Origin of the sequence: Exiguobacterium sp. SH3S1 (assembly GCF_004337105.1) — a bacterium.
GTDB classification, from domain to species: Bacteria; Bacillota; Bacilli; order Exiguobacteriales; family Exiguobacteriaceae; genus Exiguobacterium; species Exiguobacterium aurantiacum_A.
The window spans coordinates 1-57,671 of sequence record NZ_SJUW01000010.1 but is presented as its reverse complement, the minus strand read 5'-3'; the positions used below and the strand labels follow the sequence as shown (position 1 = coordinate 57,671).

Genomic DNA, 57,671 nt, shown 5'->3' with positions numbered 1-57,671 from the left:
GACGGGACGATGCCGACGAAATTAATCGATCTGAGCACGGACGAAGAACTGTTCCTCGTCCGCGCCTACTTCTCACCAATTCAAAAACATAGCGGTCCGATCACCGGACTCATCGTCGTCTTGCACGACGTGACCGAGCAAGAGCAAGTCGAACAAGACCGCCGTGAGTTCGTCGCCAACGTCAGCCACGAGCTGCGGACGCCGCTCACGACGATGCGGAGCTATCTCGAAGTGCTCGCCGAAGGCGCGTACAAAGATGATGAGCTCGCACCGCGGTTCCTTGAGACGACTCAAAACGAGACCGAACGGATGATTCGTCTCGTCAACGACTTACTCCAGCTCTCGAAGATGGACAGTAAAGAGTATACGATGCAAAAAGTGAAGTTTGACTTCATCCAATTCTTCAACGATATCATCGAGCGCCATGAGATGACGAAAGGCGAAACGATCCAGTTCCGCCGGAAACTCATGAAGCGTCGCGTCTACGTGCACGCCGATCAAGATAAGATGACGCAAGTCATCGACAACATCATCACGAACGCGGTCAAGTTCTCTCCAGAAGGTGGGACGATCACGTTCCGGACGATGCTGCGGGCGAAACGGCTCGTCATCGGTATCAAAGATGAAGGTGTCGGGATTCCGAAGTCGAATTTGAAGAAAATCTTTGAACGCTTTTACCGGGTCGACAAGGCCCGAGCGCGAAATATCGGCGGGACCGGACTCGGTCTGTCGATTGCCAAGGAAGTCGTTTCAGCCCACGGTGGCGACATTTGGGCGGAGAGCGAGTTTGGACGTGGGACGACGATTTACTTCACCATCCCGTTCGATACGATCGTGGAGGTGAATGACTGATGGGACGACCTCGCTTCTTGGCGAAGCCAGAACTAGTGAAATCGCTCGTCTTGCTTACCTTGATCGTCACGTCGATCGTCCAAACGGTCATCCTTTGGGATTACCATCCGAAGTATCAATCGGTTCAATCCGAGACCCAAGTGGCGACGGTGGATGAGTCGCTGCAACGTCAGGCGAGGCAAATTATCGTGCCAACCCAGACGGTCGTCCACGAGAACAACGCTGTCTTTGCGACGAAGAACACGCCGAAGCAAATCGCTCGGGTCATTCGCGACGCGTTCGAGGCGAACGAGTTTAAACCGCTCGCCGTCAAAAACGTACCGAGCTTGTATGCCGGTGTCAACGAGGCAGTTGAACTGATTTTACCGGAACCATACTATGCAGACACACTCAGTTACATTCTGCCCGGATCTTACAGCCTGTCAGGGAAAGTACCGCAACGGGCGCTCATCTTCATGGACGACAACGTCTGGAAAGTCCGGGCGATCATGAGCGATCAGTCGTTGTGGGAAGGTCGGCTCTCTAAAGCCGGACAAGGGGACGTCAACAGTTTGTTCTTAAAAGATTCGAACCGCGCGATGCAACGGGTCACGTACACGGACGAGCGGGTCAACTATATCCCGGTCGTCGGGCCTGAGATGAACGAGCTGTTCGCGTATGACGTCTCACAAATCCAAATCTCGGCACGCCTTGATTGGATGCGCGATACGTTCTTCCCTGGTGACCCGAACGTTCAAGAAGTCGATCCGGCGAGTTCGGTCGGCGCACTCACGAACGGGATCAGCGTCGCCGAGTATGACGCGACGTTGAACGCGAGCCGCTATCGCAACTTGTCACGCAATAGCACCGAGCGCGAGTCGGCGATCGGGCTTGATACGATCGTCGACTTCGTCAACTTTCATGGCGGCTGGGTCGATGAGACGTCAGAGAGTCAAGGTCTGTCCCTTCGTTTCGATGCGATCACACCAGCGAACAAAGGCTTTGAGACGACCGTGTTTCGGTTTCACGTGAAAGGGCACCCTGTCTTTAGCCAACGTGATGCGTTTATCAACAACGATGCGATCGACTTATCCACACTGCGCGTTGAAAACGACGGGGCACAAGTCCGGTCCATCACGCGTCATCATCTCGAAATCGACCGGTTGATCTCGGTCGGGACGACACAGCTTGCAGACGGGCAAGACGTCATCGATACGCTCGTCAACGCAGACCGGTTCGAAAACGTGACTGAGATTCGTCTCGGTTATGAGATCGAATATAATGAAGACGCGAGTCGTTACGTCACGTTCTCCCCGAACTGGTTCGTCCGTGAAGCCGGGAGATGGATCCCGTACGATAAGCCGGAAGATTGGACAGAGAGGATGATGTACCGTGGATTGGAGTAAAGCGAAAACGATTTTAATCTTCGCCTTCCTCGCGCTGAACATCTACCTGTTGTTCCAGCTCTTGACGGAAACGTGGGCGACCGAAGTTGTGACGAGCGATAACACGTCAATCGCCCAAATCTTGGACCAACGTGACGTCGACGCATCAAAATTGCCACGGATGGGACGGGATATTGGTTATTTGACCGGCTCGTCTGAGCAGATGTCGGCGTCGATGATCACGAAAAATCGTGAAGTACAATTAGCGACGACGCTCGACAACATGCAGCTTGAAGTCGAGCTCAAACAAGCCGTCCCACTCGACGAGAACGACTTGCGGACGACGGCGTCGACATTCGTCACCGATTACGTGCCGTTCGGGTCAGAGTACGCCTACTGGCGGTTTGACCAAGAGACGCGCCAACTCGCGTTCGTTCAGACGTATGAAAACAATAAGATTTTCTCGAACCCGGAAATCGAGGCGGACACGGAGACATATATCGGTCCGTCCCTGTTATTGCTTCAATTGAATGAAAACTACGAAGTGACGGACTACAAGCAGCGCCATTTGACGAACTTGTCGTCGAAATCGCAAGACGACCTCGTCTTGACGGCGAGCGAGGCGATCTCACAACTCGCGGCCCGGAAGTACTTCCAGCCGAACCAAGAGATGCGCGCCATCAACACCGGGTTTTATAGCTTACCGCTCGATAGTTCCGGCAGTTTGATCATCATGCCGCCGCTCTGGTCGATCGCTATCGACGACAACGTATATTTCGTCAATGCCATCGATGGGACGGTCGAACGGGTTGAATTTAATTTAGAAGACTGAAAGGAGTGATCGAGTGACTTTACGCTACAGTGTGCTCGCGAGCGGTTCGACCGGTAACGCGCTCTATATTGAGACGGACCGGGCGAAATTGCTCGTCGACGCCGGATTGACCGGCAAGGCGATGCAGCAACGCATCACAGACATCGGCCAGTCGTTCGAGGGTATCGACGCACTGCTCGTCACACATGAGCACTCCGACCATATTAAAGGAGTCGGGATCCTCGCCCGGAAGTACAACTTGCCGATCTACGCGAACACGAAGACGTGGGCAGCGATGGAAGACAAAATCGGGAAGATCGATCCGGCCTTGAAGTTTCATTTCGAGGTCGGTGACGTCAAACAGTTCGGGGACATCGAGATCGAGTCGTTCAACGTCAGCCACGATGCGGCCGACCCGATGTTTTATCAGTTCGCCCATGACGGCAAGCGGCTGGCCCACATCACCGACACCGGGTACGTCTCGGACCGGATGAAAGGGCTCATCCGCGGCGCGGACGACTTCATCTTTGAGTCGAACCATGATGTCTCGATGCTGCAGATGGGACGGTACCCGTGGAGCGTCAAACGGCGCATCCTCGGGGACTATGGACACGTCTCGAACGAAGACGCCGCCATCGCGATGAGCGAGGTCATCGGTGAGCGGACGAAACGGATCTTTTTGGCCCACCTCAGTAAAGACAACAATATGAAAGAACTCGCGCAGATGAGCGTCGCACAGACGCTCGGCATGCGTGACGTCGATCTTGGACGCATCAAACTGCATGACACCGACCCATTAATCCCATGTCCGCTCGTTTCTTTATAAGCGAACTTGGGAAAAGACAGGTAACACTGTCCTGAAGGGGGGGCGCGTCGTGAACGAAGAGAGACACCATGAGTATGAACCTCAAGACGTCGAACCTTTAGAGCACGAAGCAGCATCAATGAACGATTCACCATCGACTTATCCATCCCGAAGCGAGTGGCGTCCAAAGCAAGAGGAACACGTGCGCCATAAGCCACGGCTGAATGTAAAACCGTTATTACTCGGAGGGGTTGGCGGATTCTTAGGAGCGGCGTTATTCTTTTTCGCGATGATGCTCTGGGATTCGCCGACCTCTCGTTTTGTTACAAACGAACTGGTCCGTACCGAGCAAGCCGTCACCGTCACGGAGTCGGACATCACGGCCGCCGTCACGGGCGCGAAGACGTCCGTCGTCAGCATCACGAACATCCAGCGCGCCTTCACCTCGGACTCGCAATGGGAGGCCGGTGCGGGCTCTGGTGTCGTTTATAAAGTCGACGGGGACACGGCGTACATCGTCACGAACTTCCACGTCATCGAGGAAGCGGACGAGATCAACGTCGCCTTCGCGGACGGGCAAGTCGCACCGGCCACGATTTTAGGAGAAGACCCGCTTAACGACTTGGCGGTCGCCTCCGTGAAACTTCCGGAGAATATCGACGTCAATCCGATCGTGCTCGGCGATTCGACGGTGCTACAGGCCGGCGAGACCGTGATGGCGATCGGCAACCCGCTCGGCGTCTTTTCAAACTCGGTCACGCGTGGTATCGTCAGTGGTGTCGAACGGACCGTGCCGGTCGATACGAACGCGGACGGTCTCATGGACTATAACGCCGAGGTCATCCAGACCGACGCCGCCATCAATCCCGGCAACTCGGGCGGGGCACTCATCAACATCCGCGGTGAGCTCGTCGGCATCAACTCGATGAAGATCGCCGAAGCGAGCGTCGAAGGGGTCGGCTTCTCGATCCCGGTCAACGTGGCGCTACCGGTCATCGACATGCTCGAGCGTGACGGACGGGTGACACGGGCTCAGCTCGGTGTCACGATCCAAGAAGTCATCGCCGTCCCGGGCAATGTCCGGGAAGAATACGGCATCAGTTTTGACAAAGAGGACGGGGTGTTCGTCGAGGCGATCACACCCGGTAGTCCGGCCGAACAAGCGGGGCTTCGTGTCGGGGACGTCATCACGAAGATCGGCGACCGTGAGATTAAACGTTACGTCGATTTACGTGACGCTTTGTACCGAGACGCCGCGGTCGGGGATAACATCGTCATCGAATATACACGGCGAGGCAAGGCAGAAACGACCGAGGCCACATTAACAGAAGCAACGTAAAGGAGCGGCGACGCTTCTTTTTTAAGGAGGAAAATTTGTGGAAAAAAAAGTATGCAAGGAACATGTTGAAATCGCTTTAGACATCATTGTCGATGAGACGGGGGAGTACCCGTTACTCGAAGAACTATCCACAAGTGGACAAGTCAAATGTGAGTTCTGCGACGACGACGCAACATATGTTGTGTCAAGCAAAAAATGATTGTCAACATGTGGATTTGTGGATAACTCTGTGGATAACCCTATGGATAACTCCGAAAAAACTGTGGAAAAAGGAAGAATTGGATGAATATTTCAATTATCACGGTCGGCAAATTAAAAGAAAAATATTTAAAACTAGGAATTGCGGAGTACACGAAGCGCCTGTCGGCATACGCGAAAGTGCATGAAATCGAGGTTGCGGACGAGAAAGCGCCCGAACATTTGAGTGAAGCCGACATGTTTCTAGTAAAACAAAAAGAAGGCGAGCGGATTTTGGCGAAAATCAGTCCGGACACGCACGTCATCGCTCTCGCCATCGATGCCAAGCAGCGGACGAGTGAAGAATTCGCCCGTGAGCTCGACAAGTTGGCAACGTACGGCAAGAGCAAAATCGCCTTCGTTATCGGTGGGTCGCTTGGCTTATCCGACGACGTCATGAAACGGTCGGACGATACGATCTCGTTCTCGAAGATGACGTTCCCGCATCAATTGATGAAGCTCGTCTTGTGTGAGCAAATTTATCGGGCGTATCGGATCAATCGGAATGAACCTTACCACAAATGACCACATAAAAAGATGGTTGAAGCGTCAAAGGCATTCATTAGTCTTTGACGTTTTTTTTAGGCGAATCTTCTTCGCTGACGAATGGTAGTCTTATTAAGGATTGAAAGGAGATTGAGCTTTTGAAAAGAATCGTTTTAATCAATGTTGCTTTCTTGATGGAAGTAGAGGAGGCGGAAATACATAAAGATTTCGGAGTGATTGATCAGGTCACGAACGAGTTATGCCATGATCAGGCAGTCAAAATTGGCACGAATGAAGTGAATGTGGATTGGCAGAGTTGCTCCACAGTATTATTAGACCCCCTGTCGATGAACTGTGGACAATGTGCGGCTTGTGGACGCTGGACAACGGACAGAGAAAAAAATGATCCGGTGTTAGAGTTAGGGAATGGAGCGACCTTTAAAGGGAATTTACTATGTGATGACTGTTTACCAGAACATCATAGATGGTCTTTTTAAAAGTGTAACATTACCTGGCATCGTAAACCGGTTCGTCTAATTGGTGAAAGCCACATACGAGGTAAAAGTTGTTTATGAGGTTATCTCCAGACAGCGACTAGAGCATCAATCTAGTCTCTTTTTTATTGAATCCAATCTTAAAAGGATTGTTGATATTTAGTTTCAAATTTAAAATATGGATAAAAATCATCATAAAATGGTATTTTTTATAAAAAAGCGTACTATTAGAGGAGCCTTCCACAATGGAATCGAAAAGAGAACGAACGACCCGACGAACATCGTTTTATCAAACATATTTGATACCAATCACAATCGCTACGTCTGTAATTGTATCTGGCACAGTCGGGTACTTTGTCAGCCACTTCAATATAAATAGGGATGCAGACAGGTCTATTGCTCAAGCGGAAATGCAATCGCGCGTCGACGATATGCAGGAAACGTCTGTCACAACTATTGAAAAAGAAATACCACAAATCATTCATGAGTTAGAGGAATACGATAAAGATTTAGCCCAACTCGTTCAACAAATTGATTGGTTAAAGAAAAATGTGGTACCTGTCCGTGAGATGTTGGAGTACATCGATTCAGCGACGTTCGTTATTGCAGGAGTCAACAATGTGATAAGCAGTCCGATGTTAGGAAAAGTGAGTTCTTATTTAAGTTCTGCCAACAGCACGTTAAATGAAGTGGACGCCGCTTTATTTCGATTAGATCACTTATCGAGTATCAAACAAGAGATGGATGAGACGCGTGAACGGGTCAGTCAATTGTATGAGACTTATCAAGCTGAGAATGATCCAGCATTACTTTTAGAGATGGAGCACGAATTGGATACGGAACTCGTGTATCAAATCGAAGACGTTCGAACCTCAACGATTGAAGCGAGGGAGGCCCTAGAATCATCTACAGATGTGATTGTAGCAACGAACTATACCATCTCTGCTTATCAAAAGGCCAAAAACACGAGCGGGAAAGCCATCGAGACGTTGCAATTTTGGAAAGAAGAAAAGAACGAGAACAAAATCGATCAGGACAAGTATGATCAAATTGAAAAAGAGCTTGCAGATTCAAGAGAGCGTCTAAAAAATCTCCCCGAAGAAATGGCCGAGCGATCGAAGAGGACGATCTCATCTATCAATGAAGTGAAGACGGAACTTCAAGTCGTGAGACTGGCTGAAATGATTCAAGCAGACTAAAAAATGATAAAGGAGCGATTGAGTAAGTCGCTAAAAACTAGTCGAAAGTAAAAGACAGGTCACCGAATATCGGTAACCCATCTTTTACTCACTTTACTTTGCATGAACTTCACTCAGCAACGCATGCGTGTTGCTCTCGGAATCGTTAAAGAAGGCCATCCGCGTCTCAAGGTTCTCCATTGGCATCTATAGCGAGTGTAGCGAATGTATTCCCTGTTTAACGAGTTTGACGGATACGTTGAACCGTGAGCATTCCGAGCGCCAGAACGATGGCGAGACCGAAGACGTAGATGAATGGCGATCCAGTCATGCCGATGGCTACTTCGCTCTGAAGCGTTTTGACGTTGTTCGACTCAGCGATTATGTCTGGCTCATAGTTGAGTGTTCGGATGAAGCCAATCCCGAACGTACCGACGAAGTATAGGAGGTGGAGTGCGGTCGAGAAAAGGATGGAGCGTTTCGTGATGTTCAATTCAATCTCCCTTTCTGTGTTTCGCTTGCTGACTTTGTGAAAGTTTTTCTTTCATTTGCGCATGTAATTTGGTGACGGTCCCATCCGGATGTGGGGAAATCGCGACTTGGACGTGGACCGGGAACATGGTCCATAGATCGGTCGGATAGTACGAACCGTCACGAGGCACCCGATGACCTTGGATCGTGAATGATTCGTCTTTGTCATCGAGGTATAATACAAGTGGGACCGACATGCCCGTGCCTTGTTCAAAACGGTCTCCTTCTTGGATGTACTCTTGAATGAGCGCCCAAACATAGACCTCATTTTTCGTTGTATTCGTGTCGAGGATTTTATACGTCGTCCATACGTCGCCGCCGAAGTTTGGCTCCATCACTTCTGTCGTCAAATAGCGTTCGATCTCATTTTGATCAACGGAAACGGATTGGCTCATCGAGACGAATGATTCTCCTGTTGCCGTGTGGTAGACGCCTGAGACGAGCGTGATCGTACAAAATGTGGTCAACATGAGTTTTTTCAAAGGAGGTCCCCCGTATCTGTGAACTGATCAAATATTTGCTTTTATCGTAGCGTATTTATTACGAATTGTTGGATTTATTTACTAAAATTTAAAGGGGATGATCGGATGCAAACAATCTACATAGCAGGTGGCTGCCTATGGGGCGTCCAGGCGTTCATCAAGACGCTACCTGGTGTCATTGAAACGGAAGCTGGACGTGCGAACGGGACGACGAACACGCTTGATGGGGACTATGATGGCTACGCCGAATGCGTTAAAACAACGTTTGACCCAGAAGTCGTTACGATGGATGAATTGATGGATTACTTGTTTGAGATCATCGACCCGTATAGCGTCAATCGTCAAGGCGAGGACGTCGGGGAGAAGTATCGGACCGGTGTCTACAGCGAGGATCTTCGGCATGTGGATGCGGCCCGTGCGTTTATCCACAGACGGCGTGATGTCGATTGGATTGCGCTCGAGGTGTTGCCGCTCACGAACTACGTACGGAGTGCGGACGAGCATCAAGACCGGTTAGAACGCTGTCCGGACGATTATTGCCATATCCCGCAAACGTTGCTCGATAAATACAAATAAGAGCCGACACAGCGTTGTGTCGGCTCTGTTTCGTTAATCGCGTGTGAGTACGTTGACGAGCAACTGATGCACGACGTCATGGTCACGTAGGTCGTGTAGCTTATAGTCTTTCCCGGGCAATGTATACCACTCAGCCGCCCCGACATACGTGATGGCGAGTTCGAGCGTGCCGTCTTCTTGGCACGTCGTCTTCAGTTCGAGCTCCCCGCTAATGACGCCGACTTCTTCAGTCATAACGCCATGTGAGGCTTTGAATGTAGAGGAATGTTGATGCATAGCGGACTCCTTTCTGAATCAGTAAATGCAAGCGTTGATGGCGGTTTGAAGGGCCGCTTTCTCTGATGACTGGAGGCTCAGTCCCCAACGGCTCTTCGTCTCGACCCACATCTTCGCATAAGCGCAGCGTGCCCCGGTCCGTGTCGGTTGCCATGTTGACGGATCTTGGTCACCTTTTGAGCGGTTCGAGCTGGCTGAGACGGCAATCAGTTGCGGGCCAGTTAAATCGTTGGCGAAACTTTGGCGTTTCGTCGTCGTCCAACTGTTCGCGCCTGAACGCCATGCTTCAGCCAAAGGTACGACGTGGTCGACGTCGAGGCTAGATGGCGACGTGAATGTGACTCCATCGTAGTAACTGTACCATGACCCTGACGTGACCGGGCAGTCGCCGACGTATGAGTCCGCGTCGCGTTTCAAGACGATTTGACGAGTGTCACAACCGTTGCCTTGACCGCTCCAATGCGGGAACAAGTCACGGCTATAACCGGTCATCGCACCTTCAGTCTTGACCGTCAACGCGTTCAGCTTTGTGAGGGCGCTCGATTTCGACGGGATACCAGGTGGGAGCGCCGAAGCGGTCGGTGTGGTTAAGTGGAGCGTCGTGACGACTAAGACGATGGCGAACAAAGAACTGATGCATTTTTTCAACATGTTTGTGCCTCCTATTATGTATGACGACTGAACGACTCGCACCCTCATTTTCCGGATGCACATCGAATATACACGGCAGAGTCGGCAGAAAGATTGAAATTTACGAAAATGAATCAAAAGATTAGAAAAGTTGAGGTCAGGGACATGAGACATGACATCAGACGTCCCGGCTTTAGAACTACTGACATACGCGTGAGCAACAACTATTGGTATAATGAAGTCGGTTTGTAGTCAAGAACGAAGGAGTTGGAACAGATGAATCAAAAAGACATCGCGGCAATCCGCAAGCATTTCAAGTTGAATGCGGAAGCGGTCAAAATCGCTGAAATTTATAATATTTACATTCGGCAAGACAGCAACGAGATCTTCCACGAAGAGATGCGGTCGTTCCCGTTTTTGGAGCAAGAGCATCAGGAGCTATTTTTGACGAGTTTTAAGAAAGTACTCGGCGGCAAGCTAGACGAGAAACTGTTTGAAGTGAAGTTCGAGCACCCGGAAGCGGGTCAGACCGACCATACGCAGACGCTATTGTACAAAGGATTGCAGACAGAAGACTTAGAGGACTGGGCCGCTTCGATGCAGAAAGTCGCTTTGAAGATGGTTCAAGACGCTCCGTTCGAAAAAGATGTCGTCGTCACGTTCATTCGCTTCCAATACAATAAACCGACGCGGCGTCATTCTGAAGAGACGGAAATCGATATGCGCGACGAGGTTTACACGTCGCGGTTCATCCTCGGCAGCATCAACCAGACCGAACTGCCGAAACAGTCGCTCGTGTTCGACTTTATCGAGCGTGAGTACAAATCGAACGTCTTCATCAATCCTGTCATCAAACTCGACGCACCCGTCGGCGGCTTCTTGTTCCCGTGTTTCACGGACAACGCGGCCGACGTCAACCATGTCCTGTATGCGGCCCAGAAGGCGCATCAACCGGACTTCGGTTTTATCGAGCACGTGTTGAATGGCACAGAAATCGTGACGGCGGTTGAAGAGAAAGCGATGTTCGAAGAAGTCGTCAAAGCCGTCATCGGGGAAGAAGTCAACTTGGCGACGCTCGCCACCGTCTATGAAGAGATCAATTATTTGATCGTCGCGGAAGAAGAGCGTGAGGACGAGGACGAGACGGTCCCGATGCTTGACGCACGAGCGGTCGAGGTCGTCTTGAAAGCGAGTGGCGTCGAGGACGTGACGACGGAGAAAGTCGAGCAGGCGTTCAAACAAGTCGTCGATGATACGCAATACGAGATGAAGGCGAGCAGCGTCGTCCCGAAGTATACGTCGAAGTCGATTAAAATCAACACGAAAGTCGCGAATATCACGATCAGCCCGCAAGATTTGAAATACGTGAAGCAAGTGAACGTGAAAGGCAAACGATGTCTGTTAATCGAATTGGAAGAGGATACGGAAATCGAAGGATTCAAGTTGATCTCGGAAGAACTGTTCGACTAATTCATCTCGGCTGGACGAAATCCGTTGCACCCGACAGAGCTGATTGAGCATGTGCTCGCAGCGATTGTTCTCCTTACGATGTTATGTATTTCACGGGAAATGGTGAACGGTGATTCGCACGCTAGCTGTGCTCTGTATGCAAGGTAGAAGTGACCGGATATCGTGCGCGAAACAATACAGAGTTGAAATTTTTAGAGTGAGAGATGAAGGCTCAGGCGACATTGCCTGAGCCTTTTTTTGACAATCAGGTGAGGAAGGTTGAATTCAAGACGTGTTATCGGTATGATTCTGTTGAAAGCGTTCTCTCGAAAACATTATTTTTTTACGGTTTTTCGAAAGCGCTTTCGATAACGTGGTCAAAACACAAAAAAGGCTCGGAGAGATCAAACTCTCCGAGACCTGGATTGGTTATTTATGTGCTTTACTCACTTTTAGCTTTTTGCCTTTGATCGGTGTCGACTCCATCGCCTGAAGGACGAGTGAGCCTTTGCCGTTCAAGATGTCGACGTACGTCATCTGATCGGTGATCGTGATGATGCCGATGTCTTCGACTGTCACACCTGGGATTTTGGCGATCGTGCCGACGAAGTCGATGGCACGAAGTTTTTTCTTCTTCCCGCCGCTGAAGTGAAGCTTCAGGATGTCTTGGTTGATGCGGGCCGTCTTGTTGTTACGGACGACGCGTCGACCGCTCAACTTCTCTTCGAACGCCGCTTTGCCGCGAGCGACTTGTGCTTCGGTAGGGGCGTCCATCGTCGGGATCTCGAACTTGATGAACGCTTCGATGGCGCGAACGAATTTACCTTCATAAGGAGTCGCGAGCGTGAGGGCTTTCCCTTTGTTACCGGCACGGCCTGTCCGTCCGGTCCGGTGCACGTAGCTCTCTTTTTCCATCGGCACGTCATAGTTGATGACAAGATTGACGTTATCGATATCGATGCCGCGTGCCGCGACGTCTGTCGCGACGAGATAACGGAAGTTGCCCGTCTTGAACCCTTCCATGACTGCGAACCGGTCTTCTTGCTCGAGTCCACCGTGGAGCCGTTCACAAGAATAGCCGGCCTTATCGAGCGCGCTGTACACGGTGTCGACATGTTCTTTCGTCCGGCAGAAGATGAGACAGCTGTCAGGATTTTCGACGACAGTGATGTTTTGTAACACCGACAACTTGTCTTCATTGCGGACTTCGATCAAGCCGTGCTCGATCGTCGAGGCCGTGACGCCAGCAGACTCGATCGAGATGCGGGTCGGCTCGTTCATGTGTTGTTTACACAGACGCTCGATGTCATTCGGGAACGTGGCCGAGAACACCATCGTGACGCGATCAGTCGGTAGCTTTTGAATGATGGCTTCAACGTCGGCGAGGAAGCCGCGGTTCAACATCTCGTCCGCCTCATCGATGATCAAGTACTTGATTTGGTCCAAGACGAGCGTTTCACGTTCGATATGGTCCATGACGCGTCCCGGTGTCCCGACGACGATATGTGTCTTCTGTTTCAAGTCTTCACGTTGTTTCGAGAACGGTTCTTTCCCGTAGACGGCAGTCGCCTTGATCCGTTTGAAGCGGCCGATGTTCGTCATGTCTTCCCGGACTTGGACGGCGAGCTCGCGTGTCGGTGTGAGAATTAACACTTGTGGTTTGTTTTCTTCCCACTCGATCATTTCAGTGATAGGAATGCCGAATGCGGCCGTCTTGCCGCTCCCGGTCTGTGCTTTGACGACTAGATCTTGGTGCTCGAGTGCGAGCGGGATGACTTTCTGTTGCACTTCTGTCGGTGCCACGTACTTCATGATACCGAGTGCGCGTTGGATGTCTTCACTTAAGCGGTAGTCCGCAAAGTTTGGTTGATTCATATGTTTACCTCGTTTTCGTGTAAGAAACTTCTGTTGCAGAAATTTTCATTAGCAATTTGGATTACGTCTCATTATACACGAAAGGGAGCAGTTCGTCGTTCATCCGTGAAATCGAGCGAGTGCGAAAGGGGAGAGGTCGAACTGACTTCTACCGCCTAACGCTAGTTGTGTCAACACTTCACCGATGACACGACCGAATTTGAAGCCGTGTCTGAAGAAGTAAGATTTAAGTCAACGGATAAAGCTGTCATCAGCAAGGTAGCGGTGATTGAGAAAGGAGCATTCAGTTCATGTCGACTCAAAGTAACCCGTACGAACGGTTAGTTGACGAGTTAAGTGCAGTACATATTCGAGAGATGATCGCTGGCGTCGAGACGACGATCAAACCGATCCCGGACTCAAATAAACAAGGTGACCTCGACCCACGCGTGTTGGCGAACACCAGTCAGCAGGCACCGGCCGATGAGGCACCGGCACCGTTTGACCTCGCGGCCGTCCGCGCGAGCATGGGCTGGCCGAACCGTGACGTGACGACACGTCCGATCACGACGGAACCGATCACGATTCCAAGTCTTGAAGGCGACATCCCGGCCCGACTCTATCGGCCCGAGTCAGATGAGCCGTTACCGGCCGTCCTGTTCTTCCACGGCGGCGGTTTCTTCGGCGGGACACTCGATACGGTCGAGAACCCGTGCAAAGCGCTCGCTGAGAAAGCGAACGCGGTCGTCGTCTCGGTCGACTATCGGCTCGCGCCGGAGCATCCGTTCCCGGCTGGCTTGCATGATTGCTTTCAAGCGGTCAAATGGGTATACGACCAGGCCGATGAGCTCGGGGTGTTGCGAGACACTATCGCCGTCGCGGGCGATAGCGCCGGGGGAAATTTGGCGACCGGCTGCTGTTTACTCGATCGTGCGCAACAGACGAGCATGATCAGCTTCCAGGCACTCATCTATCCGGTCGTCAATTTAGGTTCGGTCCCGACAGATGATTACGCATGGGACATCGCACAATACGATATCCGACATCATCACGACTTGATTCGCGGGATGGTGCTAGCGCTCAGCGATTCGGATTCGATGTTCAACAACATTTATTTACAAGGTGCGACCGACGTGACGCATCCGCTCGTATCGCCCTTGTTGGCGGACGACTTGAAGAACCTCCCGCCCGCGCTTATCGTGACGGCGGAGTACGATTATTTGCGCTTAGAAGGCGAGGCGTATGCGCGGAAACTCGCGCGCGACGGCGTGAAGACGAGACTGATTCAATACCGAGGGATGGACCACGCCTTCCTCGATAAAATCGGGGACTATCCGCAAGCTGAAGACTGTATGAACGAAATCGCAAACGAAATGAAGGAGCTGACAACATGAAACATTACACATTGAACTGGGATACGTATAAACAACTGGCGCGAACGGCGGTCGCCGAAGGGGCTGTCCTCTTAAAGAACGAACAGACGCTGCCGATCCAGGCGGGGACGACCGTGTCCGTGTTCGGTCGCAGCCAATTCAACTACTATAAGAGCGGGACCGGCTCAGGAGGGATGGTCAACGTCTCCCACGTGACGAGTCCGCTCGAGGCGCTCCAAGCGAGTGAAGGCATCCAGCTGAACGAGTCGCTCCTTCAGACGTATGAGGCGTGGGTCGAAGAAAACCCGTTCGACAAAGGTGTCGGCTGGGCCGGCGAACCGTGGTCACAGCCGGAGATGGCCGTCACGGACGCGCTCGTCGCGGAAGCGGCAGCCAAGTCGGATATGGCGCTCATCATGATCGGGCGTACGGCGGGTGAGGACCGTGACAACACGGCCGACCCGGGCAGCTACTTGTTGACCGAGATCGAGAACGAGTTGATCGAGAAAGTGTCGAAGGCGTTTACGAAGACGGCCGTCGTCTTGAACGTCGGCAACATCATCGATATGAAGTGGGCGACGGACTATGAGCCGAGCGCGATTCTTTACGCATGGCAAGGGGGATTAGAAGGTGGGACGGGACTCGTCGATGTACTCACAGGCAAAGTCAGCCCGTCCGGCAAGTTGACAGACACGATCGCCCGGTCGATTGACGACTATCCGTCGACGAAAAACTTCGGTCACGCCGACAAAGGAATTTATCAAGAAGATATTTATGTCGGCTATCGCTATTTCGAGACGTTCGCGAAAGACGAGGTGCTCTATCCATTCGGTTTCGGGTTGTCGTATACACGTTTCAGCACGGAAGTCGTTGAAACGAGCGAACAGAACGGTTTGATTACGATCAACGTCGCGGTGACGAACACCGGGGCAGTTGACGGGAAAGAAGTCGTCCAGTTGTATGTCGAGAAGCCGCAAGGCGTCCTCGGTAACCCGGCGCGCGCCCTCGTCGCGTTCGATAAGACAGGTCTGCTTGCACCAGGAGAGCGGCAAACGCTCGAATTCTCCGTCCCGGTCATGGAATTTGCGAGCTATGACGATCGTGGCGTCACCGGACACGCGTCGAGCTTTGTCTTAGAAGCGGGGACGTACCGGATTCACGCTGGGACGGACGTCCGTTCAGCTGTCGCGGTCTTCGACTATGAGCTCGCCGAACTACAAGTCGTCGAGACGCTCAGCGAGAACATGGCGCCGGTCACACCGTTCGACCGCATCAAGCCGGTCGCAAGCGGCCAAGGATATGAAGTCAGCTATGAAGAAACACCGCTGCGCCAGGTTGACGTCGAGGCACGTTATCTCGCCGAACGTCCGATGCAGCGCCATCAGACAAGCGACAACGGCTTGAAGCTGACGGACGTCTATCACGGGAAAGCCGAGCTTGAGACGTTCCTCGACCAGTTGACGGATGAGGACCTCGCCTGTATCGTCCGCGGACAAGGCATGAACTCGCCTCGCGTGACACCAGGGACGGCCGCCGCGTTCGGCGGCGTGTCGGACCGTTTGAACGAGCTCGACATTCCGGCCGCTTGTTGCGCGGACGGTCCGTCTGGTATCCGGATGGACATCGGCACGAAGGCGTTCGCGTTGCCGAACGGGACGCTGTTAGCGTCAAGCTTCAACGTGGCGTTGATCGAAGACCTGTTCGAGATGACGGGACTCGAGATGCGGAAAAACCGCGTCGACACGTTGCTCGGACCAGGAATGAACATCCATCGTAATCCGCTCAACGGACGGAACTTCGAGTACTTCTCGGAAGATCCGCACGTGACGGGCAAGATGGCGATCGCCCAGTTGAACGGGATGCACCGCGTCGGCGTGACCGGTACGCTCAAACACTTCAGCGCCAACAACCAAGAAGCGCACCGCCACGACATCGACTCGGTCGTCTCGGAACGGGCGTTACGCGAGATTTATTTGAAAGGGTTCGAGATGGCGGTCAAAGAAGGCAAGGCGACGTCGATCATGACGACGTACGGTGCCGTCAACGGCGTCTGGACGGCCGGGCTATATGATCAGAACACACGTGTCCTTCGCGACGAGTGGGGCTTTGAAGGCATCGTCATGACCGATTGGTGGGCGAAAGTGAACCACCATGAAGATGAGCCGGCGAACCGTCAGAACACGGCGGCGATGGTCCAGTCGCAGAACGACTTGTACATGGTCGTCGACCGTCCGGATACGAACTCGTTCGACGACAATACGGGAGCGGCACTCGCTGCCGGTACGTTGACGCGGGCGGAACTGTTGCGGAGTGCGGCGAACATTTGCCGCTTCGTCTTGCAGTCTCCGGCGATGGAGCGTCTGCTCGGGCTTCATGACGGTTCAGTCGAAGTGATCGGACTCGACGAAGAAGAAGGACAAACGATCGATTTCGATGTGACGTATCAGCATCTTGCGAACGGAGAGAGCGTCAGCTTGATCGACGCGGACACATCGACGGGGAACACACACGTCTTCGCCGTATCGGTCGATGAGACGGGCACGTACGACGTGACGATCACGGCCCGTTCGGAAGCAGGAGAGCTCGCTCAAATGCCTGTGACGCTATTTGCGAACAACATCCCGGGTCCGACGTTCACGTTTAACGGAACGGGCGGGGAATGGGTGACGCAGACGAAGCAACTGTTCTTCTTGAACCAACACAACTACTTGCAGCTCTACTTCACACTCGGCGGTCTCGACGTGAAAGACATCACGTTCACGCTCGCTGACTCGTTCAGTATGAAGAACGGATAATTGAAAAACGCCGTCTCGAAAAGAGGCGGCGTTTTAATATGCTTTTAGGGATTTCCACGTCGATTCATGGCACTGAAGAGCCGTGGTTGTCACACATCCAGTTGGAGAACGATTTTTGTGAACGTCTTAAAATCATCGATGTGCTTTTCGAGAATCGCTTCAAGAATATCGAGTTGGAGTGCTTGATAGTCATGGACGGCGATATTACGGAATCCGACCATGTTCACGAGCGTCTTCGCTAGGGCGCTGTCAATGATGCCTGCCTCCTCGAGCATGATGAACCCGTCCCGGCTCGCTTTGGGCACGCCCAATTTCTTTTGGCTGACTAGGTACATCGCGATATCGATACTCGCTTCACACGCACGTTGGATATTGAGAATGATGCTGTCTTGCTTCGTGAAATCGTGTAGGTGATCTGGATTATCGTCATACACGTCATGGATTCGCTGAAGACAGCGTTCGATTGTCGTCACTTTGTTCAACACAACATCATTCATCGAATACACTTCCTCTAGCTTTGATTTCTTTCAAGACGATGTCTCGTTGTTCGTTCAATTCGGCATACATCCGATATGCTTTAATGCGTTGCCGTACCCATTCATTTTCGTCTCGAATTAGGAGAGGGATGCCCTCTGAGAATATCTGCATGGCAAAGACGGTATCGACTTCACGGATATCGACGAGGTCGACATCTCGTCCACATAGAAGTGCTAATTCGCTGGCCAAGTTGAAGCGTTCATATGGTGAGAGTCGCTTCTGACTAAAGTATGCTAAATCGACATCACTATCCTCACGATCTTTTCCTTTGGCGAATGACCCGAACAACAAGATGAAATCCGCGTCTGTTTCACGTTGAAGCGTTTCAATGATCATTTGTCTTACTTTTTCAGAAATCATACTCTCACCTCCTCATTTCATTATACGCTCTCTAGTATCGGCCTGAACATTTATTCAATCAGAAAAAATGAATCATAATCGGATAAAGAGTCGTATAGAGGATAACACGGAAAAAATGGAGGGATGATAATGAACACGCTTTACATGAAACAGAAAGTCTTCAGCTTGCGCGGACGGTTCACGATCAAGGACGCGGATGAAAACGATATGTATTTCGTCGAAGGGAGCTTTATGAAGCTGCCGAAGTCGTTCACCATCTCGGACAAGGATGGGCGCGAGATCACGACCATTACGAAAAAGACGTTCAGCTTCTTACCGAAGTTTTACGTCGACGTCGAGGGCGAAGAGACGATGACGATCTCAAAAGAGTTCACCTTCTTCAAACCGCGTTATACGATTGACGCAGCAGGGATTGAAATCGGTGGCGACTGGTGGGATATGGACTTCGAGGTGACACAGAACGGGCAAGTCATCGGCAGCGTCCAGAAGAAATGGTTGTCATGGGGCGACACGTATGAGATTCAAGTGATCGATGAGACGATGGAGCACATGCTCATCTCGATCGTCGTCGCCATCGATTGTGTGAAATCAGATCAAGCGGCAGCGAGTGCGGCCACATAAAGGGGATTGAACGATGGAGTTTTGGGACGTCTATAACGTTGACCGAGAAAAAACAGGGCGGACGTGGCAGCGGGGCAATCGTCTCGAGAATGGCGATTACCATCTTGTCATCCACGTCTGTATCTTTAACAAGCAAGGACAGATGTTGATTCAGCAGCGCCAACCGTTCAAAGACGGCTGGTCGAACATGTGGGACATAACGGTCGGCGGCAGTGCCACGGTCGGCGACACGAGCCAACAGGCGGCGATGCGCGAGCTTGAAGAAGAGATCGGTCTGACACTAGACTTAACAGACACGCGACCACATTTGACGATCAACTTTGACGAAGGGTTCGACGACATCTATCTTGTCGAAATGGATGTCGATTTGAATAAGTTGACGCTTCAAGAATCAGAAGTGCAGGCGGTGCAGTGGGCGGATGAGGCGACGATTCTTAACATGATTCGAGCGGGTGAGTTCATCCCGTACCACGAACCGATGATTCCATTGTTGTTCGCGATGCGAGGCCAATGGGGAGGAATCAATCATGTGGCAGCAGTACACGTGGATTAACGAGCCGAGAGCAACAGATGTACGGGAGAGACTTACCTTCGAGACAGAAGCGGACACCGATTTTTGGCGCAACACCCACTACGGTTTCAACCGGATGACGGCGCACGCCTTGTTGACAGATGTGTCGACCGAACAGTTCACGTGTCGCGCGACTGTAGAGATGAAGCCGAGCTATACATACGATCAGGCTGGCATTTTGTTGTATGTGAATGACGACCATTGGCTCAAGACGTCGATCGAATACATTCAGGATTTTCAGTCACATTTTCAGATTGGACAGTGAGGAAAACTTAAGCATCGACCTGATTTATGGGTTGGTGCTTTTTTATGTGTCATTTTCATTTCACTTCAAGAAAATGGTTGAATCTAGGTAGGTGAAAAAATTATAATAGACATAACGAAAGCGCTTTCGGAAAACGCTTTCAATGTTCGTGCGTTGTTAGAGGAGAGGCAGGTACGACTGGAGTGTGTCTGCCTTCATTTATGTCAAAGGAGGAATTTTGATGAAGAAATGGGTAGCACTTGCTCTCGGTACCGGACTTGTCTTGTCAGCCGCACAAGGCGCATCTGCCGAAAAGCCAGAGAAAAAAGACCATACGAAATGGAAGCTCGTCTGGGCGGATGAGTTCAGTAAGAAAGAGATCGACCAGACAAAATGGAATTTCGATACGGGGAACTGGTTACTCGGCAAGGATGGGAATCCAGTGGCACCAGGATGGGGAAACAATGAGAAGCAATTTTATACGGACAAAAACGAAAACGCTTTCGTAAAAGACGGCAAGCTCGTCATTCGGGCTCAAAAAGAGCAGACGACGGACGAACTTGGGACGTATGACTATACATCGGCGAAGTTGACGACGAAAGGGAAGTTCAATCAAACGTACGGCCGTTACGAGATGCGGGCCAAACTTCCAATCGGCAAAGGGCTATGGCCGGCGTTTTGGATGCTTCCGGAAGATGACCGTTACGGTGGGTGGGCCGCTTCGGGTGAAATCGACATCATGGAATCGTGGGGCAGTCAACCAGACAAAGTCGCTGGGACGATTCATTACGGTGAGACGTGGCCAAACAACAAGTATACGGGCAAAGACTATCACTTTGCAGAAGGTAACGGCATCGACAAATGGCATACATATGCCGTCGAGTGGGAGCCGGGCGAGTTGCGTTGGTATGTCGATGGAAAACTGTATCAGACCCAAAACGATTGGTACGCCAAAGGTTTGAACCAAGCGACGAAGTTCAGCTACCCGGCGCCGTTCGACCAAAACTTCTACTTGATCATGAACTTGGCCGTCGGCGGTTGGTTTGACGGGGACGTCGATGCGACGACACCGTTCCCGGCCGAGATGGAGGTCGATTACGTCCGTGTGTTCGATTTACAGAACCGCGACTACCGCAAGGCGGTCGAACCGGTGTACACGGACGAAGAAATCGTATTGCCGGACGGAGCGAAACAACCGTCTGAAGACGGAAACCTCGTCTACGACCAAGATTACACGGAGCCGATCACGACCGTGACGAACGGTTCGCAAGCGCTCGATCCGACGTACTGGAACTATGTGGCCTTGCCAGACTTTGGCGGCGTCGGGACGGTTGATGTCATCGAACAAGCAGGCTCACGCTTTGCCGACATCTCGATCACTCAAGCCGGCAGTCAGCCATATTCGCACCAATTGATTCAAAACGTCTCGCTCGGTAAAGGCGGACACTATAAAGTGACGTTCGACGCGAGTGCCGATTCGGCCCGTTCGATCGCCGTGAAAGTCGGCGGCGGACCAGACCGCGGCTACGCGAAATACTCGGATGAAGGTTCATTCGATTTGACGACAGACGTACAGACATATTCGATGACGTTTGATATGGCGGAAGACACGGATCTCGCGGCACGTCTCGAGTTCAATGTCGGACTCAGCACGGCCGGCGTTCAAATCGGGAACGTCCGTGTCGAACAGACCGAGCGTGCAGCGCTCGACCCGAACGCTACGAAACCAGCGCTCGGCGACGGGAACTTGGTCTACAACGGAACGTTTGACCAAGGCGCGATGGACCGCTTGACATACTGGCAGTTCGACCCGGGCGCAACGAAAGGGACGGCTACAGTTGACGAGAAGTTGCGTCACTTCAAGTTCGTGACGAACCCGAAAAAGGGCGAACCGGCAACGCTCGTCCAAAACGGGATTCAATTGACGGAAGGTCATGACTACGTGTTGCGCTTTAAAGCGAGAGCGGAACGCATCAAAGCACTTCAAGTCGGTTTGAATGGAGCCGACGGCAACACGTATCTCCCGCTTCAAGACGTCGCGTTGACGCGCGAGTTTGAAACGATCGAGATCCCGTTCACGATGGGACAAGCGACAGACCTGTTGAGCCAGCTCCAGTTCGTGCTCGGCTCGGCGAAAGGCTCGATTGAGCTTGACGACGTCAAACTGTTCGATGTGACACCGATCGCGATCGACCCGTCTCCGCTGAAGAACGGATCGTTCACGGACGGGTTGACACATTGGGGCTCTTACGTGCACTTCGATGCGCAAGCCGCGGTTGAAGCGGTGAACGAAGCCGCTCAAATCTCGATCGGGCAAGAAGGACAGGAACCTTGGAGCGTCTTGCTTGAGCAAGGCGGTCTTGAACTGCACCAGGGACAGACGTATGTCGTCCGTTTCGATGCTTCTTCGACAGTCGCGCGCAACATGGAAGTGACGGTCGAGAACGCGGCGTATACGCGTTACTTGAGCCAAATCGTTCAAGTCGGACCTGAGACGAAAACGTATGAGTTTGAGCTCACGATGGGTCAAACCGATATGACAGGATTGAAATTCTTGCTTGGACGCACGGACGGTTCGCCGCTCGGTGCGCACGATGTGACGATCGATAATGTCAGTGTGACAACGAAATAATGCAAACAAGGAGCGTCTCGACATTTTCGAGGCGCTCCTTTCGCGTGTCATTGAACGTTTTTTCGACTGATGAGCCGGGCCGTGCGCAACAAGGAAGGCAGGAGCGTCCGTCGTTGCCGGAACGCCAAGTAGCGGCCTTCCCATGTCGGTTTGAACTTGTTCTTAAATTGCCTTAACCCACTGAACGGATAAATGTAGCTGATGTTCTCGAAGATGTCCGCCGCGATCCGCTCGGGCCAGTAAGCGAACGTATGCTCACCGACCGATGCGAGTGGGGCGACTCCGAGCCCGACATCGGCATACCCATTCTCCCGCGCCCACTCGATTACGTGAAGAATCAGTATTTCGATTGAGCCGGGCGGGGCGTCACAACACGAGCGCATCAAGTCAATCGATACGGTACCATGCCCGCGCAGCAGCGTGATGAAGGCGACAATTTGTCCATCGACGTCCTTCAGCAGCGCCATCGGATAATGGGATAGGGACTGCTCGTTGAAAAATCCGAGCGAGAAGCCTTTCTCACTGCGATTACCGATCCATTCTTCGGAAATATCTTTTAACGAGGTGATGATCGCCTCGTTCGGTCGCGTGATCACGTCCACGGTAAAGCCTTTTTTTATGAACTGGTTGTTTAGGGAGCGCATGTTCGCGCGCTTTTTACCTGTCAGTGAGAACGTATCGACATTGATCGTCGCCTCTTCGCCGAGCTTGAAAAACGTGAAGCCAGCGTCATGCAGGCGCGGCATCCAGTTCGGTGTGGCTTGATAGAACAACGGGACATAGCCGAGATGATCGGTCGCCTCAATGAACTGAATCAACAGCTCGGAGGCGGCACTCGTCTCACCTTGTATGTCTCCTAAAACGATTGCGTGATTACCAGATAACGCGAACAACAGGCAGGCGTTGTCATCAGGCCCATAATAGACGCGCTTGTCATTCATGTAAGCCAAATCAAACGTGTGTGATGTCGCATGCGTCGTCTGGAACCGTTCAAAGCGCACCGGTTCGAACGCCTCACCAAGACGGGGACGCTTCAGACGGTTAAACAAGACGAACAGGACACTCAATAGCAGGCCTGATATCATGACAGCGCTCACGCTTAACAGGGCAGCTTGATCCGGTTCAAAGAAAATCGTGTCGCTTTGACTGAATGACTGGAGCAAAATTGCATGTGTCCCGACATATAGACTGACGTACAACACGTTTCGGAAGAAGCGGCTGATGGTCAGGATCGAGCGATACCGGGTGTGCTGGTTTCGGGTCAGCCAAACGAACAAGGCAAATCCGACCACGACCAACGCTTCAAACAAATTGAACCCGCGTGCGAATATACCAAGCGTCGCGAAGAAGAACGACACAGCCGTGATCCACAGCACCCGTTTCGTGCGGATGTACATGCCGTAGGTGCTCACTAACGTCAGGAGTCCGGCAACGAACAGACAAAGCGTCCCGACCCATTGCATCCAAGCGGATGTCACATAAAGCGGGGCCACACTCGGGAGCAGCGTTTGAAACCAGAGGACGAGACTCGTCATCAAAGCGATCAGACTGCCGGCGAGCCGACCGGTCTTGGCGAGTGTCCGCAAAACGGTGCGCCAGACGACCGTCCCGATTTCATACGATGAGCCGATGATCGGTTTGTATTCGATTTGTTTGACGATCTGGTCCCCGAAGGCGATCGCTGCTAAAAACAAACCAATCATGAACGGGACGATGAAGTAGACGAACCGATAGACGATCAAGGACGACAACACGATCTCTTGATTGATGCCGAGCTGCGTCATCCCGACCAAATACAATAGATCAAACGAGCCGGCTCCGCCTGGGACGAGTGAAACGACCCCGACGATTGTGGCGACGATGAATACGCCCAGCATACTAGCAACCGGGGCGTCCCCGCCGAGGAGATACAAGGCGTACAAGGCGACGAGTCCTGCTGTCACCCATTCTGCGAATGATGTGGCGATGTAGCCGAGTAACGTCGACCAGCTCAAGTTCGATCGTTTGCGGGTCATATAGATGTAAAGTGGCAAGACGGCTAGCGTTGCCAGCAATATGGGCCAAATCCACTGCTTCGTCGACATCAGCGTTGTGGCCGGAAATAGGCCGGAGAGGACCCCGATCGACAGTAGAGACAGTCCGCTGATCAGCGTCGGTGTCATCCAACCGATAGCCCGGAGCAGTCGCAATGTATCCGTGTACGGACGATACAGCGAGGTCCTGAGCGCGATGCCGATGACGCCGCCGAACCCGAGCATGCCGTTCATCGAGTTGGTGATCCAAGCCGCACGAAGCAGCTTATGGACCGGGATATGAACGTTCAATGAGCGGAGTAAAAAGTAGTCGTATCCGGTCATCGTCAGGACAGCGAGCAAGCCAAGAAGGATTAAGCTGGATTGTTCGAATCCTGTCAGTTTTTCTAACGCCGAGAAGGCGGCTGCGAGCGATAAGTTTTGTAGTTCTTGCCCGCTCTGATAAAGAATCAGACCAATCAATAGGAATGGAACCAACCATTTCAGCTGCTTCCAAGAAAGTCGTTTTTGCATCATGTCTTCTCCTTACGGCTACAAGCTTAGTGTTAGCATTATATGCTGTTTTGCTTGTGAGGAATAGTGAATCCTGTAGTGTATACGACCCGAATTCGCACATCGATTCAAAAACATGAACAAGTCGCACATTGAGCCTAGTAAAAAAACATCAAACCCCCTATATTTGGTACACTAAAGGTGTCCTATCTTGACGTCTTAATCGGCGTAGTGAACTAGGACGATTCCCGTCACCTTAGGAGACATTTTGGAGGAAATTATGATTAAATTACTAGCCGACTCAACTTGCGATTTATCAGACGACATTTTAGTAAAATATGATATCGGTGTAGCTCCACTCATCATCACGATGAACAATAAATCGTATGAAGACCGCGTCGATATTCAGCCCGATGAGTTTTACGGAATGTTGGAAGCGCTACCGGAATTTCCGACGACGGCGATGCCGAGCCCGGCGACATTTTTGAAACTGATGGAAGATGCCGTCACGGCCGGCCATCACGAAATTTTATGTATCTGCATGTCGAGTGGGACGAGTGGTTCGTATCAATCGGCCGTGCTCGGCAAAGAATATTTTGAAGAGGCGCATCCGGATTCGACGGTGAAGATTCATATTGTCGATTCCCGTTCGATGAGCCACGGCAGCGGTTGGTTACTTATGAAGAGCGCGCAGATGCGTGAAGCGGGTGCGACGTTCGAGGAACTCGTCGACTTCAATGAGGCGTATAAAATAAAAGTGAAACACTTCTTGTCGGTCGACGACTTGGATCATTTGATCAAGAGTGGCCGCATCTCGAACGCGAGCGCGATCATCGGCAAGCTGTTGATGGTCAAGCCGATCATGAGCATGAAGAACGGGAAAGGTGCCATCGTCGCCAAAGAACGCGGAACTCGGAAAGTGCTCAAGCACTACACGGACGAGTTCATTAAACGCTACGACAAGGACATCACGAACTTCATCATCATCGGTTATACGTCGGACCAGAAAATCGCTGAGAACTTGAAAGTGAAAATCCAAGCCGAATCGGACTTCGAAGGTGAGATCTATCTGATGCAGATGGGTGTCTCGGTCGGCACGCACGTCGGCCTAGGTGCGATCTCGATGTTCTTTGTGGAAAAGTGAAGCAGTGAAGCCGTCTCGTGATGAGACGGCTTTTTCTGTGGATAACGTTATCCACAGGTCGGGTCCGACCAGACGCGTTTGACTGAAAAAAAGTTATCCACAATTTCCAACTGATAGACGTCCGGATTACTAAGATTCCGCCACGTCACGAAATCAAACCGGTTATCCACATGTTGTAATAAGAGCGCGAGCAGATTGCCGTGTGTCACGAGAATCGTCGGACCGTTTATTTGAGTGACGACGTCCAAAATCCGAGCAGTTGCCTCTAAGCCCGATTCAGCTTCGGGTAACTTGAACGAAGGCTCGTCGAACGAGTGGCGGAGTAGGTCGAACCAATCAGCCCGTGGTTCGAGCGAGAGGATGCGCTCACGAAGCTTCGGTTCCTGTTCGATCGTTAAGTTACGTGCTTTAGCGACAGGTGTGATTGAAGCGACGGCCCGGGCGTAATCGCTTGAGATGATGCGCTCGATCGGGACGTCTTCGAAAAAATCGCGCAAGACGATCGCCTGGATTTGACCGGCTTCCGTGAGCGGAGCGTCCGGCTCTTGACCGGTGGCCGAGCAATGACGGACGAGATATATGGTTGGCATGAGATTCCTCCTTGATCATTTTAGGTGAGCGTATTTTACCAAATTGTTAATGTTGTTCTCATATCGTTGGCATCGGTCAGGTAGGCGACTTCTTTGAATTCACATGAGAGCGCATGGTCATAAAATGATTCAATGATTCGTTGATTTTTACAATAGATGTCGACGAACGTGCTGTCGACAATCAATAGGGCAAATTCGCAAGGGCTGTCGAGGAATGCCTCATACGTTTCGACCTCCGTCACCGGTCCGGCTGAAAAAGCTTTTAGATTCAAAAAGATGAGATAGTGTTGGTCTTGGCTGATTAAATCGCCAAGCGCTTCTCCATCCATCACAGTCGGTTCATGGAATAACAGCTCACTTAACTCGTCATCCCTTACCGTGTAAGATTCTTCACCGCCAATGAACCACCTGTAACGAATCAAATCGATAGGTTCCAATATTTCTTTTAAATAGGTTCCATACTTGTTTGGTATTTTAAAACTGATGCCCCGCTTCATGGTCTATTTCTCCTTCTAAAAGTTTCATCTCTATTTTCACTACTTAACCCTTATCTTTCATCACAAAAGCGTTATAATCAGTATAACGATTACAAAGAAACGATCGGCGAATGGGGATTTACTGAGTCGTTTCATACACAAATTCAGGGGAGAAGGATGGGGTTTTCATGAGCAGTGTCCAAAAGAGAACAGACGTCATTTTGATTGGTGCGGGAATTATGAGCGCGACGCTCGGGTCGCTCTTTAAAGAGCTCGTACCGGAGTGGGAAGTCAAAGTGTTCGAGAAGCTCGCAAGCGCAGGGGAAGAGAGCTCGAACGAGTGGAATAACGCAGGAACGGGGCATGCCGCCCTCTGCGAGTTGAACTATACGACCGAGAATTCGGACGGCACGCTCGACATCTCAAAAGCGATTAACGTCAACGAGCAGTTCCAAATCTCGCGCCAGTTTTGGGCGCATCTGGTGAACAAAGGATTGATTCAACAACCGGAAGACTTTATCCGCTCGATCCCACATATGAGCATGGTCCAAGGGGAGAAAGATATCCGCTTCTTGAAGAAACGTTTGGAAGCGCTAACAAATAATCCGTTGTTCGATGGTATGGTCTTATCGGACGATCCGGAGCAGTTGCGCGAATGGATGCCGATCGTCATGGAAGGTCGCACGATCGATGAGCCGATTGCCGCGACGAAAATTGACTCAGGGACGGACGTCAACTTTGGCGCGCTGACGCGGGTGCTGTTTGACCATTTGACGAATTATGATGTCGAGGTCAACTACAAGCATAGCGTCGAGGACGTGACACGGTTGCCAGACGGGCTATGGGAAGTGAAAGTGAAGGACATCGAGGCGAATACGATCGAGACGCATACGGCGCCGTTCCTCTTTATCGGCGGCGGTGGCGGCAGCTTGCCGCTGTTGCAAAAGACGGGTATCCCGGAGTCGAAGCATATCGGCGGATTCCCGGTGAGCGGGTTGTTCCTCGTCTGTAAAAACCGTGACGTTATCGAGCAGCACCACGCCAAAGTATACGGTAAGGCGAAAGTCGGCGCGCCGCCGATGTCGGTGCCGCATCTTGATACACGTTACATCGATGGACAGAAAGAGCTCTTGTTCGGACCGTTCGCCGGCTTTACGCCGAAGTTCTTGAAGACAGGCTCGAACCTCGACCTCATCCAATCGGTCAAACCGTACAACGTCGTGACGATGCTTGCGGCCGGGGCGAAAGAGATGCCGCTCACGAAATATTTGATCGAGCAAGTGCTCTTGTCGCACGACAAGCGGATGGACGAGCTCCGTGAGTTCATCCCGACCGCGAAAAACGAGGATTGGGAAATCGTCGCCGCTGGTCAGCGTGTGCAAGTCATCAAAGACACGCCAGCAGGCAAAGGCACGCTCCAATTCGGGACAGAAGTCGTCAGTGCGGAAGACGGTTCGGTCGCGGCGCTCCTCGGCGCGTCACCTGGTGCGTCGACTGCCGTCCACGTCATGTTGAAAGTGCTCGAGCAGTGCTTCCCTGAGCAGTTGCCGGAATGGGAGCCGAAGATCAAGCAAATGGTGCCATCGTATGGCGTCTCGCTCTCAGACCATCCTGAGCTGTTCAAGACGATCCACGAATCGACGGCAATGGCGCTCGGCTTGAAAGAAAAGGGTGTCGTGCACAATTGAATCGGTTGAAGCGAGAATGCGAAAATATTCTCGCTTTTTCTTTTGAATTGCAACATTAAAAACCATATATTGGTTATAAATAAAAGGTGAATACCATCATGTAGGAGGTAGAGGATGGATAAAATCAAGCTTACACAGTGGGAAAGAAAAAAGTATGGTGCTTATCTCGAACACCTGCGAAAATATCCGGACAGTTACGAGTATTGTGTCCTCCCTCATTACGAAGACTATATGGAGACGGCGAAGACGGAATGCGTCCAAATGGGTGATTGCTATGCTGTCCTGATGAAACAAGGGGATCATTATGTTTTGGTCGCCATATTGTTTGATATCGAGTCGGAAGTCACAGAAATATTGGAGTGGCTAGATCATACAGAAGTCCGGTGCCTCACGCCAACAACGGAGACAGTGATCGTTCGAGACGCATCCGAGATCTTGGATGAAGTAAAGTTCAAAGGGCAGCCGCTTTTGCTGATTGAGCAAGGGACTCAAACATTTTTGATTGATCCAGAAGACTTGAACGAAGTGACGGAAGCTTATGACCAGTACAACAAGATTAACAATACGGGATTAGCTGAAGATGTGACTTTACAGACTGATTGAGAGGAGACCGGGGCATGTATTCAGTTGAAATGTTAAAAAGTTGGGTCGAACGTGAGCCCCATCCCTACTATTTCCGACCGTTCGTCAGTAAATCCCCGAGTTCAAAAGGTAACGTCTTCATCGTTGGCATCAATCCAGCGACGCCGATGCATAAGGACGACTTTGCAAGTGCTGAAGAGTATATCGATACATTTTGTCATCGAGAGCAGTTTTTGGAGCGCGTGAAGACGATTCGCCGTTCGCAAGGGAAGACGGACTTATCACGCACGCGGATCGGCTTGAATAAATTTGTCGAAGATTTAGAGCTGAGGGCGAATGGAGAAGTTGAAGTGATTGAGACGAATATGAACGCCTATCCGACGAGACGAGCGAAAGATTTGCTTGGCGTAAATCCTGACTTGATTCAGTATGGGAATCGAGTGTTCCGAGAATTGTTATTCACCTATCGACCGAAAGTAATTATTGTCCATAGCAAACAGGCACTCGGCGAACTGCTCGGTTTGCTTGAAGAGGAGCATATGGTTCCACGTCAGACATTCAATCGAAACCTTCGACTCTGCGACTGGATTGCAAAAGGCCCGATTCCATTTACATACCGTGACGGTGGAATCGGGACGGTGCTATGCTCGAAGCATTTTATGTACCACGGGAACTTAGGGATGAGCTTCCAACCGTTGAAGGAACAAGTGTTACAGGCGTTCAGACAATAAAAAAAGACCGCTTCATATAGAAGGGTCCAATCAAGTGGCGGCAACAGGTTCAGCGCTCAAATAAGCGGCAATCTGTTGATCGATGACTTCTTCCGACAAATGAAGCGCGAGTGAAAGTTCTTTCACAAGAATCGTTTTAGCGTTTTCTAAAATCTTACGATCCTGTTCATATAACTTTTTGTTCAACGAAACTGCTTCGGTTTGTCTCCGAGCAAGCGTGTTGATGACTTGAGCGATATCGTGACGGTTGCCCGAATGAACGACATGCAAGAATTCGCGGTTCCGGTTATTCGGATGGGGATTCCATTCGACACCAGGAGAGCGGAACGATTCGAGGATCTCTTTTGCTTCTTTAGCTTCCAAGAGTGTCAACATCATGACTTTGTCACTATCGACCGGAATACTGATCTGTAGCTTCTGCGCGTTGTTGATTGGATGGAGCGTATAGTACGACTTCGTCTCACCTGCGACCGTCATATCGGAAATTTCGTCAATGCGACAAACTCCGTGGGTCGAATAGATGATTAAATCATCAATTTTGAACAAATCGATCACCTCTTCCTAATATCCATTATAGAGGTAATTGATGTAAATTGTCAACCCGGTTGACATTGAAGGCCGCACAGACGGAAAAAACCTCTTCTTATAATGAGAAGAGATCACAGTTTCCAGTCGGTTTGGAGCAACGTCTGCAATTGATTAAACGCATCGTCGCCGAGTGTCGTGGCAATTTTTTGTTCGAGATCGGCTTTTAGCGCCTCGTTTTGTTCATAACAGCGGATACCGAGGTCGGTCAGCTGAATGCATTTGTCTTTTCGGCTCGTCGGATGGTCGGTCACCGTGACGAGCTCTTTTGTCTTCAAGTTCTTGATCAGTTTATGGATCGCCTGGCGTGACACATGGACGTTCCGTGTCACTTCGGAGATGGTCGGATTCTTTCGGTAGATGCGGGCGAGGATGTACCATTCCGAGTTGGAGATGTAAATATCATGTTGTTCGTTCCATGCCCGTTCGCTAATGCGTCGGATTTGATCGTGGCGCTCACCGAGCAAATCCAAAAGGTGCGTTGGCGTAAGTTGTTCGTATGGAGTCAAATTGGTCACTCCTATTCTGTTTTGTCGTTCCTAACTATACAAAAGCGGATAGGGCGCGTCAATGCGCTAGTATCTCAATTTCAACTGAACAGATGATCATGTCATACGATGACCCGGTTTAGACGCCAGTAAAAAAAACGAGACCAAATGGCCTCGTTTTTTTACTGGCATTCTTTATTTTTGAAATCGATGACCATTCGTCCTTGAATTTTACCTTGTTCCATCTCTTCGAAAATATCTTGGACTTCGTGGAGGCAACGTTTCTGGACGACCGGTACGACCTTTCCTTCGGCCCCGAATTGGAAAGCCTCTTCTAAGTCTTTACGTGTACCGACGAGTGATCCGACGACTTCGATGCCATCGAGGACGAGACGTGGGATATTCAAATCCATTGTTTCAGACGGAAGTCCGACCGCGACAACTTTTCCACACGCTCTTACAGCGTCGACCGCAGAGTTGAAGGCTACTTTTGAAACGGCCGTGACGACCGCAGCATGTGCGCCCCCGAGTTGCTCTTGGATGATTTTGTCCGCAGCGCCCTCTGTCACTGGATTGATGATCATATCGGCGCCGCTGTCTTTAGCGAGTTTGAGTTTGTCGTCATTGATGTCGACTGCGACGACGTACGCATTGAACACGTGTTTGGCGTACTGAATTGCCAGGTTACCAAGACCACCGCATCCATAGATAACAACGATTTGACCTGGCTTCACGTCAGCCACTTTAATGGCTTTATACGTCGTGACACCGGCACACGTGATACTCGAAGCTTGTGCCGGATCGAGTCCGTCTGGTACTTTGACAGTGAAATCGGCCATTACGATACTTTGCTCGGCCATCCCGCCATCAACGCTATATCCAGCGTTTTGTACGTGGCGGCAGAACGTTTCGCGTCCGGTCGTACAGTACTCACAACGCCCGCAGGCATGATACATCCAGGCGATACTGACGCGGTCTCCGACTTTCAAACTCGTTACGTCGTCAGCAATTTTTGAAACGATCCCGATGCCTTCGTGTCCGAGTACGCGGCCTTGGACATCACCGAAATCTCCCGCGGCAACGTGTAGGTCCGTGTGACATACGCCACAATACTCGACGTCGACAAGCGCCTCTCCAGAATTTAGTGGGCGCAACTCCTTTTCAACCACTTCGATATTCGCTTTGTTAGATGAATTGACTACGACTGCTTTCACTTTATCTCACGCTCCCCATCCTAATTATAGGTAATTAAAGATATGTAATTACCAAACCGATAAGAAAAGAATAGCATAAAAAAGGGAATGAAAACGCTTAACTAACGGCGGAATCTTGTCGCTTTCATGAACTTTTTTCACATATAGATTTCGGGAAACAGTATGAGACAGAACACGAAAGGGGGATGAATCGTGCCGACACGCACCGACCTGTTTCAAGCCTATAAACAGAAAATCATTGAGCTTCCTGATATGGACGAAACGACGTTGAAGAGCGAGATGTTCCTTCTCGAGGAAGACCCGAAGAAGCAATTGACCATTTATTATGCCCCGTTCGAATACATCAATCCGAATGCTAAAATCGTCATTGCTGGCATCACGCCGGGTCTCTATCAAATGCGACAGTCGTTCGAGGCGATCCGCGACTTGGCTGACGCCTCGGATGAAGCAGCGCTCCAGGCCGTCAAACAGCGCGGCAGCTTCTCAGGGCCGATTCGGAAGAACTTGGTGACGATGCTCGACGACTTGGACTTGCATCACCATCTCCAAATCGAATCGACGCTCGACTTGTTCGGTGAGGCGAACCATCTCGTGCAGAACACCGCTGTGTTGCCTTATCCGGTCTTCTATAAAGGCAAGAACTATAACGGTTCGAGTCCGGACATGTTAAGAACGGAGCTGTTCCGTTCATACGTCGAGGGAAGTTTCGCCGACGAGATGGCCGTCCTCGAAGATGCGCTCATTTTACCGATGGGTGTCAACGTGCGTCGGGCCGTCGAGACGCTCGTCGCTCGAGGACTCGTCGCACCAGAACGTGTCGTGAGCGGGTTTCCGCATCCGTCAGGCGGAAACGGACACCGACATCGTATCTTCGCTGAGAACCGTGACGCGATGCGGTCTCATATCGCCGACCATTTCAAGCGTCACCCGATTTGAGTGCACAAAAGGCAGAAAGCGCGATCGCGCTTTCTGCCTTTTGGAATGTTACATATATAATACGTAAATCATCATAACCGAGACAACAAGGAAGAGGAGGCTCATGACTCCTCCGGCCTTCATATAGTCCGCGTTGCGGTAACCACCCGGTCCCATGATGAAGGCGTTGACTTGATGGGTCGGTAAAATGAACGAGTTCGAAGCCGATACCGCGACAAGTAGCGCGAGACCGATCGGATCGATGTTGAACGTATCGGCCATCATCAGAACGAGCGGGACGAGCAAGACGGTCGCTGCCACGTTTGACATGAAGAGTGAGAAGAACATCGTGATGATCCCGATGATGAATAGAATTGCGAGCGTGCTCCACCCGCCAACGAGATTGACGATGGCATCCGCCGTATAAGCGGCAGCGCCACTCTTTTCAAAGGCTATACCGAGCGGGATGAGCCCGGCTAGTAAGAACACGGTCTTCCAGTCAATGGCTGGGTAAATCTCATCTTTCGGGATGACACCGAGTAAAATCATCAGCAGGGCTCCCGTAAAGAAGCTGAGCGACAGTGGAAAACCGAGAAAGACGAGACCGAGGGCGACGATGATTGAAAACAAGGCTGGCTTTTTCTTGTTTTGCTGCGGCGCGAGTTCGGGTGCTTTCACATCGCTTAAAATCGCGACTTCGCGACCGTTCCGCAAATTGATCAAATCTTTCCAGCTGCCGTAGACGACGAGTTGCATGCCGGCTTCGAACGGGACGTTTTCCAGTTTTGTCTGCGTACCGTCGCTTCCGACGATGGCAAGCGGCTCAAGTCGGAAATTTTTTCTGAAGCCAATATCGCGGAGCGTCTTCCCGATGAACGGCGACGTCGGCGGGATGATGATCTCAGCGAACCCGCTCTCGTCTTCATTTTCAAGCGAAGCGAAGTATTCAAGTTCAGATTTGATGGTCAGTTCATAATCGGCCGCGAAGCGACTGATCGCCTCGTCCGTTCCGAGGGTGGCGAGCGTCTGCCCGATGGCGAGGCGAGTCTTGCGCCAAGGGCCATAGACGTGGCTCTCACCTTCGCGAAGTGCGAGAATGTTGATCCCATACGTCGACCAAATATCGAGTTGTTCAATCGTTTGTCCGGCAAGGCGAGCGTTGACGTCGAGCTCATGGATGTCGGTCGTCAATTGATGCGTTTCTTCCATGAAAGAAGCACTCGTCGTCTGCGTTTCCCCGGACGCTTTCGGCAAGACGAGGCCGCCCGCGAAGTAGAAGTAGAGGATGCCGGTCGCGAGCAAAACGAGACCGATTGGTGTGACAGCGAACAAGTTTAAAGCGTCAAACCCGGACTCGGTCAACAAGTCGTTCAAGATGATGAGCGGACCCGAAGCGACCATCGTCAACGTTCCTCCGAGAATGGCGGCAAACCCCATCGGCATGATCAGCTTGGAAGCCGGGATGTTGGCATTTTTACTGATCCGCTTCAAGGCCGGTAAAAATAAGGCGGCCGCGCCGATGTTTTGCATGAACGCCGAGATGAGTCCTACGGTTGTCGATGTCGTTGCCATGACGTTCTTCTCTTTGACCCCGACTCGTTTCGTGATAAACTCTGCGACGACGGTCATGATGCCGGAACGTTCGACCCCGTAACCGATCAACATAACCCCGATGACAGAAATGACAGCGTTTGATGCGAATCCAGAAAATGCCTCATTAGCCGTGATGACACCGGTCCATGGCAAGATGACCATGATCAAGACGGCGACGAGGTCGGTCCGGAGTTTATCGGTGACGAATAAGACGATCGCTAGCGCCAAGACAGCGAAGGTCAATAGTATTTCGGTAGTCATTCACATACCCCCTGTGGTATTTATTAATTTTATTATAAGTGTCTAGAAGGCTTAAAGTGAAGTAAAACGTACTTCAAGCTCAAACCGAACCATTTTGATGAGCCGCCTCAACTGACAATTGCTCTTTAGTTCGCTAAAATGAAGAACGGTTATCATCCACTTTTTCAGTATGAAAGAAAGGGACGGTCTATGATCACGTTAACGAATGTAAGCAAACAGTTTGGTCGTGACGAGGCGGTCCGTGACGTCTCGCTCCAGATTGAACGAGGCGAGATGTATGGCATCATCGGTGCGAGCGGTGCCGGCAAGTCGACGCTGCTGCGCCTGATGAACTTGCTCGAGACGCCGGACGCAGGGACGGTCACGGTCGATGGGAACGAACTGACGAGTCTATCGAGCCGACAACTTCGCGAACAGCGACACGTCATCGGGATGATCTTTCAACAGTTCAACCTCGTCGGCAACAAGACGGTATATGACAACGTGGTCGCCCCGCTCAAACTGGCCGGGCGACCAAAAGCGAAGCACGAGGAACGGGTGCTCGAATGCCTCCGCTTCGTCGGACTCGAGTCGTTCAAGGACAAGTACCCGGCCCAGCTGAGTGGCGGGCAAAAGCAACGCGTCGCCATCGCCCGGGCGCTCGCGAACGAACCGCACGTCTTGTTGTGTGACGAGCCGACTTCGTCGCTCGACCCGAACACGACGGCCGAGATCCTCGGCGTGCTGAAGTCGATCAACGAGGCGCTCGGTGTCACGATCGTCATCGTCACCCACGAGATGGACGTCATCAAGCAAGTGTGTGACCGCGTGACCGTCATGGCGGATGGATCGGTGTATGAGACGCTCGGTCTCGTCCCGCGTGGTGTCCCGGAAATCGACAATAATCCGGCCTGGTTCGTCAACGAGTTGCGAAAGGCGGGTGAGCCGGATGCCTGACGTGCTCGTTCAATATCAGACCGAGATTTGGCGCTCGATCGGTGAGACGTTCATCATGGTCGGCGTCTCGATCCTCGCCGCCGTCCTCGTCGGCTTACCGCTCGGGACGTGGCTCTACTTGTCCCGGAAAGGGCAGTTGCTCGAGAATCGGGCCGTCTTCTCGGTGCTCAACTTGGTCGTCAACATCGTCCGCTCGTTCCCGTTCCTGCTCCTCGTCGTGTTTTTGATTCCATTTACGCGGCTCATCATCGGAACGGCGCTTGGGACGGCGGCAGCGACCGTGCCACTCGCGATCATCGCCATCGCCCACTACTCTCGTCTCGTCGAACAGTCGCTCCTAGACGTCCCGCGCGGCGTCGTCGAGGCGGCCGTATCGATGGGGGCGTCGATCAAAGACGTCATCTTCAAATTCTTATACGTCGAGGCCCGGTCCGGACTCGTCCTCGGGCTGACGACGTCGATCATCAGCTTCATCTCGTACTCGACCATCATGGGGGTGGTCGGGGGCGGCGGCATCGGCGACTTCGCCATCCGCTACGGCTATCAACAGTTCAAGACGGAGCTTATGCTGTATATGATCTTCATCATGCTCGTCTTCGTCCAGCTGATTCAGTTCACCGGTACGACGGTGGCCCGGGTCATCGATAAACGCTAATCACCTACAGAAAGAAGGAAAATCAATGAAAAAATTAATGGCACTCTTCGCCTCACTCACACTCGTCCTCGCGGCGTGTGGAACTGACAACGAAACAACGACGGAAGCACCGACGAACGAGCCGCAGACGCTCAAAGTCGCCTCGCTCATCCCGCCGATGACCGACATGCTCGAGATCGCGAAAGACCAGCTCGCGGAAGACAACATCGAACTCGAAATCGTCGTCCTCGGCGACAACGTGCAACCGAACACGGCGCTCGCGGCGAAAGAAGTCGATGCGAACTTCTTCCAGCACGTCCCGTACATGGAAGAGTTCAACCGCAGCAATGACGCCAACCTCGTCCCGATCGAACCGATCTATTTCGCCAACTACGGCGTCTACTCGAAAGAGTACGACAACATCGACGACATCCCAGAAGGCGCGACGATCGCAATCGCGAACGACGTCTCGAACATCGACCGGTCACTCTCACTCCTCGCGCAACACGACGTGATCAAACTTGGGGAGAAGAATGGCTCGTACTACACGCAAGCGGACATCACGGACAACCCAAAAAACCTCAAGTTTGAAGAGGTCGACCTTCTCATGCTCGCGCGTGCCTATGACGACGTCGACGCGGTCCTCATGACGCCGGCGTACGCGGCACCGCTCAACCTTACACCGAAGAGCGACGCGCTCTTGACGGAAGGGGTCGAGAACGACTTCGCCATCACGCTCGTCGCCCGTGAAGACAACAAGGACGATGAAGCGATCCAGAAACTCGGTGAAGCGCTCACGAGCGACGAAGTCCGTGCGTTCTTAGAAGAGAATTACGACGAAACGGCGATCCCGGCGTTTTAATTAATTTTTCGCCCAACGTGAATAGTATTGTTTAAACGAATCAATGACTTGGTGCGCCACGCGTATATAGTCTTGTTCCAACTGAGCTGATTCGTAAGAGAACCAAATACCGTCTTCATATGGAGAATGACTGCCTAGTCTTCGTCGCGCGTCGACGTCGACATCGTGGGCGGTCATTTTTTGTGGGCTGATTTGTTCTCCCCAAGGTGTCAGAAAAACAGTGGCCGGGGCTTGAGCCAACACGACAGTGAACGAGCCACCATGACGATTGAATTGAAAGGTGACTAAATCCATCTGGTCTGATTGAACGCGCCGAAAGTGAGGAAACGAGCCTTTGAATTGATGCGACCGTAAATAAGGAACTACCTCTCGTTTCAGGATGACAATCATGTTTTTTCGTTGTTGTGATAGCATAAGATTCTCCTTTGAGTGGTTTAGTTCGAATATATAGAAAAACAGGATTGAGCGCACGCTCAATCCTGTTTTGTTAAAACTCTTCATACTCTCTCGGGTCTTGATTGTCGATGCGGCCATCCGGTTTCGTCAACGCATTGATGGTCTCCATCTCGTCTTCGGTCAACTCGAAGTTGAAGATGGCGAGATTTTCTTGTTGGTGTAGCTCGCTCGACGAACGCGGGAGCGGGATGACGCCAAGCTGGATGTGCCAACGCAGGATGACCTGCGGCACGGTCTTGCCTTTTTGGTTGGCGAGCTCGGTGATCGTCTCATCATGGATGACGGTCCGGGCCCGGCTGAGCGGACTCCACGCCTCAGTGACGATATCTCGCTCTTTGTCGGCTTGACGTTGCTCGACTTGGGAGAAGTAGGGATGGAGCTCGATTTGGTTGATGACCGGTGTCTCACCCGTCTCTTCGATCAAGCGATCGAGATGCTCAGGCATGAAGTTCGAGACGCCGATCGAGCGGATCCATCCGTTCTTTTTCGCTTGGATGAGCGCGCGTCATGCCTCGACGTATTTATCTTGCTTCGGGTTCGGCCAGTGGAGTAAAAATAAGTCCCAATAGTCGAGGTTGGCCCGGTAGAGCGACTCTTGAATCATATTGATGGCCTCATCATAATCGAAATATTGACCACGCAGTTTCGACGTCAAAAATAACTGCTCACGCGGGATACCGGACTGCCGGACTGCTTCCCCGAGCGCGCCTTCGTTATCGTAGCGAATCGCTGAGTCGATGAGACGATAACCGTTACGGATCGCGCTCGTGATGGCGTCGACACCGGCCTCACCTCGTAAGAAGACGGTGCCGAGTCCGATAGCCGGCATCTCGTAACCGTCGTGTAGTTTGATGGTCGGAATGTTCATAAAATGCCTCATCATTCAAAATCCGTTCTCTTGTCGGCTATTCCACTTTCCCGGGGAATGAAACGTTTGAATCGGTTAGAGTAAATCAAAATGACGTTGCCTATTTTCCTGTTTTTGGGATAATTGAAGTGGGGTGATGGAGATGAAGTGGTGGTGGATACTTGGAATATTGACGATTGGGGGAATGATGTTCGTCAATGAGGCTTGGTACGGGAATTCGGCGGCGTTCGGAATGGCGATCAGCATGATTGTTGTGACGTTGATTGGAATGGAAAATTTGGATCAACGTCATCGGATTAGGAGAGGGGGCTTAATCTCAGTATTGATTGCTGGTGCGATCTATTTCGGGTTACCAAGCTACTCAGTGCTCGATGCGGAATTGGAATTAAAGAATCAGCACGAGAACGTAAAGTATTTGAACGATGTTGGGGTGGTGAACGAGGGATGGAACCCATTCCAGCCAAACCGTGCATATTTGTTTGAAATTGATTCGGGAGACTACGTCTTGTTTCTACCAGATTCGGGAGACATTATAAAAACGCGTCCTCTAATGTGAGGACGCGTTTCCTATTAGTTGCGAATCATGTAATCGAAAGCACCGAGTGCGGCTGTCGCACCAGAGCCCATCGAGATGATGATCTGTTTGTAGGCACTGTTCGTGCAGTCGCCTGCCGCGAACACGCCTGAGATGTTCGTCGAACCATGATGGTCGACGATAACCTCTCCGAAGTTGTTGCGTTCAACCGTATCGAGCCAGTCCGTGTTCGGGACGAGGCCGATCTGGACGAAGACGCCTTCAAGTTCGACGTGATGCGTTTCGTTCGTCTCACGAGACATGTACGAGATCCCGTTCACTTTGTCCGTACCTGTGATTTCAGTCGTCTGGGCGTTCGTGACGACGGTCACGTTCGGGAGACTGTGAAGACGGTTTTGAAGTACTTGGTCGGCCTTCAGTTCAGATGCGAACTCGAGTACCGTGACGTGCTTGACGATGCCGGCGAGGTCGATTGCCGCCTCGACGCCAGAGTTACCGCCGCCGATGACCGCGACACGCTTGCCTTCGAAGAGTGGACCGTCACAGTGTGGGCAGTAGGCGACACCTTTGTTTTTAAACTCGGCTTCGCCTGGGACGTTGACGTTGCGCCAGCGTGCCCCTGTCGACAAGATGACACTCTTACTCTTCAGGATCGCGCCGTTTTCAAGTTCGACTTCGACGAGGTCTTTCTTCTCAAGGCGCTTCGCGCGTTGAAGATTCATGACGTCGACGCCATATGCTTTCACGTGTTCCTCTAAGCTCGCGACGAGTTTTGGACCTTCCGTGTACGACGTGCCGATGAAGTTCTCGATGCCCATCGTGTCCATCACTTGACCACCGAAGCGTTCAGCGACGATGCCGGTACGAATGCCTTTACGAGCCGCGTAAACGGCCGCACTTGCACCAGCCGGACCGCCACCGATGACGAGGACGTCATACGCTTCTTTGTCTTCGAACGCCGAAGCGTCAGGACCTGTGCCGAGTTTCGCCAAGATCTCTTCAAGCGACATCCGTCCGTTACCGAACGCTTCTCCGTTCAAGAAGACGGTCGGGACGGCCATGATTTCTTTCGCTTCGACTTCTGCCTTGAACGCGCCGCCGTCGATCATCGTGTGTGAGATGTTCGGGTTGAGCACGCTCATGACGTTAAGTGCTTGGACGACGTCCGGACAGTTATGGCAGCTGAGGCTGATGTACGACTCGAAGTGGTACGTGCCTTGGATGTTTTGGATCTGCTTGATCGCATCTGCGTCGACTTTCGGCGCCCGGCCGCTCACTTGGAGCAACGCGAGGACGAGTGACGTGAACTCATGACCGAGCGGGATTCCGGCGAAGACGATGCCCGTCTCTTCAGACGGACGGTTCACGCTGAAGCTCGGTGTGCGTTCGAGCGTGACGTTTTCGACGGAGATACGTGACGACATGCTTGCGAGCTCGTTGACGAGGTCGAGCATCTCGGTTGAGACGGCGTCGTCGCCAGCGCTCACACGGAGGACGACGTCGCCCTCCATGAGCTGCAAGTATTGATCTAGTTGTTGTTTAATATCTGCTTCTAACATGGAATCCGCTCCTTACAACTTGCCAACGAGATCGAGGCTTGGACGAAGTGTCGCTGAGCCTTCTTCCCATTTCGCTGGGCAAACTTCGCCTGGGTTGTTGCGGACGTATTGTGCTGCTTTGACTTTGTTGACGAGCGTGCTCGCGTCACGGCCGATGCCGCCAGCGTTGATTTCAACAGTTTGGATGACGCCGTCTGGGTCGATGATGAACGTACCGCGGTCAGCAAGGCCATCTTCTTCGTTCAAGACGTCAAAGTTGCGTGAGATCGTGTGTGACGGGTCGCCGATCATGATGTATTCGATCTTACCGATTTTCTCTGACGTTTCGTGCCAAGCTTTATGCGTGAAGTGTGTGTCTGTAGACACTGAGTAGACTTCGACGCCGAGGTCTTTCAATGTCGCGTACTCATTTTGAAGGTCTTCAAGTTCAGTCGGGCAGACGAATGTGAAGTCAGCCGGGTAGAAGCAAACGACGCTCCATTGACCTTTAAGGTTGTTGTCTGATACTTCGAGGAATTCTCCTGTTTGGAACGCTTGTGCTGTGAATGGTAAGATTTCTTTGCCGATTAATGACATGGGGTATGTCCTCCTTGGGTTTTTACTCTAGCGGAATTGTATCTCTACTAGAATAATTATAATGTAATACTAATTTCATATAACCAGACGAAATTGTCAAGACGTATGCATGCTGCCTAAAAGGTTGATTCATCAACGTTAAATGGATAAAAGGCTTGATAAAGGCAAAGAAAGCGATTACAAATCAAATGTGCTTTTGTTTTCAATCATGTATCCTGATAAAGTTATTAGCAGGGTCGAGAGTTCGATTTGAATGAAGAGAAGCATGTCATTCTCGCCATGAGGCATGTCATTATCAATTACTAACAGAGAAGAGTGAATCAATTGAAATATAGAATCCATTCACATCGATTTGGAGAAACCATTCTAAAAAATGATGCGGCATTCACGGAAATCTGGTCAGAAATTCATGACATCATCCAGTCGATCAGTGATGATGCAATCATCAAGAAATTCGAGGAGAAGTACGCGAGCAAGAACAAAAGTCTATCCAAGGCCTTGAATGAGCTGTTCAAATCAGAGTTTTTAAAAAGGGGATGGGCGAGTGAGAGTCCGATATTTCAAGACCGTGACTATTCCGAGAATGTGTGGCGCCTCGATTTTGCCAAAGACAATATTTCGCTAGAGGTCGGATTCAACCATTCGGGTACGATTGCCTGGAATCTGTTGAAACCGGTCATTGCAAGCGAACTGAACCATGTAGAAAAAGCGATCCAAACAAGGGTTGGCGTGATCATCTGCGCGACCCAACGACTTCAGCGTGCAGGGAACTTCGACAACGCCATCGGGACGTTTGAGAAGTACATCCACCATTTGAAGCCGTTGAACACGCAACTAACCGTACCAATCGTCATCATCGGACTCGAGGCGCCTGAGACGTTTAGGATTGCTGAGTATTTGAACGAAAATGGCGAAAAAAGAGGCCGCGTAGAGGAATTCTACACGAACCAGATTGTCGATGATGCGATAGAGACCTATGATGAACCATTGTTTGACGAGGATTTAGACTGATGCGTTTGAAGCATCAACCACTTGGTCTATGTCGATTGTTTTTGGCCATATCGACGAAATGAGTGATGGTGTAGATCACGTGATCAAAATCTTCATTGACCTGGTGCTCCCAAAACCGGAGGATGATCCAACCTTCTTCTACATAATGTCGTGTGACGTCAGCATCTCGCTCGATATTACGTCCAATCTTTTGGCGCCAGAACTCGGCGTTGGTCTTCGGTAGTTTGAAGTGAAGGGGACAGCCATGCCAGTAGCAGGAGTCCAGAAAAATCACGACATGAAGCCCGGGGAACGAGATGTCGGGTGTCCCATATAGCTTCCGGTTGTTCTTTCGATAACGATATCCGGCCGCCCATAAAGCCTTCCGGACTTTCACTTCCATCTTCGTGTCTTTCCCGCGATTCCCGCTCATCGTTTTAAAGACGGCCGGACTCGACGCCCTTGGTACATTTCTGGCCATGCCCTTCACCTCCCTCTAATGAGAAGATTCCACTTGAGGGAAGGAGGTACTCATGTTAAGCGTCTAGAATCTGTTGGATATAATTTTTATCCAACCAAAACGATTGCTTCGTGATCCATTGACCGTCCGGGAGTCGAACTTTATCTTTTCCATTGAGAGCTTTTGAGCGGACGTGTGCCACACGATTGAATTTTGGACCGGGAAGGTTGTTTTTAACTCGCTTACCTGTAGGGGTCAGTTTCACTCCAGTGTGAACAATGTGTTTAGCCTCTAGCCACATTGACTTCAATTCACCATCGACCGTGTCGAGCGGCATGTTCCAAAGGCGTATCCCTTCGAAACGAGGGATACGTTTTTGTTTGGGCACATATTCCTCATCATATCGGAAGACGAGGAAGAGGTATTTCTGTTCGGCGAACGTGTCGTATAGGTCGGATTCTTCCCATTCGTCTCGAGATAAATCGTCGAAACCGACTTTTCCGAATGACATGTGTTCCCGAATCTTGCCGTCCGATTCTCGAGCAATTGTCTTGAACTTGATGTTAGCCTTTGCGAACTCCTCGATGCTAGATAAATCTGTCTTGCGAACCCCTAAGAGTTTTGCCATGACTCGCGGAATCATCGCTTTGTTGCCCGTGTTATATGGGATACCCGTCTCTTCGCACAGTTCGGGTATCGTCTTCCCGTAATGAGGGGAGAGTTTTGCCTCGAGTAGTTGTTCGAGGGACATCTCTTTCAACTCCCCGTGCGAGGCAATCGATTCCATCAGCTCTGGGGTCAAGTACTTGCGGACGAGTCCCGACATATAAGAGGGTTTGAGAGAAAAGGCGCGCGGTTTTGCGGGTTGCTCTGAGAATGGCTGGCTGCGGACAACAGAGCCGTTCGCTCCCTTCGTGCAAGCAGACAAGTACATCGTATCGGCCTCGGAAATCAAGTGGGCCTCCCCACGTCTGATTTTTGCGACAATCGTCTCCCAATCTTGACGCATCACATCTAAATCTTCTTCGGAGAACTCGTTCAAGAACGCCTTATAGATGCGATAGTCGTCGATGGGGATGTCCGGCTCATATTGATAAAGCATGATGAGCATGCTCGTGGCTTTTGATAAGAAGCTCGATGTCTCGAATGAATATCCGTGCTCGTTATGATAGTCGATCATGTTCAAAACAAGCCGTTCTTTTGATGAATATGTACCGTTCTTATTTTTCTTGAAAGGTGTGACCTTCAACTCGATGCCGAGCTCCTCGAAGTCAGGTCGTGCATCCGAGTTGATTGGGTATCCGAAGTGGCTCTCCTCGATGATATGTCCGAGGGCGCCTTTCGACCGAACGTTCTTGATGCGTCCGGTCGTGTCGATTTCGCCGAAAGTCTTCCCCTCAGCCTCTCTCGCTTTATCCATAAGCTCTTGTATCGTTTCGTAGCGCAAAAAAAGACCTCCTGAAATTTACATTTATAACCATTATAGCGTATCGGTTGATCGATTTCACTGTTCGTGATACACTAATTCCATTGAGTAAATATAAAAAATAGAGTAAATTTAAGATAGAAAATACGAAAGGGTGTTCCCATTGATTAAAGTAGTTGAGTTATTTGCTGGTGTAGGAGGTTTCCGCATCGCACTTGAAGGAATTAAAGACGTGAATGCCGAGCCTACATCGGACAAATTCGATGTAGTTTGGGGCAATCAATGGGAACCGGCGACGAAGAGTCAACCGGCCTTCGATTGCTACGCCGAACGTTTTAAAGGGCGAGGCATGCATATGAATGAGGATATCGCTTTGTCTTGGATGGAGGCCGGGCCACACCATCTGTTGGTCGGTGGCTTCCCGTGCCAAGACTATAGCGTGTCGCGCAGCTTGAAGAACGAGCAAGGACTCCAAGGGAAGAAGGGCGTCCTGTTCTGGGAAATCATGAACATCATCGAGCAGGAGAAACCACCTTACGTTCTATTGGAGAACGTGGATCGACTCATGAAATCTCCGGCCAAACAACGTGGTCGTGACTTCAGCGTCATGCTTCGTGCTTTCGCCGACCAAGGCTATACGGTTGAATGGCGCGTCATCAATGCGGCCGATTATGGATTCGCGCAACGTCGCCGCCGCATCTTCATCTTCGCGACACGTGAAGATTTGAACCACTCAGAACGGGCGCGGAAAGCGAACCCGGAAGAATGGTTACTCGAGTCAGGATTCTTTGCACCGGCCTTCCACGTACACGAACTGACGAGCGAGAAGCACCCGGGGGCAGATTTCGAACTCCCGGAGGATATTGTCGAGATTTCTGATACGTTCTCGGCAACATATCGCAACGCGGGCATCATGACTGGTAGTAGAGTGACGACGCTAGAGACGCTACCGAAACGAGAGACGCCTAAAACGCTCGGAGCAGTCGTGCAAGAAGTCTATGAACAGTTTGGACCCGCGCCGGAGCAATATTACTTGGACATTGATACGATTAAAAAATCGGGTCGGAACGAACAGGAAGAATTGGCCTACCTGAAAGGGCCAAAGAAGATTGAGCGGACCTCGGCGAGCGGGCACGTCTACATCTATGCCGAAGGTGGCATGTCTTATCCGGACTCCCTCGAACTTCCGGGTCGGACAATGTTGACGAGCGAAGGAACGTGTAACCGTTCGAGCCACGTCATCGAGGACCCATATACAAAGAAACTACGTTATTTGCGTCCCGAAGAGTGCGAAGGATTGAACGGATTCCCTTATGGATGGACGGAGACGATGACCGATCGCAAACGTTACTTCACGATGGGGAACGCACTCGTCGTCGGATTGATTGAACGGATGGGCCATCGGATTGCAGAGGTTCATGAACAAGAGGACAATCAAAACATCTTGCAGGAAGCGAAACAGATGCAACTGCTAGGTACGTATAATAACTTCAAATGACAAAAAACTCCCATTAATTTAAATGGGAGTTTTTTGTTTTTAGTTTAGAAAGTATACCCATGTTTGTTATTGTATAATTAAGTAAAAAATATGTGAAGGTGGTAGTTTAAGATAAAGCGCTCAGTACTTTCTATTCTAAAGTCCTCGCGACATATAGAGGAGTTTTTAGATAATACCTATTCCGAATACTTGAGTATACCAGAGACAATTCCTGTTGAAGTGCATCACTCTACAACATTTGGACTCCCTAGCTTTTTGTCGAAGCTAAGACAACAAATATTATCATCAAACAGATTGCCAAGTGTCACTGAATTTATGAATCATTTTTCTTCATCTGTCCTTTCAAATGTAAACGAAAGGGAGTTGGTGAAGCATCATGTTCAACGCGCGGCGCATCTAGCTTACCTTGGTTTGGTTCGAGATTTCCATTTCGCGCTTCTGCTCCAAGAGTCTGGTCATTTTGATGAAGTAATCAGCCACGAAGAGGTTGATCTTCAAATGAAGCTTGATATCATTGTGAAAAAAAATGATGTAGCCATGGGAATTCAATTATTCTCTGGAAATGAAGAAACTAAAGCCTTGAAAATGGCGAATGCTCTTAAAACAAGATCGATTCAATCCGGGATAAAAGAATATTATTTTCCGTTGGATGGGAAATTAGCCAGACCTCAATCAAGGGTGTCTAAAATCGGAAATATGACTTATAAATTATACAGTCGTGCAGACGTTGAGCATATCGCTGAAGTTTTAATGAATGAGTCTTCGGATAAAATCGATTCTTCCGCAGTTCCAAAACAATTTTTATCATTGTCACCTCATCTAGACGAAGAGGTCGTCGATACTGGTGAAAAAATTCCCTATTCAATCTTATTGATTGAAAATGAGCTCTCGAGGAGTCGGATCGACAAGCTGAAGAAATGGGCAACACAAGGGACAAGGGTTGACGTAATGACAAGAAATACAAGTATTATAGAAAATCAAAAAAATCTTACAGTACACGAGCTTACTGAAGAAGTTGATGAGACGCTGTTGATTAAAAATGGCCGGATATCCTCGGAACGTGAACGTTACATAGTAAACAACCAATTGAGTTCCCGATTCAACTGGGGACAGTATTATGTCGAGCATGCCCCATCAACTGCTGATATTTTAGTGAACGCTGGTGCCGGCAGTGGTAAGACAACCACCATGATTTCGCGCATCATGTATTTAATTCATACAAGTGATGTTAGGCTCGATTCCATCGTGATGATCACGTTCACTCGAGAGTCTGCGGCGTACATGCGAAAGAAAATAAAAGAACGTCTTCAATCTTACTATCAGACGACGAATATGACTAAATATCTAGATTTGATGGAGCAAGTTAATAGTATGCGAATCATGACAATAGATGCTTTTTCCAAGTATTTATTCGAACAATTAGGTGTGGTAGAGGGCTGGGGGAATACGATTGCAGTCGCTTCGTACAAATATCGCACAGAAACAATCATTCGAGAGGAATTCGCAAGGTACCTTACAGAAGAAGTCAAAGACGAGGAATTGCCTTATTTTTCTGATGTCGAAGAGTACAAGATGATCAAGTTTTTCATACATGTACAGGGCGAGTTAGATAAAAAAGGCTTGAGCGGGGACAATGACTCTCTTATCTGGGATCCCGCAGAAGACAGTCCAAGAGACATGAAGTATCAGCAAGCGACCCAGTATGTGATTGAACGGATGGCGAGTCGAATTAAGGAAGAGAAGTTGAGAGACAATTCACTAACGTTGTCGGACATAAAACGAGATTTATTGACCGTTGTTAAAGGTAACCGACAACTGGCGATAGAGCCTGCCATCGATTATATCTTTGTTGACGAATTTCAAGACACAGATGATCCTCAAATCGAATTGATTGTGTCTTTGTCAAATTCACTAAAAGCCAAGTTGTTCGTGGTAGGAGATATCAAGCAAGCGATTTATCGTTTTCGTGGTGCGAGTCATACAGCCTTCGAGAGTTTAAAACGACTAAAGAATGATTTCCTCTCCTATGAATTGACAATCAACTATCGAAGTTCGAAATTGTTGCTAGAGGAAATGGAAAGACTCTTCAAGGCATGGAAACAGAATGGCCGCTTACCTAATGAAATGAAAAACGGTGTTGACACGGGTAGACTAGTCTCCTATCTGCCTTCCAGAGTTGATGAAGAAGAGATTCTACACATCTCGACAACTAAAAAACCTAAACTCGAAGATATCATTCTTCATATGTATGACACGCTGCCATCAGACAATAAAGAGCAATCGATACTTGGTATATTAGTACGAAAGAACAAAGAAGCTATAGCTATAAAAGAGTTGTTAAAGGACCTAAGGAAAAATGACCGAGATGATTTGACATACGAAGTTACTGTAGGCGGGGGGCTATTCAAATCTTCGGCGGCGAAAGACCTCCTGCTCTTAATTCGTATATTAAAAAACGAAAACTGTCCGGAGAGCTTTTTTGCTCTTTATCAATCTGCTTTCGTTGAAGATCCTTTTGATTTTAATCATCTGATTCAGTACGAAGGTGACACTGACCAACTGACTTCAGAGATGACTCGGACTCTCGGTGACGAAAGATGGCAGTGGTTGCGTAAGGCAAGAGAAGATTTAAGGATAAAGCCTTTTTACAAAGTGCTTCAAAACGTTGTGATGGAGCTCCCGTATAAACGCATCATGGGGGCACAAGGATACCAACCCCATGAACTCATCCAATATGAACGAAACTTGTATAAAGTTTTAGACATTGCGATTAAACGTCTGAAGAGCGAGGTCAACAATCCTGTCGCTTTATATGATTGGTTGAGAATCCAATTAGCGACGAACCGTGATGAGGATGAAGCGAATATCGATAAAAAAGATATCAAAGGAGATAAGATCATTCGGGTGATGACCGTCCACAAGGCAAAAGGACTTGAATTTCATTCCGTGTTCATTCCGTTTACCGATTCAAGTTTGATACAAGGCTATCAACACAAGGTACTTCTCGCTTCTAAAGAGTCGAGCAGTCCTGCCAAGGTGCTGTCTTTTCAGTTTAAGGAAAATGGTGAAGTTTTCAATACGGCCTCTTTTCAAACGATAAAAAACGAGGATATCACCGAGACATTGAACGAAGAAACAAGGCTTCTCTATGTTGCGATGACGCGAGCCGAGCAGCGGCTGTGGATCAACGCGGATCGACCTCATATACCTAAAGGAACATGGGATAAGGATACGTGGGAAAAATTGATACGAATGGCTTTACGAAAGGAAACGTCAAATGAATAGACAGGTACTGACTTACCGGGTGCCAAGTGACTTGACATGGAAGGACTCAAAGTTTCAAAAACAATTTAACGATGTTCTCCATATCGCGGCGACACCTACGCTTCATGAATCGATTAATGAAAATTTAAGAATCTATCAGTGGCTAAAAGCACCGATTCTAACAATCAATCCATTGTTGGAAGAGGTACAGGGCCATGTTTGGAGTAATCAAAAGAATCAAATGCGTCAATACTTAGAGATTTCACAGGTTCTCAGAGCTAGATGGGAATCTTCGTCGAATGCTGATGTTCGAATACGAAAACATATTTTATCGTTCGAGAAAAATAGAAAAGAACTGATTTATACAATCCGATTGTTAAAAGAGTTGCGGTTAGACAATGTGTTTTCAACCCTTGCCGATAAAAGTGATGAAGAATCATTGCTGCACGACATATTAAGTGAAATGCGTGATGACATACGACCGATTGCATGGGAAGAGCAACTAGAATCAAACTCTGAGTATTTCACCAATCTCGTGAAAAAATTCTTGCAACGTAATGCGAAAACCAAGAATAATCTGCATCAATTTAACATTGGTGAAGAAGATAAAATTGATGATCAGGTTGAAGCGTCATTAAATAAAAGAAAGATAGTCTTACATGGATTTTATTTCATTACCCCGCTACAGGAGTATTTTTTTAAGCATTTAGAACAACAATTCGAATTGATATTCGTGAATTATTATGATGAACTTCTACCTCACACCTACGAAACGGTAGAACGGTTTCTCTGGAAAGAAAAAGTGCCTTGGTCGGCTTCTTTCAACGAACCTACTGTTCAACATCCATACTCGGTACAGCTGTTAGAGGGACTTGAGGGTCGTCGTTTCCATTCGTTCACAGAAACCGAACCAGGAAAAGTGACCGTATACTCGAACATGTTAGAGTTTCTCTCAAAGGAACGGGAAATTCGAGAGCGCGAAAAAGAGCATAAGTATGAGCACTTCATTTCTTGTCGAGGCGGGGAAGTACGAGAACAGTTATATTATGCAGGGTTGATTGAAAAAAAAGCGCCATCATTAATTGATTATCCGATTGGCCGTTTTCTATTCGAACTGCACAATCTGTACACAGAACAGAAGACACCGCATCAAAACTCTTCAGTCATCGAAAGAATATTAAGACCAGATGTATTACAGAGGTTATTCAACAGTGGACATCTTTATGTAGATGGAATAGATGGTTCCAAAATCAACATGTCTTTGTACACGAAACAGTTAGATCAACTCCTCCCTTATTTTTATCTCGGTGAGGGATTTCTCGATGGACGAGACGCACAATATTTGACGATAGAAGAGTGGCTTGAAAAGATAAATTTCTTGATTGAAGAAAAGGAGAGATGGGAATCACTACGTCCTTTACCTGAAGGTCGTGTCCATCGCCTGCATGGGAGACCTCTAGAACAACTTTCTTATTTCAAAGTCAGCATTGAGGATATGAAGGTTATCCAACAGGGCCTTCATATGATTGGGCGGATGGTCCATGAACTATTTGAAATCGAAACTGATGTCAAGATTGGAGAGCACCTTGAAAAGCTGAAGACCTATGTCAGCGTCTCGGCTGAAGAGAAACGTCATGAAGAAGAAGTGGTCCTGCTAAAAGACCTGATGATGAAGCTTGAAGAACTAAAAGATGAGACCTTAAAGTTCTCACTATTAGACATCATGGATGGTCTGCGTTTTTATCTTCAATCAGGACTACAAAGCTATGATGATGAAGACGAGATGATAGACAAGGTTGGAGCGCTCTTCGTCGCAGATGGGATGGCGTTCAAGCAAAAGCGAAATATTCATCTCGGATTTATTGATGCGGATGCATTACCGATGAACACCAAATATAAGATCTGGCCACTTTCGAGTAAAACAATCGATGAATTGAGCGTCTCAAGGTCAGAGCTACATCTTTTCAAAGAGTTGAAGAACCTATCCGGGGCCATAACTAGATATTTATTGTATACATTGTTAATTGGCGCAAATGACGTAAGGGTTTCGTACGTGAGGAACTTAGAAACGGGCTACGAATTAGATATGGCTCACTATTTCAAAGTGGCTGACTTCAACAAAGAGCTCCCAGAACTAAAAGATGAAGAATTCGATTTATCAACAAGGACTAACGACATTGTCTTACCAAATTTTGAGCATCGACTGTTACAAGATGAGACCAATCAATGTCCACAACGCGCTACATTTTCTTATATCCTGAATGACTTTGGAACTTACTCGTCCCGATTCCATCAGCAGCTACTCTATAAGAAGATGCTTAGAAGTGTTCACAATGTGTTTAAAGACTGGGGCAAAACTGAGACGTATGTTTCTTATTTGTTCCCACAGTTGAGCGGCGCATACCGAAAGTTGATTTTGGAGGAGGTTAAACAGGAACCAACCCGATATCGAGAGTCCCGCTATGAAATAGAAAATGTCAGCTATAACGGCTCTTTAAAGAATTTTAGGTTGTTTTACAAGAAACCTGATCAATCCGTTGATAGTCTAGCTAACCCAGGAAACCATTGTCGCTTTTGTGAGTTTCTAGAGATATGTCGTGAGGGGAATTATGCAATCGATGATGAAAACTAATAATCATGAAATGTTCGAAGCCTTGAGTAAAGAGTTCATCTCGGCATGGATGACACCTCTTGTGAAAAGGGAGCCGCAAGGAATTCGGCAGGAAATCACCGATTTAAGTGTTTTGAAAAAGCAGGAACAAGAACTAGAGGAACAAAGACGCAAGAGTTTTTTTGAAGACGACTTTTTTTAAAGATGGAGTGATCACATGGTTAAAATAACCGTTACAAAGCAGCAAAACGATGCAATTAACTTTCAGGCAGAGCACGTGTTAATCAAGGGGGCGCCAGGTAGTGGGAAGACGACCGTTCTTTTGATGAAGATTGAAAAAATCTTACATGCAAACCCCAACGCTAAAATTTTGTTGATTACATATAACAAGACGTTGGCCGCCTATGCCCAAAAATATTTAGCCGACAGAGGATATAGCCAATGTAATTTAGAAGTGCGAACCTTTCATTCTTGGGCATCCAAGTATTTGAGACAGATTAAAGGGAAATTTTCTTCCTCTTCTTATCAAGTGGATAAGCTCTTCGATAACTGTTACGAGAATCAGAAAACGAAAGATCACCGTTTTTACAGTGATGACAAATTCAAATCGTTCTTGAAAGACGAAATTGAATGGATCAAAGGGAAAGGTATCGTCTCCGAGGATGAGTATTTGAACATACGCCGGAGCGGACGGATGGTCAGCCTTCAGCAATCGGACCGAAAAGAAGTATACACCTTCATGAAACAGTTTGATAAAAATTTAACAATGGCATCTATCATTCCTTTTGATGAGTATGGCATCCAACTTCACCAAAATCTTGATATCGTTAAAACAAAAGAATCCTATGAGTACGTGATGATTGACGAAGCGCAAGACTTAACACAAGTTCAGCTCATCGTCTTGAGAGAGTTGAATCCAAAGAGTCTAATCATTTCTGCGGATATCGGTCAACGCATTTATAAGACAGATTTCACTTGGAGAAGTGTCGGAATCAACATTGTTGGCGGGCGGACAAAACATTTAGAAGAGATGCATCGATCATGTCAGGAAATCGTCACGATGGCACGCCCGCTTTACAACAAAGATTTGAATAGTAATTCTTCAAAAAACAGTGAAGAGGCTCGTGAGGAGCTAATCGTACCTAAAAAGAGTAGTGGTTTTTTACCAGAAATTCATCAGTATGGCAAGCACGAAGAAGAATATGAGGGTATCCTGAAGCTTGTTCAGGAGTTATGGAATAAGACATCAGATAAAGATATCACTATCGGTGTTTTATGCCGACATAAAATGCACCTCAAGAAGCTTAAGGGGATGATGCCTTATAGCATTCCTCATGAGCATATTGAAAAAGAAAACGGAAGTTGCTTAACACCTGGAGTGAAGTTCGTAACAATGCATTCCGCAAAAGGACTTGAATTTGATGTAGTCATTATTCCACGTTTCACAGATAAAAATTTACCGAGTCTTAAAAGAGCAGAAGCGGAAGAGGAAGTTGAGGACGCTATCCAAGTAGAAAGAAGGCTCTTGTACGTGTCGATGACCCGGGCGAAGACTAGATTGTTCATTACTGGATATGGTAACAAGATGAGTCGTTTTATGGATGAGTTTGAGAGAGGCACTTATAATCTCATTGCTTATCAGTAAGGTTTAACGATACTTGTAACAGGCATACTTTGTTTAATGGGGTGGAAGATTGTTAGAGTTTATTGTTGTTGCCTTCATAGTATGGGCTCTTCTTGAAGACAGAAAAAATAAAAATAGGTCGAAGCGAACAAAGGAAACACATCGACAACATCCACATCATACTAATGGTCGAACAAATCGAAATGAAAAATATACGAATGAGAATTTTTCTGATTTTTTCCCGGAATTAAAAACACAAACCTCAAAAACGAATGAATTAAAAGTAAACAGGATTATAAGATTAGCTGGTGTCACCTTCGAAGGAAGGCAGAAATTGATAGCCGAAACAAATACAAATGAAAATATAAGATTGAAGAGAGAACCTTATAATCCACATGATAAGAATGCTATCAATGTGTACGATAGTAAAAATCGCAGTTTAGGTTGGATTCCAAGGGGAATTGCAAGAGAATTAGCCCCTTTAATGGACAAAAGGGTAACCTTCAAAGCTGAAATAATACAAAAAACAGGAGGAAGTTATCCAAGAGGTTTAGAGATTCGTGTTTACTCTCTGTGAAACGGATATTTTTAAAAATCGATAATTCAACTGAGGTTTTTGCACTCTATACTTAATTTTGAGGTGACTTGTATGGTTTGGATTGAAATGAGAGATCTCAGTAAAGAACAAGGTATAAGAGAGAGCTTCAAATTTTCAAAAATGCTATGGAGTCCTGCATACAAGAATAGTACATCGATAAGGAAATCTGCATATTGGGAATCTCTTCTTGAGGTAGAGGAGGGCGATATCATACTTCATCTCGTGAAAGATGCTTCAAAAAATAAAGATGAAATGAGGTTTATCGGTTACTCCTTAGCAATGAGTAAATGTAATATTGTAAAGACACATGCTCCTCATTCTCAATACGAATACTGCAATACATTCTATACGGTACCTTTACAAAGTTATCAAAAGTTTAAGGATGCAATATCTTTAAAAAAAATCTTTGAACTCAATAAGGAACCACTAGTTACTTACTGCGAAAATAATAACCGTAAAGACAAAGGTCACAAAGAGACTATCTTCTATTGTCAAAGACAAAATAGTCTTAGAATTGTACAGGGTGCTTACTTTTCAAAAGTAGATAATGAACTATTCAACGTTTTGTTTGAGATACGTAAAGATTTAGAGATAAAAGAGTCGACGTTATCGTACGAGTCGGGAGTTAAACCTCAGAACCATGAATTGAATAGTGAATTGATTCGAGAGATGAAAGCAAGAATAGGGCAACAAAAATTTTCTCGACAGGTGAAAGAGAATTTTAATTCTGAGTGTTGTTTTCCTGATTGTCGGTTTAATGATGGGAGACATCTAGTGGGGGCACATATCGTACGGTGGAGCGATGATGTTCAAACGAGAAGAGATGTTAGGAATGGTCTCTCACTGTGTAAACTTCATGATGCTGATTTTGAACTAGGTTTTTTCACTCTAGATCAACAATATAGGATCCGGGTGAACAAAAATTATTTTGGGACAGAGGATAAAAGTTTTTGGGTATCTACAAATCTCCTTCCCTTTGAATATAAAAGGATTAAAAAGTGTCAAGAGTTTCCCGCAATAGAATATATAAAAAGACATTGGGATAGAATTGATTTCTTCCCAGATATTCAATGACAAAAAATAAAAGGCAGAGTGCGTTGAACCGCCCTCTGCCTTTCAATCATTCTGCCATTAACGCACATACTGCATTCGAATACGCTACCGGATCTTCAAGCGGTAACCCTTCGATGAGGAGTGCTTGCTGGTAAAGAAGATCGGTATATTGTTTCGCTTTCGCCTCGTCTTCCGTATAGACGCGTTGCAACGTTTGGAAGATGGCGTGGTCGGCGTTCACTTCGAGCACTTTCTCTGCTTTCATGCCGCCGCCGTTCGGCATCGTGTTCATAATCTTCTCCATCTCGATCGAGACGTCACCTGCGACCGTCAAGCAGACCGGATGCGACTTGAGACGAGTTGACGCGCGCACTTCTTTGACACGATCGCCAAGCTCGGTCTTCATGAAGGCAAACAAGTCTTTATTGTCTTCATTGAGCGAATTCGCCGCCTCATCATCGAGACCGAGGTCACCGCTCGCGACCGACTTGAACTCTTTGTCTTCATAAGACTGGAGCACTTTGATAGCGAACTCGTCGATCTCTTCCGTGAAGTAGAGGATCTCGAAGCCTTCTTCTTTCAAACGTTCCGTTTGCGGGAGAAGGTCGATACGATGGATCGATTCGCCCGTCGCGTAATAGATGTACTTCTGGTCCTCTTTCATACGCTCGACGTATTCTTTCAGCGAGACGAGCTTTTTCTCGTTCGACGAGTGGAACAAGAGCAAGTCCTTCAACTCATCCTTCGCGGCGCCGAACTGGTCATAGACGCCGAACTTGATTTGGCGGCCGAACGCGTCGAAGAACTTCTCGTAGTCCTCGCGCTCATTCTGAAGCATCTTCTCGAGCATGCCTTTAATTTTCGACTTGACGTTCTTAGCGATGACGCGCAGTTGGCGGTCCTGCTGCAACATCTCCCGGGAAATGTTGAGCGATAGGTCTTCCGAGTCGACCATCCCTTTGACGAAACCGAAGTAGTCCGGCAATAAGTCAGGCGACTTCTCCATGATCAAGACGCCGTTCGAGTAGAGCTCGAGCCCTTTCTCGAACTCTTTCGTGTAGTAGTCGTACGGGACCGTCGATGGGATATAGAGGATCGACTGATAGCGGATCGAACCGTCGACGTTCAAGTGGAGATGTTTGAGCGGCTCGTCGAAACCGTAGCGCTTCTCGTGGTAGAACGCCGTGTAGTCCTCGTCCGTCAGTTCGTTCTTCCGCTTGCGCCAAATCGGGACCATACTGTTGATCGTCTCTTCTTCGACGTAGTCCTCGAATTCTTCCGAGTCGTCTTTTGGACGGTGTTTTGTCACGTCGAGTTTGATCGGGTAGCGGATGAAGTCCGAATGCTTCTTGATGAGCGAGCGGATCTCATATTCCTCTAAGAACGAAGAATACGTATCGTCTTCGGTGTCGGCTTTCAAGTGTAAGACGATTTCGGTTCCGATCTCTTGTTTAGACGTCGGCTCAATCGTATAGCCGTCGATGCCGTCTGACTCCCACAGATATCCTTGGTCACTGTCGACGGAACGGGTCCGGACCGTCACACGGTCGGCGACCATGAACGCCGAGTAGAAACCGACGCCGAATTGACCGATCAAGCTGTGGTCTTCTTCCATCTTCGTCGCCTGCTTCATCGCGAGCGAACCGCTCTTGGCGATGATCCCGAGGTTCGATTCGAGTTCGTCTTCCGTCATCCCGATCCCGGTGTCACGGATTGTGACCGTGCGTGCGTCTTTGTCGAGTTCGACTTTGACGAAATAGTCGTCCTTGTTGAAGTCGATCGCCTCGTCCGAGAGGGCGCGGTAATACATCTTGTCGATGGCGTCACTCGCGTTCGAGATGAGCTCACGCAGGAAGATGTCCTTATGTGTATAGATTGAGTGGACCATCAACTCTAAAATTCGTTTCGATTCGGCTTGAAACTGTTTCTTTGTCATGACCGTTCTCCTTTGTCGTTCGATTTTGGCACTCTGTATACAAGAGTGCTAACACTCTTCATTATCCTAATTTTTGGAGAGATGTCAAGGCGGATGAAAACAAAAGATTGACGACGAAGCATCATTCGAGTATTGTTGAGTACATGCGATGAGCTGGTCTATGTAAGACGGCGGACATTCCTTCGGGAGCACGTTGTGGAGCGTGGTTCGACGCGGTAGACTTTTCGAGAGCACCTCTTTAGAGAGGTGCTCATTTTTTTTGCCTAAACATCAAGCCCCTTCAACTGGAGGGCACTGAAAAACCTCCGCTCTATCCGAGCGTGAACAGAAAAAAGGGCGATTGGACCGACTCAAGTCGGGACAATCGCTCTTTTTCCTTGCCCTTATCCTGTTTTTTCTTTTGAGAGGGTGATGATCCGCTTCAGGTTTACCGCGATGATCGCCATCACGCTCTGTAACGTCATGCCTTTCAGGTCTGACGTTTTGTTTCGCGCCA

At 49.3% G+C, this 57,671-nt stretch carries 54 protein-coding genes and 1 pseudogene (1 of these 55 running past the window's edge); 34 read left to right on the top strand and 21 right to left on the bottom strand.

Features of this window, described 5'->3' with window-relative positions; translation table 11 throughout:
- The 9 genes from walK to EVJ26_RS11380 all read left to right on the top strand — a co-directional run.
- A protein-coding gene (gene walK / locus EVJ26_RS11420; protein WP_131457811.1) for a cell wall metabolism sensor histidine kinase WalK crosses the window boundary here: on the top strand, nt 1-852 show its 3' portion. 990 nt of this gene lie to the left of the window's left edge; 852 of the gene's 1,842 nt are visible here — the last part of the coding sequence; its start codon lies beyond the left edge, outside the window; its stop codon occupies nt 850-852.
- Nucleotides 852-2,237 (top strand): two-component system activity regulator YycH, encoded by a 1,386-nt coding sequence (yycH, locus tag EVJ26_RS11415; protein ID WP_131470511.1) that lies wholly within the window; start codon nt 852-854, stop codon nt 2,235-2,237. The genes walK and yycH overlap by 1 nt, the downstream gene beginning before the upstream one ends.
- A complete protein-coding gene (locus tag EVJ26_RS11410; protein WP_070329350.1) occupies nt 2,224-3,048 on the top strand; it encodes a two-component system regulatory protein YycI in 825 nt (274 codons plus the stop codon). Before yycH ends, EVJ26_RS11410 begins: the two co-directional genes overlap by 14 nt.
- Nucleotides 3,049-3,061: 13 nt before the next feature.
- Entirely contained in the window at nt 3,062-3,853 is a 792-nt protein-coding gene (locus EVJ26_RS11405) for an MBL fold metallo-hydrolase (RefSeq protein ID WP_070329351.1), read from the top strand.
- A 49-nt stretch (nt 3,854-3,902) separates the two neighbouring features.
- Complete coding sequence (locus tag EVJ26_RS11400) at nt 3,903-5,171, top strand: S1C family serine protease (protein WP_070329352.1); 1,269 nt, start codon at nt 3,903-3,905, stop codon at nt 5,169-5,171.
- A 37-nt stretch (nt 5,172-5,208) separates the two neighbouring features.
- The gene (locus EVJ26_RS11395; RefSeq protein WP_131457806.1) at nt 5,209-5,370 is read left to right on the top strand and encodes a CxxH/CxxC protein; all 162 of its coding nucleotides are present in this window, start codon (nt 5,209-5,211) and stop codon (nt 5,368-5,370) included.
- 83 nt (nt 5,371-5,453) lie between these two features.
- The gene (gene rlmH / locus EVJ26_RS11390; protein ID WP_016509065.1) at nt 5,454-5,933 is read left to right on the top strand and encodes a 23S rRNA (pseudouridine(1915)-N(3))-methyltransferase RlmH; all 480 of its coding nucleotides are present in this window, start codon (nt 5,454-5,456) and stop codon (nt 5,931-5,933) included.
- Nucleotides 5,934-6,052: 119 nt separating this feature from the next.
- Nucleotides 6,053-6,391: a hypothetical protein gene (locus EVJ26_RS11385; protein ID WP_070329356.1), complete on the top strand. Its 339-nt coding sequence runs from the start codon at nt 6,053-6,055 to the stop codon at nt 6,389-6,391.
- Between the two features lie 242 nt (nt 6,392-6,633).
- Nucleotides 6,634-7,587 (top strand): coiled-coil domain-containing protein, encoded by a 954-nt coding sequence (locus EVJ26_RS11380; protein ID WP_131470509.1) that lies wholly within the window; start codon nt 6,634-6,636, stop codon nt 7,585-7,587.
- 217 nt (nt 7,588-7,804) lie between these two features.
- On the opposite strand, the gene EVJ26_RS11375 is transcribed toward EVJ26_RS11380, so the two are convergent.
- Together EVJ26_RS11375 and EVJ26_RS11370 are read right to left on the bottom strand one after the other, a co-directional pair.
- Nucleotides 7,805-8,059: a hypothetical protein gene (locus EVJ26_RS11375; protein WP_131470507.1), complete on the bottom strand. Its 255-nt coding sequence runs from the start codon at nt 8,057-8,059 to the stop codon at nt 7,805-7,807.
- Nucleotide 8,060: 1 nt separating this feature from the next.
- On the bottom strand, nt 8,061-8,579 hold the full coding sequence (locus EVJ26_RS11370; protein ID WP_236635562.1) for a hypothetical protein: 519 nt from the start codon (nt 8,577-8,579) through the stop codon (nt 8,061-8,063).
- A gap of 105 nt (nt 8,580-8,684) precedes the next feature.
- Here EVJ26_RS11370 and EVJ26_RS11365 point away from each other — a divergent pair, with 105 nt between their 5' ends.
- Nucleotides 8,685-9,155 carry a peptide-methionine (S)-S-oxide reductase gene (locus EVJ26_RS11365; RefSeq protein WP_131470505.1) on the top strand — a complete coding sequence of 157 codons (471 nt, stop codon included), beginning with the start codon at nt 8,685-8,687 and terminating at the stop codon, nt 9,153-9,155.
- Between the two features lie 33 nt (nt 9,156-9,188).
- On the opposite strand, the gene EVJ26_RS11360 is transcribed toward EVJ26_RS11365, so the two are convergent.
- Nucleotides 9,189-9,431 (bottom strand): hypothetical protein, encoded by a 243-nt coding sequence (locus EVJ26_RS11360; RefSeq protein ID WP_131470503.1) that lies wholly within the window; start codon nt 9,429-9,431, stop codon nt 9,189-9,191.
- Nucleotides 9,432-9,449: 18 nt separating this feature from the next.
- Nucleotides 9,450-10,082 carry an HNH endonuclease family protein gene (locus EVJ26_RS11355; protein ID WP_131466054.1) on the bottom strand — a complete coding sequence of 211 codons (633 nt, stop codon included), beginning with the start codon at nt 10,080-10,082 and terminating at the stop codon, nt 9,450-9,452.
- Between the two features lie 255 nt (nt 10,083-10,337).
- On the opposite strand from EVJ26_RS11355, the gene EVJ26_RS11350 reads away from it, so the two are divergent.
- The gene (locus EVJ26_RS11350; RefSeq protein WP_131470501.1) at nt 10,338-11,531 is read left to right on the top strand and encodes a DUF4317 domain-containing protein; all 1,194 of its coding nucleotides are present in this window, start codon (nt 10,338-10,340) and stop codon (nt 11,529-11,531) included.
- Nucleotides 11,532-11,939: 408 nt separating this feature from the next.
- Here EVJ26_RS11350 and EVJ26_RS11345 read toward each other — a convergent pair whose 3' ends face one another.
- A complete protein-coding gene (locus EVJ26_RS11345; protein WP_131457793.1) occupies nt 11,940-13,385 on the bottom strand; it encodes a DEAD/DEAH box helicase in 1,446 nt (481 codons plus the stop codon).
- 290 nt (nt 13,386-13,675) lie between these two features.
- Between EVJ26_RS11345 and EVJ26_RS11340 the strand changes: the two genes are divergently transcribed.
- Together EVJ26_RS11340 and EVJ26_RS11335 are read left to right on the top strand one after the other, a co-directional pair.
- The gene (locus EVJ26_RS11340; protein ID WP_236634040.1) at nt 13,676-14,758 is read left to right on the top strand and encodes an alpha/beta hydrolase; all 1,083 of its coding nucleotides are present in this window, start codon (nt 13,676-13,678) and stop codon (nt 14,756-14,758) included.
- Entirely contained in the window at nt 14,755-17,532 is a 2,778-nt protein-coding gene (locus EVJ26_RS11335) for a glycoside hydrolase family 3 C-terminal domain-containing protein (RefSeq protein WP_131470499.1), read from the top strand. Before EVJ26_RS11340 ends, EVJ26_RS11335 begins: the two co-directional genes overlap by 4 nt.
- 89 nt (nt 17,533-17,621) lie before the next feature.
- Here EVJ26_RS11335 and hepT read toward each other — a convergent pair whose 3' ends face one another.
- Together hepT and mntA are read right to left on the bottom strand one after the other, a co-directional pair.
- A complete protein-coding gene (hepT, locus tag EVJ26_RS11330) occupies nt 17,622-18,029 on the bottom strand; it encodes a type VII toxin-antitoxin system HepT family RNase toxin (RefSeq protein WP_131468536.1) in 408 nt (135 codons plus the stop codon).
- Nucleotides 18,022-18,429, bottom strand: a complete 408-nt coding sequence (gene mntA / locus EVJ26_RS11325) for a type VII toxin-antitoxin system MntA family adenylyltransferase antitoxin (RefSeq protein ID WP_131468534.1) — start codon at nt 18,427-18,429, stop codon at nt 18,022-18,024. Before mntA ends, hepT begins: the two co-directional genes overlap by 8 nt.
- Nucleotides 18,430-18,558: 129 nt before the next feature.
- Here mntA and EVJ26_RS11320 point away from each other — a divergent pair, with 129 nt between their 5' ends.
- From EVJ26_RS11320 to EVJ26_RS11305, 4 genes are all read left to right on the top strand, one after another.
- Nucleotides 18,559-19,050, top strand: a complete 492-nt coding sequence (locus EVJ26_RS11320) for an LURP-one-related/scramblase family protein (protein WP_131457789.1) — start codon at nt 18,559-18,561, stop codon at nt 19,048-19,050.
- A 13-nt stretch (nt 19,051-19,063) separates the two neighbouring features.
- Entirely contained in the window at nt 19,064-19,603 is a 540-nt protein-coding gene (locus EVJ26_RS11315; RefSeq protein ID WP_131457788.1) for an NUDIX hydrolase, read from the top strand.
- Nucleotides 19,578-19,886, top strand: a complete 309-nt coding sequence (locus EVJ26_RS11310; protein WP_131457787.1) for a DUF1349 domain-containing protein — start codon at nt 19,578-19,580, stop codon at nt 19,884-19,886. The genes EVJ26_RS11315 and EVJ26_RS11310 overlap by 26 nt, the downstream gene beginning before the upstream one ends.
- Nucleotides 19,887-20,106: 220 nt before the next feature.
- A complete protein-coding gene (locus tag EVJ26_RS11305) occupies nt 20,107-22,497 on the top strand; it encodes a carbohydrate binding domain-containing protein (protein ID WP_201738371.1) in 2,391 nt (796 codons plus the stop codon).
- Nucleotides 22,498-22,544: 47 nt separating this feature from the next.
- On the opposite strand, the gene mprF is transcribed toward EVJ26_RS11305, so the two are convergent.
- The gene (mprF, locus tag EVJ26_RS11300; RefSeq protein WP_236635561.1) at nt 22,545-25,043 is read right to left on the bottom strand and encodes a bifunctional lysylphosphatidylglycerol flippase/synthetase MprF; all 2,499 of its coding nucleotides are present in this window, start codon (nt 25,041-25,043) and stop codon (nt 22,545-22,547) included.
- Between the two features lie 259 nt (nt 25,044-25,302).
- On the opposite strand from mprF, the gene EVJ26_RS11295 reads away from it, so the two are divergent.
- Nucleotides 25,303-26,166, top strand: a complete 864-nt coding sequence (locus tag EVJ26_RS11295) for a DegV family protein (RefSeq protein WP_131457784.1) — start codon at nt 25,303-25,305, stop codon at nt 26,164-26,166.
- Between the two features lie 47 nt (nt 26,167-26,213).
- On the opposite strand, the gene EVJ26_RS11290 is transcribed toward EVJ26_RS11295, so the two are convergent.
- Nucleotides 26,214-26,756: a histidine phosphatase family protein gene (locus EVJ26_RS11290; RefSeq protein WP_131470495.1), complete on the bottom strand. Its 543-nt coding sequence runs from the start codon at nt 26,754-26,756 to the stop codon at nt 26,214-26,216.
- Between the two features lie 35 nt (nt 26,757-26,791).
- Nucleotides 26,792-27,253: a DUF2691 family protein gene (locus EVJ26_RS11285; protein WP_131470493.1), complete on the bottom strand. Its 462-nt coding sequence runs from the start codon at nt 27,251-27,253 to the stop codon at nt 26,792-26,794.
- 167 nt (nt 27,254-27,420) lie between these two features.
- On the opposite strand from EVJ26_RS11285, the gene mqo reads away from it, so the two are divergent.
- The 3 genes from mqo to EVJ26_RS11270 all read left to right on the top strand — a co-directional run bounded on the left by mqo (nt 27,421) and on the right by EVJ26_RS11270 (nt 30,233).
- Nucleotides 27,421-28,920, top strand: coding sequence for a malate dehydrogenase (quinone) (gene mqo / locus EVJ26_RS11280; RefSeq protein ID WP_131470491.1), 1,500 nt, complete (start codon nt 27,421-27,423; stop codon nt 28,918-28,920).
- Nucleotides 28,921-29,034: 114 nt separating this feature from the next.
- Nucleotides 29,035-29,523, top strand: coding sequence for a hypothetical protein (locus EVJ26_RS11275; protein WP_131470489.1), 489 nt, complete (start codon nt 29,035-29,037; stop codon nt 29,521-29,523).
- A gap of 14 nt (nt 29,524-29,537) precedes the next feature.
- On the top strand, nt 29,538-30,233 hold the full coding sequence (locus tag EVJ26_RS11270) for a uracil-DNA glycosylase family protein (RefSeq protein ID WP_070328003.1): 696 nt from the start codon (nt 29,538-29,540) through the stop codon (nt 30,231-30,233).
- 30 nt (nt 30,234-30,263) lie between these two features.
- On the opposite strand, the gene EVJ26_RS11265 is transcribed toward EVJ26_RS11270, so the two are convergent.
- From EVJ26_RS11265 to adhP, 3 genes are all read right to left on the bottom strand, one after another.
- Entirely contained in the window at nt 30,264-30,788 is a 525-nt protein-coding gene (locus EVJ26_RS11265; RefSeq protein ID WP_016510581.1) for a CarD family transcriptional regulator, read from the bottom strand.
- Between the two features lie 104 nt (nt 30,789-30,892).
- Nucleotides 30,893-31,327 carry a MarR family winged helix-turn-helix transcriptional regulator gene (locus tag EVJ26_RS11260; protein WP_070328004.1) on the bottom strand — a complete coding sequence of 145 codons (435 nt, stop codon included), beginning with the start codon at nt 31,325-31,327 and terminating at the stop codon, nt 30,893-30,895.
- Nucleotides 31,328-31,488: 161 nt separating this feature from the next.
- Nucleotides 31,489-32,520, bottom strand: a complete 1,032-nt coding sequence (gene adhP / locus EVJ26_RS11255) for an alcohol dehydrogenase AdhP (protein WP_070328005.1) — start codon at nt 32,518-32,520, stop codon at nt 31,489-31,491.
- Between the two features lie 192 nt (nt 32,521-32,712).
- On the opposite strand from adhP, the gene EVJ26_RS11250 reads away from it, so the two are divergent.
- Complete coding sequence (locus EVJ26_RS11250; protein WP_131457778.1) at nt 32,713-33,456, top strand: hypothetical protein; 744 nt, start codon at nt 32,713-32,715, stop codon at nt 33,454-33,456.
- 48 nt (nt 33,457-33,504) lie between these two features.
- Here the strand turns inward: EVJ26_RS11250 and EVJ26_RS11245 are convergent, their stop codons facing one another.
- Nucleotides 33,505-35,289: an SLC13 family permease gene (locus EVJ26_RS11245; protein WP_131470487.1), complete on the bottom strand. Its 1,785-nt coding sequence runs from the start codon at nt 35,287-35,289 to the stop codon at nt 33,505-33,507.
- A gap of 189 nt (nt 35,290-35,478) precedes the next feature.
- Between EVJ26_RS11245 and EVJ26_RS11240 the strand changes: the two genes are divergently transcribed.
- Genes EVJ26_RS11240 through EVJ26_RS11230 form a run of 3 tightly spaced genes read left to right on the top strand, consistent with a single transcriptional unit; the run spans nt 35,479 to nt 37,721 of the window.
- Nucleotides 35,479-36,225, top strand: coding sequence for a methionine ABC transporter ATP-binding protein (locus EVJ26_RS11240; RefSeq protein ID WP_131470485.1), 747 nt, complete (start codon nt 35,479-35,481; stop codon nt 36,223-36,225).
- Entirely contained in the window at nt 36,218-36,880 is a 663-nt protein-coding gene (locus tag EVJ26_RS11235) for a methionine ABC transporter permease (RefSeq protein WP_071398721.1), read from the top strand. Before EVJ26_RS11240 ends, EVJ26_RS11235 begins: the two co-directional genes overlap by 8 nt.
- Nucleotides 36,881-36,905: 25 nt before the next feature.
- Entirely contained in the window at nt 36,906-37,721 is an 816-nt protein-coding gene (locus EVJ26_RS11230; protein ID WP_070328009.1) for a MetQ/NlpA family ABC transporter substrate-binding protein, read from the top strand.
- Here EVJ26_RS11230 and EVJ26_RS11225 read toward each other — a convergent pair whose 3' ends face one another.
- Nucleotides 37,722-38,135: a DUF4304 domain-containing protein gene (locus tag EVJ26_RS11225; protein WP_161567619.1), complete on the bottom strand. Its 414-nt coding sequence runs from the start codon at nt 38,133-38,135 to the stop codon at nt 37,722-37,724.
- Between the two features lie 73 nt (nt 38,136-38,208).
- Nucleotides 38,209-39,045, bottom strand: a pseudogene (locus EVJ26_RS11220) (aldo/keto reductase).
- 142 nt (nt 39,046-39,187) lie between these two features.
- On the opposite strand from EVJ26_RS11220, the gene EVJ26_RS11215 reads away from it, so the two are divergent.
- Entirely contained in the window at nt 39,188-39,601 is a 414-nt protein-coding gene (locus EVJ26_RS11215) for a hypothetical protein (RefSeq protein ID WP_131470475.1), read from the top strand.
- Nucleotides 39,602-39,615: 14 nt separating this feature from the next.
- Here EVJ26_RS11215 and ahpF read toward each other — a convergent pair whose 3' ends face one another.
- Both ahpF and ahpC read right to left on the bottom strand, forming a co-directional pair.
- Nucleotides 39,616-41,139: an alkyl hydroperoxide reductase subunit F gene (ahpF, locus tag EVJ26_RS11210; protein WP_131470473.1), complete on the bottom strand. Its 1,524-nt coding sequence runs from the start codon at nt 41,137-41,139 to the stop codon at nt 39,616-39,618.
- A gap of 12 nt (nt 41,140-41,151) precedes the next feature.
- Nucleotides 41,152-41,715 carry an alkyl hydroperoxide reductase subunit C gene (gene ahpC / locus EVJ26_RS11205; RefSeq protein ID WP_016510347.1) on the bottom strand — a complete coding sequence of 188 codons (564 nt, stop codon included), beginning with the start codon at nt 41,713-41,715 and terminating at the stop codon, nt 41,152-41,154.
- Nucleotides 41,716-42,039: 324 nt separating this feature from the next.
- Here ahpC and EVJ26_RS11200 point away from each other — a divergent pair, with 324 nt between their 5' ends.
- Nucleotides 42,040-42,726 carry a BglII/BstYI family type II restriction endonuclease gene (locus EVJ26_RS11200; protein ID WP_131470471.1) on the top strand — a complete coding sequence of 229 codons (687 nt, stop codon included), beginning with the start codon at nt 42,040-42,042 and terminating at the stop codon, nt 42,724-42,726.
- A 13-nt stretch (nt 42,727-42,739) separates the two neighbouring features.
- Here the strand turns inward: EVJ26_RS11200 and EVJ26_RS11195 are convergent, their stop codons facing one another.
- Entirely contained in the window at nt 42,740-43,186 is a 447-nt protein-coding gene (locus EVJ26_RS11195) for a very short patch repair endonuclease (protein ID WP_131470469.1), read from the bottom strand.
- A gap of 55 nt (nt 43,187-43,241) precedes the next feature.
- Nucleotides 43,242-44,612, bottom strand: a complete 1,371-nt coding sequence (locus EVJ26_RS11190; protein ID WP_131470467.1) for a Sau3AI family type II restriction endonuclease — start codon at nt 44,610-44,612, stop codon at nt 43,242-43,244.
- Between the two features lie 142 nt (nt 44,613-44,754).
- Here EVJ26_RS11190 and dcm point away from each other — a divergent pair, with 142 nt between their 5' ends.
- From dcm to EVJ26_RS11155, 7 genes are all read left to right on the top strand, one after another.
- The gene (dcm, locus tag EVJ26_RS11185; protein WP_131470465.1) at nt 44,755-46,089 is read left to right on the top strand and encodes a DNA (cytosine-5-)-methyltransferase; all 1,335 of its coding nucleotides are present in this window, start codon (nt 44,755-44,757) and stop codon (nt 46,087-46,089) included.
- Nucleotides 46,090-46,404: 315 nt separating this feature from the next.
- Nucleotides 46,405-49,374, top strand: a complete 2,970-nt coding sequence (locus tag EVJ26_RS11180; protein ID WP_131470463.1) for a UvrD-helicase domain-containing protein — start codon at nt 46,405-46,407, stop codon at nt 49,372-49,374.
- Nucleotides 49,367-51,985: a hypothetical protein gene (locus EVJ26_RS11175; protein ID WP_131470461.1), complete on the top strand. Its 2,619-nt coding sequence runs from the start codon at nt 49,367-49,369 to the stop codon at nt 51,983-51,985. Before EVJ26_RS11180 ends, EVJ26_RS11175 begins: the two co-directional genes overlap by 8 nt.
- Nucleotides 51,963-52,166 (top strand): hypothetical protein, encoded by a 204-nt coding sequence (locus EVJ26_RS11170; RefSeq protein ID WP_131470459.1) that lies wholly within the window; start codon nt 51,963-51,965, stop codon nt 52,164-52,166. Before EVJ26_RS11175 ends, EVJ26_RS11170 begins: the two co-directional genes overlap by 23 nt.
- Nucleotides 52,167-52,181: 15 nt before the next feature.
- Nucleotides 52,182-53,609, top strand: coding sequence for a 3'-5' exonuclease (locus tag EVJ26_RS11165; protein WP_131470457.1), 1,428 nt, complete (start codon nt 52,182-52,184; stop codon nt 53,607-53,609).
- Nucleotides 53,610-53,658: 49 nt separating this feature from the next.
- A complete protein-coding gene (locus tag EVJ26_RS11160) occupies nt 53,659-54,165 on the top strand; it encodes an HIRAN domain-containing protein (RefSeq protein WP_131470455.1) in 507 nt (168 codons plus the stop codon).
- Nucleotides 54,166-54,237: 72 nt separating this feature from the next.
- Nucleotides 54,238-55,260: an HNH endonuclease gene (locus tag EVJ26_RS11155; protein WP_131470453.1), complete on the top strand. Its 1,023-nt coding sequence runs from the start codon at nt 54,238-54,240 to the stop codon at nt 55,258-55,260.
- A gap of 46 nt (nt 55,261-55,306) precedes the next feature.
- Here the strand turns inward: EVJ26_RS11155 and htpG are convergent, their stop codons facing one another.
- Nucleotides 55,307-57,175 carry a molecular chaperone HtpG gene (htpG, locus tag EVJ26_RS11150; RefSeq protein WP_131469561.1) on the bottom strand — a complete coding sequence of 623 codons (1,869 nt, stop codon included), beginning with the start codon at nt 57,173-57,175 and terminating at the stop codon, nt 55,307-55,309.
- Nucleotides 57,176-57,671: the final 496 nt, after the last annotated feature.

Coding starts and splice junctions, on each gene's coding strand:
- yycH (WP_131470511.1), top strand. CDS start 852: ATGGGACGACCTCGCTTCTTGGCGAAGCCAGAACTAGTGAAATCGCTC.
- rlmH (WP_016509065.1), top strand. CDS start 5,454: ATGAATATTTCAATTATCACGGTCGGCAAATTAAAAGAAAAATATTTA.
- EVJ26_RS11380 (WP_131470509.1), top strand. CDS start 6,634: ATGGAATCGAAAAGAGAACGAACGACCCGACGAACATCGTTTTATCAA.
- EVJ26_RS11365 (WP_131470505.1), top strand. CDS start 8,685: ATGCAAACAATCTACATAGCAGGTGGCTGCCTATGGGGCGTCCAGGCG.
- EVJ26_RS11360 (WP_131470503.1), bottom strand. CDS start 9,431: ATGCATCAACATTCCTCTACATTCAAAGCCTCACATGGCGTTATGACT.
- EVJ26_RS11355 (WP_131466054.1), bottom strand. CDS start 10,082: ATGTTGAAAAAATGCATCAGTTCTTTGTTCGCCATCGTCTTAGTCGTC.
- EVJ26_RS11350 (WP_131470501.1), top strand. CDS start 10,338: ATGAATCAAAAAGACATCGCGGCAATCCGCAAGCATTTCAAGTTGAAT.
- EVJ26_RS11345 (WP_131457793.1), bottom strand. CDS start 13,385: ATGAATCAACCAAACTTTGCGGACTACCGCTTAAGTGAAGACATCCAA.
- EVJ26_RS11340 (WP_236634040.1), top strand. CDS start 13,676: ATGTCGACTCAAAGTAACCCGTACGAACGGTTAGTTGACGAGTTAAGT.
- EVJ26_RS11335 (WP_131470499.1), top strand. CDS start 14,755: ATGAAACATTACACATTGAACTGGGATACGTATAAACAACTGGCGCGA.
- hepT (WP_131468536.1), bottom strand. CDS start 18,029: ATGAATGATGTTGTGTTGAACAAAGTGACGACAATCGAACGCTGTCTT.
- mntA (WP_131468534.1), bottom strand. CDS start 18,429: ATGATTTCTGAAAAAGTAAGACAAATGATCATTGAAACGCTTCAACGT.
- EVJ26_RS11320 (WP_131457789.1), top strand. CDS start 18,559: ATGAACACGCTTTACATGAAACAGAAAGTCTTCAGCTTGCGCGGACGG.
- EVJ26_RS11315 (WP_131457788.1), top strand. CDS start 19,064: ATGGAGTTTTGGGACGTCTATAACGTTGACCGAGAAAAAACAGGGCGG.
- EVJ26_RS11310 (WP_131457787.1), top strand. CDS start 19,578: ATGTGGCAGCAGTACACGTGGATTAACGAGCCGAGAGCAACAGATGTA.
- EVJ26_RS11305 (WP_201738371.1), top strand. CDS start 20,107: ATGAAGAAATGGGTAGCACTTGCTCTCGGTACCGGACTTGTCTTGTCA.
- mprF (WP_236635561.1), bottom strand. CDS start 25,043: ATGCAAAAACGACTTTCTTGGAAGCAGCTGAAATGGTTGGTTCCATTC.
- EVJ26_RS11295 (WP_131457784.1), top strand. CDS start 25,303: ATGATTAAATTACTAGCCGACTCAACTTGCGATTTATCAGACGACATT.
- EVJ26_RS11290 (WP_131470495.1), bottom strand. CDS start 26,756: ATGCCAACCATATATCTCGTCCGTCATTGCTCGGCCACCGGTCAAGAG.
- EVJ26_RS11285 (WP_131470493.1), bottom strand. CDS start 27,253: ATGAAGCGGGGCATCAGTTTTAAAATACCAAACAAGTATGGAACCTAT.
- mqo (WP_131470491.1), top strand. CDS start 27,421: ATGAGCAGTGTCCAAAAGAGAACAGACGTCATTTTGATTGGTGCGGGA.
- EVJ26_RS11275 (WP_131470489.1), top strand. CDS start 29,035: ATGGATAAAATCAAGCTTACACAGTGGGAAAGAAAAAAGTATGGTGCT.
- EVJ26_RS11270 (WP_070328003.1), top strand. CDS start 29,538: ATGTATTCAGTTGAAATGTTAAAAAGTTGGGTCGAACGTGAGCCCCAT.
- EVJ26_RS11245 (WP_131470487.1), bottom strand. CDS start 35,289: ATGACTACCGAAATACTATTGACCTTCGCTGTCTTGGCGCTAGCGATC.
- EVJ26_RS11240 (WP_131470485.1), top strand. CDS start 35,479: ATGATCACGTTAACGAATGTAAGCAAACAGTTTGGTCGTGACGAGGCG.
- EVJ26_RS11235 (WP_071398721.1), top strand. CDS start 36,218: ATGCCTGACGTGCTCGTTCAATATCAGACCGAGATTTGGCGCTCGATC.
- EVJ26_RS11230 (WP_070328009.1), top strand. CDS start 36,906: ATGAAAAAATTAATGGCACTCTTCGCCTCACTCACACTCGTCCTCGCG.
- EVJ26_RS11225 (WP_161567619.1), bottom strand. CDS start 38,135: ATGCTATCACAACAACGAAAAAACATGATTGTCATCCTGAAACGAGAG.
- EVJ26_RS11215 (WP_131470475.1), top strand. CDS start 39,188: ATGAAGTGGTGGTGGATACTTGGAATATTGACGATTGGGGGAATGATG.
- ahpF (WP_131470473.1), bottom strand. CDS start 41,139: ATGTTAGAAGCAGATATTAAACAACAACTAGATCAATACTTGCAGCTC.
- ahpC (WP_016510347.1), bottom strand. CDS start 41,715: ATGTCATTAATCGGCAAAGAAATCTTACCATTCACAGCACAAGCGTTC.
- EVJ26_RS11195 (WP_131470469.1), bottom strand. CDS start 43,186: ATGGCCAGAAATGTACCAAGGGCGTCGAGTCCGGCCGTCTTTAAAACG.
- EVJ26_RS11180 (WP_131470463.1), top strand. CDS start 46,405: ATGAATCATTTTTCTTCATCTGTCCTTTCAAATGTAAACGAAAGGGAG.
- EVJ26_RS11175 (WP_131470461.1), top strand. CDS start 49,367: ATGAATAGACAGGTACTGACTTACCGGGTGCCAAGTGACTTGACATGG.
- EVJ26_RS11170 (WP_131470459.1), top strand. CDS start 51,963: ATGCAATCGATGATGAAAACTAATAATCATGAAATGTTCGAAGCCTTG.
- EVJ26_RS11165 (WP_131470457.1), top strand. CDS start 52,182: ATGGTTAAAATAACCGTTACAAAGCAGCAAAACGATGCAATTAACTTT.
- EVJ26_RS11155 (WP_131470453.1), top strand. CDS start 54,238: ATGGTTTGGATTGAAATGAGAGATCTCAGTAAAGAACAAGGTATAAGA.
- htpG (WP_131469561.1), bottom strand. CDS start 57,175: ATGACAAAGAAACAGTTTCAAGCCGAATCGAAACGAATTTTAGAGTTG.